At 70.9% G+C, this 54,877-nt stretch carries 60 protein-coding genes and 2 tRNA genes (2 of these 62 cut by a window edge); 38 read left to right on the top strand and 24 right to left on the bottom strand.

The window, feature by feature from the left end:
* Positions 1-1,175: the 3' portion of a DUF6884 domain-containing protein gene (locus GA0111570_RS03305; protein WP_092606334.1), read on the top strand. Its footprint begins 115 nt before the window's first position; only the last 1,175 of its 1,290 coding nucleotides appear in the window; the start codon falls outside the window, past its left edge; the stop codon is at positions 1,173-1,175.
* A gap of 33 nt (positions 1,176-1,208) precedes the next feature.
* On the opposite strand, the gene GA0111570_RS03300 is transcribed toward GA0111570_RS03305, so the two are convergent.
* The 3 genes from GA0111570_RS03300 to GA0111570_RS03290 all read right to left on the bottom strand — a co-directional run bounded on the left by GA0111570_RS03300 (position 1,209) and on the right by GA0111570_RS03290 (position 2,844).
* Positions 1,209-1,994 (bottom strand): SGNH/GDSL hydrolase family protein, encoded by a 786-nt coding sequence (locus GA0111570_RS03300; protein WP_092606332.1) that lies wholly within the window; start codon positions 1,992-1,994, stop codon positions 1,209-1,211.
* A gap of 84 nt (positions 1,995-2,078) precedes the next feature.
* Positions 2,079-2,471 carry a hypothetical protein gene (locus tag GA0111570_RS03295; protein WP_092606330.1) on the bottom strand — a complete coding sequence of 131 codons (393 nt, stop codon included), beginning with the start codon at positions 2,469-2,471 and terminating at the stop codon, positions 2,079-2,081.
* Positions 2,455-2,844: a hypothetical protein gene (locus GA0111570_RS03290; RefSeq protein WP_092606328.1), complete on the bottom strand. Its 390-nt coding sequence runs from the start codon at positions 2,842-2,844 to the stop codon at positions 2,455-2,457. The genes GA0111570_RS03295 and GA0111570_RS03290 overlap by 17 nt, the downstream gene beginning before the upstream one ends.
* A 137-nt stretch (positions 2,845-2,981) precedes the next feature.
* On the opposite strand from GA0111570_RS03290, the gene GA0111570_RS03285 reads away from it, so the two are divergent.
* The 11 genes from GA0111570_RS03285 (at position 2,982) to GA0111570_RS03235 (ending at position 13,824) form a co-directional block, all read left to right on the top strand.
* Positions 2,982-4,136, top strand: coding sequence for an LLM class flavin-dependent oxidoreductase (locus tag GA0111570_RS03285; RefSeq protein ID WP_092606326.1), 1,155 nt, complete (start codon positions 2,982-2,984; stop codon positions 4,134-4,136).
* Positions 4,133-4,798: a CE1759 family FMN reductase gene (locus tag GA0111570_RS03280; protein WP_092606324.1), complete on the top strand. Its 666-nt coding sequence runs from the start codon at positions 4,133-4,135 to the stop codon at positions 4,796-4,798. Before GA0111570_RS03285 ends, GA0111570_RS03280 begins: the two co-directional genes overlap by 4 nt.
* A gap of 172 nt (positions 4,799-4,970) precedes the next feature.
* Positions 4,971-5,396, top strand: coding sequence for an ankyrin repeat domain-containing protein (locus GA0111570_RS03275; protein ID WP_092606322.1), 426 nt, complete (start codon positions 4,971-4,973; stop codon positions 5,394-5,396).
* A 135-nt stretch (positions 5,397-5,531) separates the two neighbouring features.
* Positions 5,532-6,587, top strand: a complete 1,056-nt coding sequence (locus GA0111570_RS03270) for a sulfate ABC transporter substrate-binding protein (protein WP_092606320.1) — start codon at positions 5,532-5,534, stop codon at positions 6,585-6,587.
* A gap of 3 nt (positions 6,588-6,590) precedes the next feature.
* Complete coding sequence (cysT, locus tag GA0111570_RS03265) at positions 6,591-7,460, top strand: sulfate ABC transporter permease subunit CysT (protein WP_092606319.1); 870 nt, start codon at positions 6,591-6,593, stop codon at positions 7,458-7,460.
* Positions 7,457-8,263, top strand: coding sequence for a sulfate ABC transporter permease (locus GA0111570_RS03260; RefSeq protein WP_092606317.1), 807 nt, complete (start codon positions 7,457-7,459; stop codon positions 8,261-8,263). Before cysT ends, GA0111570_RS03260 begins: the two co-directional genes overlap by 4 nt.
* Positions 8,260-9,270 (top strand): sulfate/molybdate ABC transporter ATP-binding protein, encoded by a 1,011-nt coding sequence (locus tag GA0111570_RS03255; protein ID WP_092606315.1) that lies wholly within the window; start codon positions 8,260-8,262, stop codon positions 9,268-9,270. The genes GA0111570_RS03260 and GA0111570_RS03255 overlap by 4 nt, the downstream gene beginning before the upstream one ends.
* A gap of 448 nt (positions 9,271-9,718) precedes the next feature.
* A complete protein-coding gene (locus GA0111570_RS03250) occupies positions 9,719-10,045 on the top strand; it encodes a FeoA family protein (RefSeq protein WP_217633998.1) in 327 nt (108 codons plus the stop codon).
* Entirely contained in the window at positions 10,042-11,985 is a 1,944-nt protein-coding gene (gene feoB, locus GA0111570_RS03245) for a ferrous iron transporter B (protein WP_092606313.1), read from the top strand. The genes GA0111570_RS03250 and feoB overlap by 4 nt, the downstream gene beginning before the upstream one ends.
* Before the next feature lie 55 nt (positions 11,986-12,040).
* Positions 12,041-12,580, top strand: coding sequence for a NifU family protein (locus GA0111570_RS03240; RefSeq protein WP_092606311.1), 540 nt, complete (start codon positions 12,041-12,043; stop codon positions 12,578-12,580).
* Between the two features lie 224 nt (positions 12,581-12,804).
* Positions 12,805-13,824: a type IV toxin-antitoxin system AbiEi family antitoxin gene (locus GA0111570_RS03235; protein WP_092606309.1), complete on the top strand. Its 1,020-nt coding sequence runs from the start codon at positions 12,805-12,807 to the stop codon at positions 13,822-13,824.
* A gap of 56 nt (positions 13,825-13,880) precedes the next feature.
* On the opposite strand, the gene GA0111570_RS03230 is transcribed toward GA0111570_RS03235, so the two are convergent.
* The gene (locus GA0111570_RS03230; RefSeq protein WP_092606307.1) at positions 13,881-14,153 is read right to left on the bottom strand and encodes a hypothetical protein; all 273 of its coding nucleotides are present in this window, start codon (positions 14,151-14,153) and stop codon (positions 13,881-13,883) included.
* Between the two features lie 656 nt (positions 14,154-14,809).
* Positions 14,810-16,138: an FUSC family protein gene (locus GA0111570_RS03225; RefSeq protein WP_175557299.1), complete on the bottom strand. Its 1,329-nt coding sequence runs from the start codon at positions 16,136-16,138 to the stop codon at positions 14,810-14,812.
* A 146-nt stretch (positions 16,139-16,284) separates the two neighbouring features.
* Here GA0111570_RS03225 and GA0111570_RS03220 point away from each other — a divergent pair, with 146 nt between their 5' ends.
* The 6 genes from GA0111570_RS03220 (at position 16,285) to GA0111570_RS03195 (ending at position 22,466) form a co-directional block, all read left to right on the top strand.
* Positions 16,285-17,619 carry an MFS transporter gene (locus tag GA0111570_RS03220; RefSeq protein ID WP_092606303.1) on the top strand — a complete coding sequence of 445 codons (1,335 nt, stop codon included), beginning with the start codon at positions 16,285-16,287 and terminating at the stop codon, positions 17,617-17,619.
* Between the two features lies 1 nt (position 17,620).
* Positions 17,621-19,384 carry an FAD-dependent oxidoreductase gene (locus tag GA0111570_RS03215; RefSeq protein WP_092606301.1) on the top strand — a complete coding sequence of 588 codons (1,764 nt, stop codon included), beginning with the start codon at positions 17,621-17,623 and terminating at the stop codon, positions 19,382-19,384.
* Between the two features lie 38 nt (positions 19,385-19,422).
* Positions 19,423-20,133 (top strand): GntR family transcriptional regulator, encoded by a 711-nt coding sequence (locus GA0111570_RS03210; protein ID WP_092606299.1) that lies wholly within the window; start codon positions 19,423-19,425, stop codon positions 20,131-20,133.
* Between the two features lie 130 nt (positions 20,134-20,263).
* Complete coding sequence (gene sqr, locus GA0111570_RS03205; RefSeq protein WP_092606297.1) at positions 20,264-21,502, top strand: type III sulfide quinone reductase, selenoprotein subtype; 1,239 nt, start codon at positions 20,264-20,266, stop codon at positions 21,500-21,502.
* Between the two features lies 1 nt (position 21,503).
* Positions 21,504-21,818 (top strand): TusE/DsrC/DsvC family sulfur relay protein, encoded by a 315-nt coding sequence (locus tag GA0111570_RS03200; RefSeq protein ID WP_092606295.1) that lies wholly within the window; start codon positions 21,504-21,506, stop codon positions 21,816-21,818.
* Positions 21,819-21,830: 12 nt separating this feature from the next.
* On the top strand, positions 21,831-22,466 hold the full coding sequence (locus GA0111570_RS03195; RefSeq protein WP_092606293.1) for a DsrE/DsrF/DrsH-like family protein: 636 nt from the start codon (positions 21,831-21,833) through the stop codon (positions 22,464-22,466).
* Positions 22,467-22,748: 282 nt separating this feature from the next.
* Here the strand turns inward: GA0111570_RS03195 and GA0111570_RS03190 are convergent, their stop codons facing one another.
* Positions 22,749-24,146, bottom strand: a complete 1,398-nt coding sequence (locus tag GA0111570_RS03190; protein WP_092606291.1) for a class II fumarate hydratase — start codon at positions 24,144-24,146, stop codon at positions 22,749-22,751.
* An 83-nt stretch (positions 24,147-24,229) separates the two neighbouring features.
* Here GA0111570_RS03190 and GA0111570_RS03185 point away from each other — a divergent pair, with 83 nt between their 5' ends.
* Entirely contained in the window at positions 24,230-24,550 is a 321-nt protein-coding gene (locus tag GA0111570_RS03185) for a rhodanese-like domain-containing protein (RefSeq protein WP_092606289.1), read from the top strand.
* A 19-nt stretch (positions 24,551-24,569) separates the two neighbouring features.
* Here the strand turns inward: GA0111570_RS03185 and GA0111570_RS03180 are convergent, their stop codons facing one another.
* Positions 24,570-25,286, bottom strand: a complete 717-nt coding sequence (locus GA0111570_RS03180; protein ID WP_217633997.1) for a polysaccharide deacetylase family protein — start codon at positions 25,284-25,286, stop codon at positions 24,570-24,572.
* Complete coding sequence (locus GA0111570_RS03175; RefSeq protein WP_092606287.1) at positions 25,283-26,143, bottom strand: glycosyltransferase family 2 protein; 861 nt, start codon at positions 26,141-26,143, stop codon at positions 25,283-25,285. The genes GA0111570_RS03180 and GA0111570_RS03175 overlap by 4 nt, the downstream gene beginning before the upstream one ends.
* Before the next feature lie 220 nt (positions 26,144-26,363).
* Between GA0111570_RS03175 and GA0111570_RS03170 the strand changes: the two genes are divergently transcribed.
* Complete coding sequence (locus tag GA0111570_RS03170; RefSeq protein ID WP_092606286.1) at positions 26,364-27,188, top strand: class I SAM-dependent methyltransferase; 825 nt, start codon at positions 26,364-26,366, stop codon at positions 27,186-27,188.
* A gap of 147 nt (positions 27,189-27,335) precedes the next feature.
* Here the strand turns inward: GA0111570_RS03170 and GA0111570_RS03165 are convergent.
* The 6 genes from GA0111570_RS03165 to glp all read right to left on the bottom strand — a co-directional run bounded on the left by GA0111570_RS03165 (position 27,336) and on the right by glp (position 31,425).
* Positions 27,336-27,411, bottom strand: a tRNA-Ala gene (locus GA0111570_RS03165).
* A 78-nt stretch (positions 27,412-27,489) separates the two neighbouring features.
* On the bottom strand, positions 27,490-28,401 hold the full coding sequence (locus tag GA0111570_RS03160) for a hypothetical protein (protein WP_139283127.1): 912 nt from the start codon (positions 28,399-28,401) through the stop codon (positions 27,490-27,492).
* A 25-nt stretch (positions 28,402-28,426) separates the two neighbouring features.
* Positions 28,427-29,089 carry a GNAT family N-acetyltransferase gene (locus GA0111570_RS03155; RefSeq protein WP_217634021.1) on the bottom strand — a complete coding sequence of 221 codons (663 nt, stop codon included), beginning with the start codon at positions 29,087-29,089 and terminating at the stop codon, positions 28,427-28,429.
* 47 nt (positions 29,090-29,136) lie between these two features.
* The gene (locus GA0111570_RS03150) at positions 29,137-29,643 is read right to left on the bottom strand and encodes a MogA/MoaB family molybdenum cofactor biosynthesis protein (protein WP_092606282.1); all 507 of its coding nucleotides are present in this window, start codon (positions 29,641-29,643) and stop codon (positions 29,137-29,139) included.
* On the bottom strand, positions 29,640-30,110 hold the full coding sequence (moaC, locus tag GA0111570_RS03145; RefSeq protein WP_092606280.1) for a cyclic pyranopterin monophosphate synthase MoaC: 471 nt from the start codon (positions 30,108-30,110) through the stop codon (positions 29,640-29,642). Before moaC ends, GA0111570_RS03150 begins: the two co-directional genes overlap by 4 nt.
* Positions 30,103-31,425, bottom strand: a complete 1,323-nt coding sequence (glp, locus tag GA0111570_RS03140; protein WP_175557298.1) for a molybdotransferase-like divisome protein Glp — start codon at positions 31,423-31,425, stop codon at positions 30,103-30,105. Before glp ends, moaC begins: the two co-directional genes overlap by 8 nt.
* An 18-nt stretch (positions 31,426-31,443) precedes the next feature.
* On the opposite strand from glp, the gene GA0111570_RS03135 reads away from it, so the two are divergent.
* The 11 genes from GA0111570_RS03135 (at position 31,444) to trxA (ending at position 39,444) form a co-directional block, all read left to right on the top strand.
* Entirely contained in the window at positions 31,444-32,157 is a 714-nt protein-coding gene (locus GA0111570_RS03135; protein ID WP_139283126.1) for a 5-formyltetrahydrofolate cyclo-ligase, read from the top strand.
* A gap of 79 nt (positions 32,158-32,236) precedes the next feature.
* Complete coding sequence (locus GA0111570_RS03130) at positions 32,237-32,551, top strand: FmdB family zinc ribbon protein (protein WP_092606276.1); 315 nt, start codon at positions 32,237-32,239, stop codon at positions 32,549-32,551.
* A gap of 65 nt (positions 32,552-32,616) precedes the next feature.
* Positions 32,617-33,504 carry a polyphosphate kinase 2 gene (gene ppk2, locus GA0111570_RS03125; protein WP_092606274.1) on the top strand — a complete coding sequence of 296 codons (888 nt, stop codon included), beginning with the start codon at positions 32,617-32,619 and terminating at the stop codon, positions 33,502-33,504.
* A gap of 140 nt (positions 33,505-33,644) precedes the next feature.
* Complete coding sequence (locus GA0111570_RS03120; protein WP_092606272.1) at positions 33,645-34,313, top strand: SAF domain-containing protein; 669 nt, start codon at positions 33,645-33,647, stop codon at positions 34,311-34,313.
* Positions 34,314-34,615: 302 nt separating this feature from the next.
* Positions 34,616-34,873, top strand: a complete 258-nt coding sequence (locus GA0111570_RS03115; RefSeq protein WP_092606270.1) for a hypothetical protein — start codon at positions 34,616-34,618, stop codon at positions 34,871-34,873.
* Positions 34,860-35,144: a hypothetical protein gene (locus tag GA0111570_RS03110; RefSeq protein WP_092606268.1), complete on the top strand. Its 285-nt coding sequence runs from the start codon at positions 34,860-34,862 to the stop codon at positions 35,142-35,144. Before GA0111570_RS03115 ends, GA0111570_RS03110 begins: the two co-directional genes overlap by 14 nt.
* A gap of 89 nt (positions 35,145-35,233) precedes the next feature.
* Positions 35,234-36,181, top strand: coding sequence for an SIS domain-containing protein (locus GA0111570_RS03105; protein WP_217633996.1), 948 nt, complete (start codon positions 35,234-35,236; stop codon positions 36,179-36,181).
* A gap of 24 nt (positions 36,182-36,205) precedes the next feature.
* Positions 36,206-36,916 (top strand): iron-dependent transcriptional repressor DtxR, encoded by a 711-nt coding sequence (locus GA0111570_RS03100; protein WP_092606266.1) that lies wholly within the window; start codon positions 36,206-36,208, stop codon positions 36,914-36,916.
* A gap of 12 nt (positions 36,917-36,928) precedes the next feature.
* A complete protein-coding gene (locus GA0111570_RS03095; protein WP_245703002.1) occupies positions 36,929-37,993 on the top strand; it encodes a hypothetical protein in 1,065 nt (354 codons plus the stop codon).
* Between the two features lie 70 nt (positions 37,994-38,063).
* Positions 38,064-38,849, top strand: coding sequence for a class I SAM-dependent methyltransferase (locus tag GA0111570_RS03090; RefSeq protein ID WP_092606262.1), 786 nt, complete (start codon positions 38,064-38,066; stop codon positions 38,847-38,849).
* Between the two features lie 238 nt (positions 38,850-39,087).
* A complete protein-coding gene (trxA, locus tag GA0111570_RS03085) occupies positions 39,088-39,444 on the top strand; it encodes a thioredoxin (protein ID WP_092606260.1) in 357 nt (118 codons plus the stop codon).
* Between the two features lie 96 nt (positions 39,445-39,540).
* Here trxA and GA0111570_RS03080 read toward each other — a convergent pair.
* Positions 39,541-39,613, bottom strand: a tRNA-Arg gene (locus GA0111570_RS03080).
* 73 nt (positions 39,614-39,686) lie between these two features.
* Here GA0111570_RS03080 and GA0111570_RS03075 point away from each other — a divergent pair.
* The gene (locus GA0111570_RS03075; RefSeq protein ID WP_092606258.1) at positions 39,687-41,102 is read left to right on the top strand and encodes a UTP--glucose-1-phosphate uridylyltransferase; all 1,416 of its coding nucleotides are present in this window, start codon (positions 39,687-39,689) and stop codon (positions 41,100-41,102) included.
* Entirely contained in the window at positions 41,095-41,490 is a 396-nt protein-coding gene (locus GA0111570_RS03070) for a hypothetical protein (RefSeq protein ID WP_092606256.1), read from the top strand. The genes GA0111570_RS03075 and GA0111570_RS03070 overlap by 8 nt, the downstream gene beginning before the upstream one ends.
* Before the next feature lie 125 nt (positions 41,491-41,615).
* Here GA0111570_RS03070 and GA0111570_RS03065 read toward each other — a convergent pair whose 3' ends face one another.
* Both GA0111570_RS03065 and pdxH read right to left on the bottom strand, forming a co-directional pair.
* Complete coding sequence (locus GA0111570_RS03065) at positions 41,616-41,981, bottom strand: MscL family protein (RefSeq protein ID WP_092606254.1); 366 nt, start codon at positions 41,979-41,981, stop codon at positions 41,616-41,618.
* A 155-nt stretch (positions 41,982-42,136) separates the two neighbouring features.
* Positions 42,137-42,787 (bottom strand): pyridoxamine 5'-phosphate oxidase, encoded by a 651-nt coding sequence (gene pdxH, locus GA0111570_RS03060; protein WP_092606252.1) that lies wholly within the window; start codon positions 42,785-42,787, stop codon positions 42,137-42,139.
* Positions 42,788-42,849: 62 nt separating this feature from the next.
* Between pdxH and serC the strand changes: the two genes are divergently transcribed.
* A complete protein-coding gene (serC, locus tag GA0111570_RS03055; protein WP_092606250.1) occupies positions 42,850-43,962 on the top strand; it encodes a phosphoserine transaminase in 1,113 nt (370 codons plus the stop codon).
* Between the two features lie 28 nt (positions 43,963-43,990).
* Here the strand turns inward: serC and GA0111570_RS03050 are convergent, their stop codons facing one another.
* The gene (locus GA0111570_RS03050) at positions 43,991-44,314 is read right to left on the bottom strand and encodes a hypothetical protein (RefSeq protein ID WP_092606248.1); all 324 of its coding nucleotides are present in this window, start codon (positions 44,312-44,314) and stop codon (positions 43,991-43,993) included.
* Between the two features lie 174 nt (positions 44,315-44,488).
* On the opposite strand from GA0111570_RS03050, the gene GA0111570_RS03045 reads away from it, so the two are divergent.
* Positions 44,489-45,187 (top strand): DUF7691 family protein, encoded by a 699-nt coding sequence (locus GA0111570_RS03045; RefSeq protein WP_092606246.1) that lies wholly within the window; start codon positions 44,489-44,491, stop codon positions 45,185-45,187.
* Positions 45,188-45,219: 32 nt separating this feature from the next.
* Here GA0111570_RS03045 and GA0111570_RS03040 read toward each other — a convergent pair whose 3' ends face one another.
* Both GA0111570_RS03040 and GA0111570_RS03035 read right to left on the bottom strand, forming a co-directional pair.
* On the bottom strand, positions 45,220-48,621 hold the full coding sequence (locus tag GA0111570_RS03040) for a pyruvate carboxylase (RefSeq protein ID WP_092606244.1): 3,402 nt from the start codon (positions 48,619-48,621) through the stop codon (positions 45,220-45,222).
* Positions 48,622-48,833: 212 nt separating this feature from the next.
* Positions 48,834-49,202, bottom strand: a complete 369-nt coding sequence (locus GA0111570_RS03035) for a DUF5997 family protein (RefSeq protein WP_245703001.1) — start codon at positions 49,200-49,202, stop codon at positions 48,834-48,836.
* A 108-nt stretch (positions 49,203-49,310) separates the two neighbouring features.
* Here GA0111570_RS03035 and GA0111570_RS03030 point away from each other — a divergent pair, with 108 nt between their 5' ends.
* A complete protein-coding gene (locus GA0111570_RS03030) occupies positions 49,311-50,057 on the top strand; it encodes a LysR substrate-binding domain-containing protein (protein WP_092606242.1) in 747 nt (248 codons plus the stop codon).
* A 63-nt stretch (positions 50,058-50,120) separates the two neighbouring features.
* Here GA0111570_RS03030 and GA0111570_RS03025 read toward each other — a convergent pair whose 3' ends face one another.
* The 4 genes from GA0111570_RS03025 to larE form a co-directional block, all read right to left on the bottom strand.
* Entirely contained in the window at positions 50,121-51,608 is a 1,488-nt protein-coding gene (locus GA0111570_RS03025; RefSeq protein WP_092606240.1) for an NCS2 family permease, read from the bottom strand.
* A 63-nt stretch (positions 51,609-51,671) separates the two neighbouring features.
* Entirely contained in the window at positions 51,672-52,484 is an 813-nt protein-coding gene (locus GA0111570_RS03020; protein WP_425438602.1) for a DUF3027 domain-containing protein, read from the bottom strand.
* Between the two features lie 21 nt (positions 52,485-52,505).
* The gene (locus tag GA0111570_RS03015; RefSeq protein ID WP_092606236.1) at positions 52,506-52,889 is read right to left on the bottom strand and encodes a cold-shock protein; all 384 of its coding nucleotides are present in this window, start codon (positions 52,887-52,889) and stop codon (positions 52,506-52,508) included.
* Positions 52,890-53,034: 145 nt separating this feature from the next.
* Positions 53,035-53,880: an ATP-dependent sacrificial sulfur transferase LarE gene (larE, locus tag GA0111570_RS03010; protein WP_092607104.1), complete on the bottom strand. Its 846-nt coding sequence runs from the start codon at positions 53,878-53,880 to the stop codon at positions 53,035-53,037.
* Positions 53,881-53,920: 40 nt separating this feature from the next.
* On the opposite strand from larE, the gene GA0111570_RS03005 reads away from it, so the two are divergent.
* Both GA0111570_RS03005 and GA0111570_RS03000 read left to right on the top strand, forming a co-directional pair.
* Positions 53,921-54,814, top strand: a complete 894-nt coding sequence (locus GA0111570_RS03005) for a hypothetical protein (RefSeq protein ID WP_139283125.1) — start codon at positions 53,921-53,923, stop codon at positions 54,812-54,814.
* A protein-coding gene (locus tag GA0111570_RS03000; RefSeq protein WP_092606232.1) for a helicase-associated domain-containing protein crosses the window boundary here: on the top strand, positions 54,811-54,877 show its 5' end (the start). Its footprint extends 1,919 nt past the window's final position; 67 of the gene's 1,986 nt are visible here — the first part of the coding sequence; the start codon lies at positions 54,811-54,813; its stop codon lies off the right edge, out of view. Before GA0111570_RS03005 ends, GA0111570_RS03000 begins: the two co-directional genes overlap by 4 nt.

Here is a 54,877-nt window from a genome sequence, read left to right as displayed (position 1 = left end):
CCGCCCAACTCGCCGACAGCGACGCCGACCAGCCGGTACCCGCTGACGCCCCCGCCGGGACCCCTGCGGATGCTGCTGCCCCGGACGCCGAGCCGGCCCATGCGCCGCGGCGCGCCGCGCAGCTGCCCTCGGCGCCGTCGGCCCCGACGATGCGGCCCGACCTGGTCCTGGTCGAGGACAGCCGCGAGCAGCTCGACCACGCCGCCCCGGCCGGTGACCTGTTCACCAGTGAACTGTTCGTCCGCGCCCGGGCGTACGCCCGGTCCACCGGGGCGCCGTGGTTCGTGATGTCGGCCGAGTACGGCCTGCTGGCCCCCGAGCACGTGGTGGGGCCCTACGACCGCAACCTGGCCACCGTGCCGACCGCCTACCGCGAGGCCTGGGGTCCGTGGGCGCTGGCGCGGCTGGAACTGGTCGCCGGGTCGCTGCGCCGCAAGCGGATCGAACTGCACGCGCTCAGCTACGCGGCCTCCGAGGGGATCCGCCGCCAGCTGCTCGGCCTGGGCGCCCTGGTCCTGGAGCCGCTGCGCGGCCTGTCGGTGGCCGACCGGATCGCCTGGTACGACGCGGCCGCCGGCGGCGTGGCGACCCCCGCGGCGCACGCCGCGGCCGGCTCCGGTGCCGCCGGTGATGCGGATGCGGCCGTGCTGGGCGATGCGGCCGGGGCGCTGTCGCCCTCGCGGCTGCTCGCCTCGGTGGATGCCTCGCTGCGCCAGCCGGGCCTGTACAGCTGGTTCGTCGACGAGGTCGGCGCCGCGCAGCTGTCCGAGGGCCTGGGCGCGCACGTCTCCCCGGGCCTGGTCTGGGTCGGCCAGGCCGGCGCGCTGCGCCCGGGCAGCGGCCTGTCCAGCACCGCCACCCTGCGCACCCAGATCGCCTGGGTCCACCTGGGCCGCTCGGTCCGGCTCTCCCCGCTGCGGCGGATCCTGGGCTCGGCGCTGTCGCAGGTTCCGGACTCCGGGGTCACCTCCGAGGACGCGCTGACCGACTGGATGCACACCCACCTGAGGATCGCGACGTCGGCCACCATCGAGCCGGAGAACCTGGCCGAGCGCGCCGAGGTGCTGGCGGCCCGGCTGGTGCCCCAGCTCAGCGCCGAGCATGCCCCCGACCCCGAGGTGCGGGCAGCGGTCTCGCGCGCCCGGCTCGAGTTCGACGGCTTCCCGGCCCGCTGAGCCGGGGCCGATAGCGGGCCGCAGCGCGGCCGGCTACTTCAGCTTCGCGAGGACGGCCTTCGCGATCGCCTGCTGGCCGGCGGCGTTCGGGTGCACCCCGTCGGGGGCCACCAGGTCGGCGCGGCCGGTCAGCGGCTGGCCGATGTCCAGGTACTGCACGCCGGCAGCGTTCGCAGCGACCCGCACCCCCTGCTTGGTGCCGGTCAGGTCGGCCGGGACCGGGTCGTCGTCCCACAGCGGGGAGACCACGATGATCCGGGCCTTCGGGGCCGCCTTGTGCAGGTCGAGGTAGAGCGTCGCGGCCGCGTTCGTCACGCTGGACGAGCCGTCGTTGCGGCCACCGGAGACCACGATCACCGCCGGGTCGGCCGCGGCGGCCTCCTTGACCATCCCCGGGTACGCCGGGCAGCTGTCCAGGCCGCAGGCGGCCTGGGCGCCGGGACCGCTGACCGAGGTCACGTAGCCGGTGCCACCGCGGGCCAGGTTGGTCTCGTTCCAGCCCATCTTCTCGGCGACGAGGCCGGTCCACGTCGTGCCGTCACCACCGGCGCCCGCTGCGTACGAGTCGCCGATGAAGACGGCCGTGGGCGCGGAAGGATCACTGGCCTTGGTCGGTGCGGTCGTCGCCGTGGGGCGGGCGGACCCGCTGGGGCTCGCAGGCGCGGAGGTGCTGGTCCGAGTCGCGGCGGGGTCGTTCGGTGGCGCACCCACGGCGTCGGCCGAGGTGCCCCCCTGCCTGGTCATGGCCAGCACGACCATCACCACGGCGAGGACGGCCAGCAGACCGAGCCCGATATTTCCCCACCGCTGCTTGTCCACAGCCGCATCCTAGCGACGGGTCACTCACGCGACAGGTGGTTCGGCTCCGGCCCCGTAGGGGCCCCTGCGCCAACCTGCTCCGGATCAGGCGACGATGTCGATCACCACGACGGCCTCGGGGGTCTCCTCCCCCACCAGCTCGCGGGCCCGGTCCATGACCGCGGACAGCCCGGCGCCGAGGCCGTACTTCTCCTTGATCGCGGCCTTGGCCTCGTCGAACAGCGGGCCGTCGGCGACGACGGAGGCGCGCCCCTCCAGCAGGGGATCGGTGACCTTGGCCCGGCCGGTGCGGGAGCAGGCCCGTACGCTCACCACGGGCGCGGCGGCGAAGCGTTCGGCCGCCCCGGTGCCGTCGGGCAGCCAGTAGGCGACCCGGTGGTCGGCGAGCTCGACGACCCGCTCCACCGAACTGGTCTCCCCGCCCTCGGTGTCGTACGCGGTGACGAGGACGTGGTCGGCGTCAGCGAGGATTCCCATCGGTGCCTCCCCGGTGCGGACGGTCGGCCGGGTCGACCGGGCGGGTCTGGTCGGTGTACGGGGCCTGGCCGGTGGCGCGCTGGCGGATCTCGGACTCGCGTCCGGTGTTCACCGCCTGCAGCGTCTCCTTGCGGATCCGGCCCGACGAGCGGCGCGGCATGCCCAGGCCGAGGCCGAGCAGCAGTCCGCCGACCAGGGCCAGCCCGATCGCGAGGGCGAGCTCCTGCTGGGGATTGACCTGGGGCGCGCTGCGCATCGACTCGGCGACGGCGACGAGCTTCTGCAACTGGAACCAGCCGAGGTAGGTGTAGATACCGGCGCCGACGATGCCGGCCACGCCTAGCAGGGCCAGGAGACCTTTCAGGATCTTCATACTTAAACTCTAGGGGGGCGGGGCTCCGGTCCGGAGGAAATCGCCGGGCGCGGCGTGGCACGCCGGAATACATCGGCCGGACCCGTGGTTACAATGGTTGAAGATTCAATCCAAGGACCACGTGAAGGGATCCTGCCATGCAGTTCGGCGTATTCAGCATCGGTGACGTCACCACCGACCCGACCACCGGCCGTACGCCCACCGAGGGTGAGCGGATCCGGGCGATGATGACCATCGCCGAACACGCCGAGCAGCTGGGCCTGGACGTGTTCGCCACCGGCGAGCACCACAACCCGCCCTTCGTGCCCTCCAGCCCCACCACGATGCTGGGCTACATCGCCGGTCGTACGAAGAACATCATCCTGTCGACCGCGACCACGCTGATCACCACCAACGACCCGGTGAAGATCGCCGAGGACTACGCGATGCTGCAGCACCTGGCCGAGGGCCGGGTCGACCTGATGATGGGCCGCGGCAACACCGGCCCGGTCTACCCGTGGTTCGGCAAGGACATCCGCAAGGGCATCGAACTGGCGATCGAGAACTACCACCTGCTGCGCAAGCTGTGGCGCGAGCCGGTGGTGGACTGGAAGGGCGAGTTCCGTACGCCGCTGCGCGGCTACACCTCGACCCCGGCCCCGCTGGACGACACCCCGCCGTTCGTGTGGCACGGCTCGATCCGCTCCCCCGAGATCGCCGAGCAGGCCGCCTTCTACGGTGACGGCTTCTTCCACAACAACATCTTCTGGGACGCCGCCCACGTCGGCCAGATGGTCGACTTCTACCGCCAGCGCTTCGAGCACTACGGCCACGGCAGCGCCGACCAGGCGATCGTCGGGCTGGGCGGGCAGGTGTTCATGCGGAAGAACTCGCAGGACGCCGTCAAGGAGTTCCGTCCCTACTTCGACAACGCCCCGGTCTACGGCCACGGCCCCTCGCTGGAGGAGTTCACGTCGATGACCCCGCTGACCGTCGGCTCGCCGGAGCAGGTGATCGAGAAGTACCTGACGTACGCCGACGTGGCCGGTGACTACCAGCGCCAGCTGTTCCTGATGGACCACGCCGGCCTGCCGCTGAAGACCGTTCTCGAGCAGATGGACCTGCTGGCCACCGAGGTCGTGCCGGTGCTGCGCGCCGAGTTCGACGCCCGTCGCCCGGCCCACGTGCCGTCCGACCCGCCCACCCACGCCTCGCTGGTCGCTGCCGGGCCGGAGGGCAAGCACCACCTGGTCCAGTCCGCCACCCTGCCCGAGGACCGCAACGAGACCGAGACCGCCAAGGAGTCCGCATGACCCGCAAGCTCGCCGTCGTCACCGCCGGTGTCGGCACCCCCTCGTCGACCCGCCTGCTCGCCGACCGCCTGGTCGCGGCCGTGCAGAGCCAGGTCGGCGCGCGCGGTGAGGACGTACGCGTCGACGTGATCGAGGTGCGCGAACTCGCCGCGGCGCTGGCCACGATGACCACCGCGGCCGGCCTGCCGGTCCCGGAGGTCACCCGGGCCCAGGACATCGTCCGCGCCGCGGACGGGGTCATCGCGGTCACGCCGGTGTTCGCCGGCAGCTACGCCGGGATGTTCAAGATGTTCTGGGACACCTTCAGCCCCGACGACCTGTCCGGCATGCCGGTGCTGATCGGCGCGACCGCGGGCACGCCCCGGCACTCGCTGGTGCTGGACCACGCGATGCGGCCGCTGTTCACCTACTACCGCACCATCGTGGTCCCGACCGGCGTCTTCGCCGCCACCGAGGAGTTCGGCGGCGGGGCGGGCGGGGATCAGCTCAACCGCCGGATCGTACGCGCCGCCCAGGAGCTTGCCGGACTGATGGTCTCCACCGCCACCGGCGTGGAGGGCTTCGTGCCGGCCGGGCCGCGGCGCACCAACGGTTCGAGCCTGCCCGACCCGACCTCGATCACCCCGTTCACCCGGCTGCTGGCCGGTCACGACGGGTCGTAGCCCTCGGCGAGGACGTTGGGCTCCGAAGCCTGGCCGCGGACGTTGCGCAGCCGCGCAAGACTGGCCGCGGACGTTGCGCTCAGCTGCGGACCTTATAAGGTCCGCAGCTGAGGTCAACGTCCGCGACTGGATCCCGAAGCCAGCCCTCAGCGGGCCGGACTACGCTTCTCCCATGGCCTCCGATGACATCTTCGACCTGGCCCGCGAGGGCGAGGTCCGGGCCGTGGTCGCCCTCCTCGAGGCGGGCGCCGACTTGGAGTCGGCCACCGAGCAGGGCAGCACCCTGCTGGCGCTGGCCGCCTCGTACGGCAACGTCCACCTGGTCTCGGTGCTGATCAAGCGCGGGGCCAAGGTCAACACGGTCGACGAGCACGGCCGTACGCCCCTGTCCGCGGCGATCTACCGCGGCGAGGAGATGGTCGCCCGGCTGCTGCTCGACTCCGGCGCCGACCCGCACCTCGGCTCGCCCAACGCGATCGAGACCGCCGAGGAGTGCGGGATGCAGCGGGTCTTCACCGAGGATCAGCAGCTCAACGACGACCTGCGCGACGAACTGCGCGACGCGGACGGGATCAGCTACCGGGAGCACCGGGACTGAGCGTCCCGGCCTCCGGCTCCTCGATTTGGTCGGGCACCGTCCCGCATTCCTATAATCACGAGTGGTTTTCGATGGGTTCAGCTTTCCTTATAGTTGAGCCCCGGGGGCCAGGACGCGACAGGAATGAGGACCCCCATGCACCGCAGGCAGCACCCCGGCCGGGCCCCGGCCCGTGCCGGCCGCCGCCCGCTCGTCGGCGTCCTGGTCGCGCTGGTGCTGCTGCTCTCGGCCTGCGCCGGCGGCCCGAGTGACGTCCCCGGTGCGGCGGCCACCCCGGTCAGTGGCCCGGTGCTCAACCTGTACGCGTACTCGGTGGCCAAGCCGGCGTACGACGCGCTGACCCAGGCGTACGCGGCGACCCCGGAGGGCTCGCAGGTGACACTGCTCACCTCGTACGGCGCCTCGGCCGACCAGTCCCGCAAGGTCGCCGCCGGCGCCCCCGCCGACATCGTCAGCTTCTCCCTCACCCCGGACGTGACGCGGCTGGTCGACGCCGGGCTGGTCGCGAAGGACTGGAACGCCGGGCCGACCGCCGGCACGCCGCTGACCTCGGTCGTGGTACTGGTGGTCCGCCCCGGCAACCCGAAGGGCATCCACGACTGGTCCGACCTGCTCCGCCCCGGGATCGACGTGGTCACCCCGAACCCGCTCAGCTCCGGGTCGGCGCAGTGGAACCTGCTCGCCCCGTACGCGGCGATGAGCCACGGCGGCAAGGACCCGCGGGCCGGCCTGGACTACCTGCACACCCTCGTCCACGACCACGTCAGCACCCGGCCGTCCTCGGCCTCCGAGGCGACCGAGACGTTCCGGCAGGGCCACGGCGACGTGCTGCTCAGCTACGAGAACGAGGCGATCGTCGCGCAGCGCCGCGGCGACGCGTTCGAGCACGTGGTGCCCTCCGAGACGATCCGGATCGAGAACCCGGTGGCGGCGGTCCAGGCCGGCCCGCACCGGACCGAGGCCCAGCGCTTCGTCGACTGGCTGAACACCGCGCCGGCCCAGGAGACCCTCGCCTCGGCGGGCTTCCGTCCGGTCGACCCCGCGGTGGCCGCGGAGCACGCCGCGGACTTCCCTGCGCCGACGCGGCTGTGGACCGTCGCCGACCTCGGCGGCTGGCCGACGGTGACGCACGACCTCTTCGCCAAGGACACCGGGGCGATCACCACGATCTACAGCGAAGCGACCAGGTGACCCGTGGCCCTACCGACTCGTACGACCCCGCGCGCCCCGGCCGGCCGTCCCACCTCCCGCCGCCCCGCTGCCCGGCACTTCCGCCTGGGCGGGATCGACCCCGCCACGCTCGGCGTGGTGGTGCTGTGGGTGAGCGTCCTGGTCGCGCTGCCGATCGCCGCGCTGCTCGCGCTGAGCCTCAGCGGTGGACCGCAGGGCTTCCTGGCGGCCGTCACCCGGCCCAGCGCCCTGACCACCCTCGGCCTGACCGTCGCACTGGCCGCCGCGGTCAGCCTGGTCAACGCCGTGATGGGCACGGTCATCGCCTGGGTGCTGGTCCGCGACGACTTCCGCGGCAAGCAGGTCCTGGACGCGCTGATCGACATCCCCTTCGCGCTGCCGACCATCGTGGCCAGCATCGTGCTGCTCTCCCTCTACGGGCCGGACAGCCCGATCGGCGTGCACCTGGCCGGGCTGCGGGCCGGCGTGATGCTGGCGCTGGCGTTCGTCACCCTGCCGTTCGTGGTCCGCGCGGTCCAGCCGGTGCTGCGCGAACTGGACACCGAGGCCGAGCAGGCTGCCGCCTCGCTCGGCGCCCACGGCTGGACCATCTTCCGCCGGATCGTCTGGCCGGTGCTGATGCCGGCCGTGGCGTCGGGCACCGGGCTGTCGTTCGCCCGGGCGATCGGCGAGTTCGGCTCGGTGGTTCTGATCGGCGGCAACCTGCCCGGTCGTACGCAGGTCGCCTCGCAGTACATCCAGCAACTGATCGAGGCCGGTGACCAGGCCGGCGCGGCCGCGGTCTCGGTCGTCCTGCTGGCGATCTCCTTCCTCGTGCTGACCACCCTGCGGGTCACCTCGAGTCGGATGCAGCAGCGGGAGGAGGCGGCATGAGGCAGTCCCGTACGCTCCGGCTCAGCCTGCGCGCGCTGGCCACCGTCTACCTCGGCCTGCTGGTCGCGGTGCCGGTGACGATGATCCTGGTCCGCGCCCTCGCGCCGGGCCTGCGCACCTGGTGGCAGTGGGTCACCACCCCGGCCGCGATCTCGGCGCTGAACCTGACCCTGCTGATCATCGCCATCGTGGTGCCGCTGAACGTCGTCTTCGGCGTGATCACCGCGCTGGCCCTCGCCCGCGGGCGGTTCCCCGGCCGCGCGGTGCTGCAGACCCTGGTCGACCTGCCGTTCGCGGTCTCCCCGGTCGTCGTCGGCGTGGCGATGATCGCGCTGTGGGGCACCAACGGCTGGTTCGGCTGGCTGCCCCAGCACGGCATCCGGGTCGTCTACGCGCTGCCGGCGATGGTGCTGGCGACCTCGTTCGTGACCATGCCGTTCGTGGTCCGCGAGGTCGAACCGGTGCTGCGCGAGCTCGGCACCGACCAGGAGCAGGCCGCCGCCACCCTCGGCGCCAGCCGGTTCCAGGTCTTCAGCCGGATCACCCTGCCGGCGATCCGCTGGGGCCTGACGTACGGCGTCGTGCTGACCATCTCCCGGGCCCTGGGCGAGTACGGCGCCGTGCTGCTGGTCTCCTCCAACCTTCCCGGCGTCTCGCAGACCCTCACCCTGCTGGTGCACGGCCGCTTCGTCGACGACCACAACGTGTACGGGGCGTACGCCGCCTCCACCGTGCTGATGGGCCTGGCCCTGGTCACCCTCCTCGTCACCACCCTCCTGGACCACTGGAAGAAGCAACGATGATCACCGTCACCGACGCCACCAAGGACTGGGGCGACTTCCGCGCCCTCGACGGGGTCAGCCTGGACGTGCCCAGCGGCTCACTGACCGCCCTGCTCGGGCCGTCCGGATCGGGCAAGTCGACCCTGCTGCGGGCGATCGCCGGGCTGGAGACCCTCGACTCCGGCCGGATCGAGATCGGCGGCGTGGACGTCACCGACGTGCCGCCGCAGCGGCGCGGGATCGGCTTCGTGTTCCAGCACTACGCCGCCTTCCGGCACATGACCGTACGCGACAACGTCGGCTTCGGGCTCTCGATCCGCAAGGTCGCCAAGCCGACGATCCACTCCCGGGTCGACGAACTGCTCGAACTGGTCGGCCTCGGCGGACTGCAGGACCGCTACCCGGCCCAGTTGTCCGGCGGCCAGCGGCAGCGGATGGCGCTGGCCCGCGCGCTGGCGATCCAGCCGGAGGTGATGCTGCTGGACGAGCCGTTCGGCGCCCTCGACGCGAAGGTCCGGGCCGAACTGCGCGACTGGCTACGCCACCTGCACGACGAGGTGCACGTCACCACCATCCTGGTCACCCACGACCAGGAGGAGGCGCTCGACGTCGCCGACCACATCGCCGTGCTCAACCACGGCCGTCTCGAGCAGGTGGGCAACCCGACCGACCTGTACGACCACCCGGCGAACTCGTTCGTGATGGGCTTTCTCGGCTCGGTCTCCCGGCTGGGCCACACCCTCGTACGCCCCCAGCACATCGAACTGCGCAAGCTCGCCCCCGGCGAGGAGCCGGTGGTGACCGACTGGTCGGCGGCCAAGATCACCGAGCGCGCGGTGGTCGAGCGGGTCACCCACCTCGGCTTCGAGACCCGCGTCGAACTGGTCACCCTGCCCAGCGGCGACCGCTTCACCGCGGCGCTGACCCGCAAGAACGCCAACGAGCTGGACCTGGCGGTCGGCGACTCGGTGCTCGCCACCGCGGACCGCGACACCGAGCACGCCACGTTCGACGACTGGAGCATCTGAGCGGGGGGAAAACGCGCGGAGCACGCCCGGGGCACGCCCGGGGCACGCCTGCGGAGCACCTCGCATCGCCCTCCGGAGCACCTCGGTCCGCCCCTGCGGAGCACCTCGCATCGCCCCTGCGGACGTTAGCTCCAGTTGCGGACCGTACAAGGTCCGCAACTGCAGGTAGCGTCCGCAACCAGGTCTGGGGCGGCACGGGTCACGGGCGGCACGGGTCACGGGCGGCACGGGTCACGGGCGGCACGGGTCACGGGCGGCACGGGTCAGGGGCGGCACGGGCGGTGATCTGCCCCACACAACAGGACGGCACGCGCCCCTTTCGCGCGGGGTCGAGGGCGGATTAGTGTGCCACATCACACACGTCCGGCTTTCCCCACCCCCGTTGGTGAGGTTAGCCTTACCTCTATCGGCAAGGACGCCGACTCCCGCAACTCCAGAGGTGCCTCGTATGTCACAGATCACCGTGCTGCTGTCCGAACGGACCGTGGACCACTCCCCCGACGCGTCCTTCGAGCCTGCCTCGCGCGGCATGGACGAGCTCCTGGAGGGCGAGGTCGCCCTGGTCAGCCGGGTCTGCCACGGGTCCGATCCCGCCGCGGCGCGCCGGTTGTTCGACCTGGGCTTCACCCCCGGTGCCACGGTGAGCAAGATCCGCCGGGCCCCGTTCGGTGGCCCCGCGGTCTACCGCGTCGCCGACTACGAGATCGCGCTGCGTCCCGCGCAGGCCCGTACGATCGTGGTCGAGGGCACGTACGCCCCCAGCAGCGCAGCATGAGCCACGCCCACCACGGCGGAGGCGCCTCGGTCACTGCAGAGGGAGTGTCCCGGATCGCCCTGGTCGGCAGCCCGAACTCCGGCAAGTCCACCCTCTTCAACGCCCTGAGCGGCCTGCACACCCGTACCGGCAACTACCCCGGCGTCACCGTCGCGCGGTACGAGGGACTGGTGCAGACCCCCGCCGGCCAGGTGGTCGTGGAGGACCTGCCCGGCACCTACAGCCTGGACCCGATCAGCCCGGACGAGAAGGTCGTCGAGGAGATCCTCGACCCGGACGACGGCATCCACCCGACCCCGGACGCCGTGATCGCCACGGTCGATGCGACCACCCTGCGCCGCTCCCTGGGACTGATCGCGCAGGTGCTGACCGTCGGCCTGCCGACGACGGTGATCGTGACCTTCACCGACGAACTCGCCCGCCGCAACGGGCACCTGGACCTTGCCGCACTCGAACGCGCCCTGGGCGTGCCGGTCCGCGCGATCGCCGCCGGCGACCCGCGGGCCACCGACGAACTGCGCGCCCACCTCGACCACGCCGCACACTGGGGCACCCCGCTGGTGCCGCCGCCCACCGCGCCCGACGAGGTGACCGGCTGGATCACCTCGGTGCTCGACTCGGCCGGCTACCGGGTGCCCGAGGTCGACGCCCGTACCCGCCGGATCGACAACGTGGTGTTGCACCCGGTCTGGGGCACGATCCTCTTCTTCGTGACGATGTTCGCCTTCTTCCAGGTGATCTTCACCGTCGCAGCGCCCGTGCAGGGCCTGGTCCAGTCCTTCTTCGACTGGCTGGCCGCCCTGGCGCAGACGTACGTACCGATCGGCTGGCTGGCCAGCTTCCTCAGCCAGGGCCTGATCGGTGGTGTCGGCGCGGTGGTCGTCTTCCTGCCGCAGATCGCGCTGCTGTTCGTGCTGATCTCCATCCTGGAGGGCACCGGCTACATGTCCCGGGCCGCGTTCCTGATGGACCGGGTGATGGCGAAGGCCGGCCTGGAGGGGCGGGCGTTCGTGGCGCTGCTGTCCTCACTGGCCTGCGCGATCCCCGGCATCATGGCGACCCGGTCGCTCCCGAGCGCCAAGGACCGGCTGGCCACCATGATGGCTGCCCCGCTGATGACCTGTTCGGCCCGCCTGCCGGTCTACGTGATGTTGATCAGCCTGCTGGTACCCTCCGAGATCCGCCTCGGGCCGTTCGGTGCGCAGGGTGCGGTGATGTTCCTGCTCTACCTGGGTGGCGCGATCGCGTCGATGGGGACGGCGTGGTTCTTCAGCAAGGTGACCGGCCGCCGGCAGGGGCAGTTGCCGTTCTACATGGAGATGCCGCCCTACCGGATGCCGAAGCTGTCCACGGTCCTGCACGCGGTGTGGGACGCGTGTGCGGCGTTCCTGCGCAAGATGAGCACCGTCATCCTCGGCGCGACAGTGGTGATGTGGCTGCTGCTCAGCCTGCCGATGCCCTCCGCCCAGCGGCTGCAGGAGGCCGGGATCGACCGGACCGACCAGGCCGCCGTCGCGACGTACACGCTCAACCACTCGGCCGCCGCCGCCCTCGGCAAGGCGATCGAACCGGTCTTCGAGCCGCTCGGCTTCGACTGGCGGATCAACATCGGCATCATCTCCTCGCTCACCGCCCGCGAGACGTTCGTGTCCACGATGGGCCAGGTCGCCTCCGCCAGTGACCCGGCGAACCCGGGCACCGCGCTGGAGCGGATGACCGTCGAACACGGGCCGCGCGCCGGTGAGCCGCTCTTCACCCCGCCGGTGATCGCGTCGCTGATGGTGTTCTTCATGTTCGCGCTGCAGTGCATGGCGACGATGGCCGTGATGCGCCGGGAGACCGGTACGTGGAAGTGGCCGCTGATCGCGTGGGGGTACATGTTCACGCTGGCGTGGGTGTTCGCGTTCCTGACCCGACTCGTGGTGGGTGCACTGACGTGATCGGGCGCTGCTGCGAGCGGCCTGTGGTCGGGTGCCGCTGTGAGCGGGGGCTGACGTGATCGCGCTGCACCCGGAGGCGACCGAGGATCCGCGGACCCTCCGGTGGGTGGTACCCGCCGGAACGCTGGACTTCGTCGGCGTCCCCGCCGCCGTTCCGTCGCCCCTGGCAGGTCTGCTGGCCGATGGGACGCTCACCGGGTTGGTCGTCGAACCGGCAGCGGTGCTCACCACCGGTTCCGGTGACTGGCGTACGGTCGGGGCCACCGTGCGTACGGCCCTGGTCGCGGCCCTGGACGAGCCCGAAGCCTGGCGCGCTCCCGCGGATACGCCCCGTACGGTGCTGGCGGCCGCGGTCGAGCAGGTGATCGCCGGGGAGGTGGGCGACTACGTACGCTCCCACGGCGGCAGCGCCCGGCTGGTCGAGACCGAGGGCTCCCTGGCGACGATCGCGCTCGAAGGCGCCTGCTCGGCCTGCCCGGCGCGCGGGCTGACGCTGGACCGGCGCTTCTCCGAGGCCGTCGCCGCACTGTGCCCGGGCGCCGAGGTGCGCCTGGAGGAGAACGGCCAGCCGATCTGGGCGTGGCTGCGGCGCTGAGGGACGGGGCGGTTCCGGGTACAACAATTCCTCTGTACTGATTCCCAATAGGGACGTCCGATCCACGCAGCCACGTGACGCAACTACTGGGATCGACGTCCGCCGTTGGGAATCAGTACAGGGACCAAGCGCTGCCGGCCCCCAGCCCGCGGCTCAGCCGGCCATCGCCGCGTTCCGGGTCGACAGTGTTCCAATTGTCGTCAGCGTTCCATTAGCATGAACACATGACCCTTCTGGAACAGCCGCCCCAGGGTGGCGAGCCGTCGTTGATCGAGCAGATCGAACTGGCCCTGCATGAGCTCGGCCTCGCCACGACATGGGTCTCCCTCGCAGCGGAACGGGCCCACGACAACGGGACGGACGGCAAGCTGCGAGTTCGCTGGGATGGTGGTGAGCACGAGTTCCCGGTGGAGCTGAAGCACCACGTACGGGCAGCAGCCGTCGAACTGGCCGGACCGCCACCTCCCGGCGCAATCCTGGTCACGGAACACGTGAGCGCCAAGCTCGCCGAGCGTCTCGAGCGGGCAGGCTGGCAGGGCTACGCCGACGCGTCGGGGAACCTGTCGCTCAGCGCGCCCGGACTACTCATCCGCGTCACCGGTCATCCCCCGCGGATCAAGCCACCATCGCCGACCCTGCCGTTCACTCGGACCGGCCTGCCGGTGACGTTCGCGATCCTCGTGGCGGATGCGCGCAACACTGACCTGACGCAGCGCGAGCTCGCACAACTGACAGGTTCCTCACTCGGGACCGTCAACCGTGTCCTCCAGGCACTTCGCACCTCCGGGCACACCGGAACCGACGGGCCACTGAGGCGCCCGGACCAGTTGCGCGACCAATGGACCGCCGCCTACGTGGCCGTGCAGCCCGCGGTCTGGCCTGACGAGACCTACTCATCGCCCCGCTGGGGCGCCGTGACGGACCTCCTCGAAGCAGACCTGCCCGATGGCGCATTGATCGGTTCCGAGCTGGCCGCCTTCCGGCACGGGGCCTCGATACGACCGACGACGGCCCTGGTCCACTGCCCCCCGGCAGCTCGCAAGGAGCTGATCACCGCGGGGCGGCTGCGACGCGATCCCCAAGGCCCCATCAGGGTTCGGTCGGCTTTCTGGAGACCTGAACTCGTCGTCGGTGCAAGGACAGCACCTCCGTTCCTGGTCCGGGCCGACCTCCTCCTGGCGGATGACCCGCGCCTCACCGAGATCGCCCGCGACAGGGGAATGACGTGGAACGACTGGACCTGACCGGGCGCACCGACGTTCCCGTCCGCGAAGAAGTGATCGCCGAGCTGGTGGCCCTGTCACGGCGCGCAGGCCTGGACATCCTCATCATCGGCGCAGCTGCCCGGGATCTCGTCGTCCATGCACCCGTCGGCGCCGCAGCCGCGCGGGTCACCCTGGACATCGATGTTGCTGTCGCGGTGGGAGGTCCGGGTGGCTTCACGAAGTTCACGGCAGACCTCGAACGCGCGCGGGGCGGGGAGCACACTTTCGTCGTGTTCGGAGTGGAGGTCGATGTCATCCCCTTCGGCGGCATCGAGGAGAACCGGAGTGTGATGTTCAGTGACGGGCATCAGCTCGATGTGAACGGGATCGCCGAGGCCTTCCGCAGCTCGGTCGAAGTTCGACTCCCCGCAGGCACACAGGTGAGAGTTGCTTCACTACCTGCGCAGGCCGTGCTCAAGGTGCTCTCGTGGCGTGACCGACGCTACTCGAGCACCAAGGACGCGCGGGATCTGCAAGGAATCCTGTCGGTCTCATCCGAGGGCCCGTACGGGGATTCAGCATGGGACGACGCCGCAGCGTTGGCTGCGACAGATCACGACATCATCCTGGCCGGCCCCTATCGGGTCGGCCGTCTTGCCGCCGCCCCTTCGACCGGGCGGGGGCATCGGCAGTCATGGAGGTCTTGGATGACCCCGGGCTACGCGCAGCCCTCACGCGGGACATGGGGTCCCCGTCCAGCCGCGAGATGCTGGATGCCTTCACCGAGGGCTTTCGCAGCGGAATCACCGGGCTTTAGGCGCCATTGCCCGCATCGGGCCGCACCAGCTCGCCGGTTCCCAACAAGGAGTCCCACAGGGCCTCTGTACTGATTCCCAACCGGGACGCCCGATCCACGCAACTCCGTGACGCAACTACTGGGATCGACGATGCCCGTTGGGAATCTGTCCAGGGCCAGCGGCCGAACCGGGGACCCGAGCCGCGCCGACCCGACGCCCCAGCCCCCTCAGTCGCCGATCGGCGGCAGCTCCCCGGTCTCCAGCATGGAGTCCGGATCGACCCAGCCTTCGCCGAAGTCCGTGCCCTGGCTGCCGAACTGGTCCGCCACCGGGCGGCCCAGCACCGGGATCATCCGCGGCAGCAGGCCACGGCTGCGGTCCTCCGCGAGCTGGCTGGCCGCACGCCGCCGCTCCTCGTGCTCCAACTCGGACACGATCTGCTGCAGCACGCCGAGGATCGACCCCCGCAGCAGCCACAAGCCGCGCTCCTGCGCCGGGTCGACGGTCATCAGGTCGACCAGCATCGCCCGGGCCTCACCGACCTGGCCCAGCGCCTCATCCAGTTCCTTGCCGTGGTCGCCGTCCTTGCCGCTGACCTCGGCCTCCACGAAGCGCCCGTACGCAGCGATGCAGTCGGCCAGCGTGGCCAGCACCCACGCGAAGGCCGGACGGACGTCCTCGCCGTAGCCGTCGTCGCGGGTCTGCTGGATCGGCGCCTCCAACGACACGACGTGGAGCAGGTGGCGGACCTCCAGCACGATCCGCTCGACGGTGCCGACGCCCATCGTCAGCACCGGGCCGACGTCCGTAGTGGTCCAGGCCCGCGCGTTCATCCGGCGCGCCTCCCGGGCCTCGGTCACCGCGGCCGAGGCGCGGGAGACATCGACACTCAGGGCACGGGCGTCGCCCAGCCACTCCTCGGCGATCGCCCGGTGGATCGGCTGGGTGGACATCGACTCGGCGGCCCGGGTCAGCAGGTTCGCCGTGCCGACGGCGACCCGTTGGACCAGGTGCGCAGCCTTGCGGGTGGGCACCGGGGCGGGCAGCACCACGACGAAGAGGAAACCGATCGCCGCGCCGATCAGGGTGGTCAGGATCCGGTTCTCCACCGCCACGGCCTGGCCCTGGACCGCCAGGATCAGCATCGCGCTGATCGGGGTCTCCAACGCCTGCTCCCCCAGCCGGAAGACCTTCGCGAACGTCAGCGCCAGCGCGACGACGATGGCCAGGCTCCACCAGGACAGCCCGACGAGAGAGGACACCAGCACCGCCAGCATGACGCCGGTGACCACCGCACCGATCCGTACGACCATGCTGCGCAGCGTGCCGACGTTCGTGCCCTGGACCACCAGCAGCGCGGTCAGCGCGCCGGTCAGGTCGGGCGGCCCCTGGACGAAGGGGATGCTGGCGGCGTACGCGAGCACGGTGGCGACCGTCAGCCGCAGCACCCAGGCGCCCGAGGGACGCAACCGTCCGGGCACGTCCTTCCACCGGCGCGGGTGCGCGGGCCACAGCCGCTCCAGCACCGCCTGACCGAGGTCAGCCATCCGGGACATGTCCTCCAGCGTAGGCGAGTCGGTCACCACCTCCAGTGCCGGGAGCTTCGCCGACGGACCTCGGGACGCCGCCCCTCGGCACATTCACTCTTCCCTCACCGGGAACTAGCATGCTAGCGTCTCAGTACCGAGCCAAAGGAGCTGCCATGACAACGACGCCTGTGCAGATCACCGAGCGGGCGACCGCCCGCCCGAACAAGCCGATGACGGTCGCGATCGCGAGCCTCATCGGCACCACCGTTGAGTACTACGACTTCTTCATCTTCGGGACAGCAGCCGCGCTGGTGTTCCCCCAGCTGTTCTTCTCCAACGCCAGCCCGTTCATGGGAACGCTGCTGTCCTTCGCCACCCTGGGCGTCGGCTTCCTTGCCAGGCCGCTGGGTGGGGTCGTCTTCGGACACTTCGGGGACCGCCTCGGTCGCAAGAAGATGCTGGTGATCACCCTGCTGGGCATGGGGCTCGCCACACTGCTGATCGGCATCCTCCCCACGTACGCCGCGATCGGGATCGCAGCGCCGGTCCTGCTTACCGTGCTGCGCCTGGCCCAGGGCTTCATGGTCGGCGGCGAGTGGGGTGGCGCCACGTTGATGGCCGTCGAGCACGCCCCGGTGGGCCGCAAGGGCATCTTCGGCTCGTTCCCGCAGATGGGCGCACCCCTGGGCACCGCCCTCGCCACCGGCGCATTCCTCATCGCCGCCACCCTGCCCGACGACCAGTTCCTCGCCTGGGGCTGGCGCGTGCCGTTCCTGGTCAGCGCCCTCCTGGTCGTGATCGGCCTGGCCATCCGCCTCACGGTGGAGGAGAGCCCGGCCTTCCAGGCCGCCCAGGAGGAGGACAAGGTCGAGGCCCTCCCCATCGTCACCGCCTTCCGCGACCACTGGCGGGCGATCCTGCTGATCGCCGGGACCTACCTGAGCCAGGGCGTGCTCGCGTACCTGTGCATGTCCTACTTCGTCAACTACGGCAGCAAGGTCATCGGCATCCCCCGCGTCCACGCCCTCAGCGGAGTGCTGGTCGCCGCGGTGATCGCCACGGTGGCGTACCCGGTCTTCGGCTGGCTGTCGGACTATTGGGGCCGCAAGACCATGTACCTGCTCGGGGCGGTGCTGATGGGCGTCAGCGTCTTCCCGGCCATCGCCATGATCAACACCGGCAACTCCCTGCTGTTCGTGCTGGCGATCACCCTCATGTTCGGCATCGCGATGCCGCCGTCCGCGGGTGTCACCGGCCCGTTGTTCTCGATGGTCTTCCCCAAGGAGATCCGCTACTCCGGCGTCTCTGTGGGCTACACCATCTCCCAGATCGTCGGACCCGCCTTCGCCCCCACCATCGCCACCGCCATCTACGGCGCCACCCACTCCTCGACCAGCGTGGGCCTCTACATGGTGGTCATCTGCGCGATCTCGATCGTCTCGGTGGCCCTGCTGCCGGGCCCCTGGGGTCGCCGCGAAGCCGCCCTGCAGAAGCTCGAGGTGCACTGACATGACGATCGACTCGACCACCGACGTCCTCGTCATCGGAGCCGGTCCGTTCGGCGTGACGACGGCCATCGCGCTGGCCCAGCAGGGCGTCCGCGTACGAATGGTGTCCAAGGCGCCCTGGGTGGCCAACTCGCCCCGGGCCCACATCACCAGCCAGCGCACCATGGAGGTCTTCCGGGACCTCGGCCTGGAGGAGCGCGCCAGGAAGGCCGCCACCCCCTGGGACCAGATGGGCGACACGCTCCTCGCGATCAGCCTGGCCGGTCCGGAGATCGCCCGGATGCCCGCCTGGGGCAGCGGCTTCGCCCGGCACGGCGACTACGTACGCAACAGCCCGTGCGAGTACCTCGACATCCCGCAGGACCGGATCGAGCCGGTGCTGGTCGACGCCGCCGGCAAGCAGGGCGTGGTGGTCAGCTACCAGACCGAACTTGTCGACTTCGAGCAGGACGACGAGGGCGTCACCGCCCGGCTGCGGCACCGGACCAGCGGGGTCGAGGAGACCGTACGATCCCGATACCTGGTCGGCGCCGACGGCGCCCGCTCCCAGGTGGCCGAGACCATCGGCCTGCCGTTCGTCGGGCACACGAACCGGGCCGGGACGCTCTACACCCAGTTCCGCTGCGACCTCAGCCAGTACGTCGAGCACCGGCCGAGCATCCTGCACTGGTTCTTCAATCCGGAGATGAACATCGGCGAGATCGGCCTGGGGCTGCTGCGGTGCACCAAGCCGTGGACCGAGTGGATCGCCGGCTGGGGCTTCCTGGTCGAGGACGGGGTGCCGGAGCCGACCGACGAGGAGGTGGTGGAGCGGATCCGCCAATTGGTCGGACTGCCCGACCTGGAGGTCGAGATCTTCAACCGCTCCCCGTGGTTCGTCAACCAGCAGTACGCGACCGAGTACTCCAGCGGCCGGGTGTTCTGCGGCGGCGACGCCACCCACCGGCACCCGCCGAGCAGCGGCCTGGGCCTGAACACCTGCGTCCAGGACGCCCATAACCTGGCCTGGAAGCTGGCGTACGTCCTGAAGGGCGACGCCGGACCGGGACTGCTGGAGAGCTACACCCCCGAGCGTGCCCCCGTGGGTCGCCAGATCGTGCTGCGCGCCAACCAGTCCCGGCTGGACTACAAGGCGCTGCGCGACTGCCTGGACACCAGCGGCGACGCGGACCCGGTGACCAATGCGCTGGCCAACCTGAACGCCCCCACCCAGGAGGGCGTACGCCGACGCGAGCAACTCGAGGCCGCACTGCAGCTCAAGGAACACGAGTGGAATGCCGAGGGCGTGGAGAAGAACCACCGCTACACCTCGACCGCGGTGATCCCCGACCCCTCGCTCCCGGAGGAGGTCTGGGAACGGGACCCGGAGCTGTACCACCAGCCCACCACCCGTCCGGGCGCCAAGCTGCCGCACGCCTGGCTGGTCGACCACCACGGGCTGCGCGTCTCCACCCTCGACGTGGTCGGCAAGGGCCGGTTCACCCTGGTCACCGGCCAGGCCGGGGAGGCGTGGCGCGAGGCGGCCGACCGGCTAGGCCTGGACTTCCTCGACGTCGTGCTGGTCGGCACCGATCCCGACGCCCAGGACCCGTACCACGACTGGCACCGGCGCCGCGAGATCCACGAGGCGGGTGCCCTGCTGGTCCGTCCCGACCAGGTCATCGCGTGGCGCTGCCCGGAGGCGGTCTGGGACGCCGAGCAGGCGCGTACGCTCCTCGCCGAGGCGGTCGACGCGGTCCTCGACCGGCCCCGGACCGACCACTGAGAGTCTCGGGTGCAGGGGTGAACGATAGGATCCAGCGCATGTTCCCCCCTGCAGGCCGAGGCTCCGCGATCGGCGGTCGACTGGCCCGCCAGGTCTACGAGCAGCTCAAGGCGGACCTCCTGGCCGGGCGGTACTCCGCCGGCGAGGCGATCACCGTGGTCAAGCTGCGCGAGGAGTACCAGGTCAGCAAGCAGCCGGTGATGGAGGCCCTGCACACCCTGGCCGCGGACCGGTTGGTGGAGATCCAGCCCCAGGTCGGCGTACGGGTGAGCAGCTTCTCGCCCGAGGACGTGGCGACGTTCTTCTGGATCTTCGCCCGCACCGAGGGAGGGATGGCCTACCGTGCGGCCCTCACCCGGACCGACGCCCAGCTCGCCGAGTTGGACCAGTTGTGCGACTCGATCGACGCCCTGCCGGGCGCGACCGACGACTCGGGCCGGTCGGCGCATGTCCCCCAGAACCGGGCGATCCACACCCTGATCCACCGGATGTCCGCCGCGCCACTGGCGGCAGACATCAGCCAGCGCCTCTGGGACCTCAGCGACTTCATGATCGCCACCCACGGGAGCGGCTTCAGCGGGCACCTGGCCGAGCGCAACCGCGGCCACCGCGAGGTCCTCGACGCGATCCGCCGGCGCGATGCCGAGGGAGCCGAGGCGGCGATGACCCGGCACATCCTGGACTCACCGCTCGCGATGCCGGCGGGCTCACCCGCGGTGCCGCCGGGGTCGTACGACACCGCCCGGTAACCCCCGGGTGCCGCCTGCGTTGACCGCCCACAGGAGGTCCGACCTGTGTCACTCCCTGCATGACCCTTCTCACACCACTGATCTACGGCGACTGTAGTAATCCCATACCCGTATGGGTATCGTCGTAGGCATGAGACGCCTCCTCATCCTCGGTGCCGGCACTGCCGGCACGATGCTCGCGAACCACCTGCGTCGCGAGCTCGCAGACAACGAGTGGTCCATCACCATCGTGGACCGCGACAATGCCCACCAGTACCAGCCGGGCTACCTGTTCATCCCCTTCGGGATGTACAAGCCGCAGCAGGTGACCAAGCCGCGCACCCACTACCTCCCCAAGGGCGTCGACTTCATCCAGAGCGGCATCCGCAAGGTGCGCCCCGAGGAGAACGAGGTCGACCTGGAGAACGGCCAGGTGCTCGGCTACGACTGGCTGCTGATCGCCTCCGGCACCCAGCCGCGCCCCGACCTGACGCCCGGCATGGCCGACGGCTCCCTCTGGCACAAGAAGGTCTTCGACTTCTACACGCTCGAGGGCGCCACGGCGCTGCACGATGCGCTGGAGAAGTTCGAGGGCGGCAAGCTGCTGGTGCACATCACCGACATGCCGATCAAGTGCCCGGTGGCCCCGCTGGAGTTCGTCTTCCTCGCCGAGGACTACTTCCGCAAGCGCGGGATCCGGCACAAGGTCGACATCACGTATGTGACGCCGCTGGACGGGGCGTTCACCAAGCCGGTCGCCTCCCGCGAGCTCGGCAACCTGCTCACCGAACGCTCGATCCGGCTGGCCTCGGACTTCGCGGTGGAGAGCATCGACAACGACCGCCAGGTCATGGTGTCGTACGACGGCCGCGAGCTGCCCTTCGACCTGCTGGTCACCATCCCGCTGAACACCGGGCAGCAGTTCGTGTTCGACTCAGGTCTGGGGGACGAAAGTGGTTTCATCCCGGTCGACAAGAAGACGCTGCGCTCCACCACGTACGACAACATCTTCGTACTGGGCGATGCCAGCAACATCCCGACCTCCAAGGCCGGTGCGGTGGCGCACTTCGCGGTGGAGACCTTCATCCCGAACTTCCTGGCCCTCGTCCAGGGCAAGCCGATGCCGAACGAGTTCGACGGGCACGCGAACTGCTTCGTCGAGTCGGGTCGCGGCCAGGCGCTGCTACTGGACTTCAACTACGACACCCAGCCGCTGACCGGGACGTTCCCGCTGCCCGTCGTCGGGCCGATGAAGCTGCTGGGCCGCTCCCGGATCAACCACATGGGCAAGCTAGCCTTCGAGCAGATCTACTGGCGAATGCTGATGCCCGGCCACAAACTGCCCGTCCCGACGCTGATGTCGATGGCCGGCAAGCACGAGGAGAAGTGACGTGCCCACCAACACCCTGAAGGACCGTACGTTCCAGGTGAACGACGAGGGCTTCTTCACCAATCGCGACGAGTGGAGCGAGGATCTGGCCACCGACCTGGCCCGGTTCATCGACATCGAGATGGACGAGGCGCACTGGGCCCCCATCCGCTTCATGCGCGAGGACTCCGCGAAGACCGGGGTCACCCCCACGCTGCGCAGGATGCAGACCGTGGGCGGCTTCGACATCAAGGAGCTGTACCGCCTCTTCCCCGGAAAGCCTGCCAAGAAGATGGCGTGGCTCGCCGGCCTCCCCAAGCCCGTCGGCTGCGTCTAGGAGATCCCCACCATGACTTCCACAACAGCGGTGGACATTCCCGCCGGCTTCATCATGCCGAACTTCGGTCCCCGCTCCGGGGCCACCACGACGACCACGACGGCCACCGGCGAGGTCGTCGCCGGGGGCGCCCCGGCGTACGCCGGGCCGCGCAAGATCGCCTTCATCTGCTCCAAGGGCAACCTCGACATGGCCTACCCCGCGCTGATCATGGGCAACGCCGCCCTCAGCGAGGGTGCCGAGGTGCACATCTTCTTCACCTTCTGGGGCCTGGACATCCTGAACACCAAGCTCAACCACAAGCTGCGCTACACGATGACCGGCAACACCGCGATGCACATGCCCGAGCTGGGCAAGATCAGGGCCGGGGCGGAGCACCACTCGCTGCCCCAGCAACTCGGCGGCCTGCCCGGCATGACCACGCTCGCCACCCGACAGATGAAGCAGATGATGGAGGCCGAGGACATCCCGGAGATCCCGGAGTTCCTCGACATGATGGCGGCGGCCGGCGCGCACTTCTACGCCTGCAAGCTGACCTTCGACATGTACAAGATGATCGAGGCGGACCTGCACCCCGCCTGCGAGGGCGTGATCTCCGCCTCGGACTTCATCGTGATCAGCGAGGGCGCCCAGGTCATCTTCGTCTGAGAGCCGCCTCGAGCTCGCCCGGGTCCCGCCTTGCGTGGGCCCGGGCTTCTCGCGTCGCCCAGGTTCCTCGCCTGAGGTCGCGTCCGGGCCGGTTCCACTTCTTGATCGTGTACCGCAGACAGTGCACGATCAAGAAGTGGAGCGCCCGCGGGCGCGAGCCACCACGAATCCGAGCAACGCGGACCTCGACAGCAGCGCCGGGGACGGCGCCGAGAGCCCCGGACGGCGCCGAAGCGTACGGGCGGTGCCCGGCCCGGCCCGCCCCGGCGTGCCAGGAGGGTCCTACTGCGGGCGCTCCGTCATCGCCAGCACGTCCAGCGCCGAATCGAGCTGCTCCTCCGTCAGCATCCCCTGCTCGACGAAGCCCTGCTCCAGCACCACTTGGCGGATCGTCTTGTTCTCCTTGAGCGACAGCTTCGCCACCTTGGCGGCGTTCTCGTAGCCGATGTAGCGGTTCAGCGGCGTGACGATCGAGGCCGAGGACTCGGCGTACGTACGGCAGCGGTCGACGTCGGGCACGATGCCGGCGACCGTACGATCCGCGAAGACCCGCGAGACGTTCGCGAGCAGCCGGATCGACTCGAGCAGGTTGTTGCCCATCATCGGGATCATCACGTTGAGCTCGAACACGCCGGTGGTGCCGGCGAACGCCACGGCCGCGTCGTTGCCGATCACCTGGCCGCCGACCTGGATCATCGCCTCGCACAGCACCGGGTTGACCTTGCCCGGCATGATCGAGGAACCGGGCTGCAGGTCGGGCAGGTGGATCTCGGCCAGGCCGGCGCGCGGGCCCGACCCCATCCAGCGGATGTCGTTGGCGATCTTGATCAGGGACACCGCGATCGTCCGCAGCACCCCGGAGGCCTCGACCAGCGAGTCGCGCGCGGACTGCGCCTCGAAGTGGTTGCGGGCCTCGGACAGCGGCAGGTCGGCGGTCCGGGCGAGCTCGTCGATCACCCGCGGCGCGAAGCCGGGCGGGGTGTTGATCCCGGTGCCGACGGCGGTGCCGCCAAGCGGCAGCTCGCAGACGCGGTCCAGGCAGCTCCAGATCCGCTCGATGCCGAAGTCGACCTGGCTGGCGTACCCGCCGAACTCCTGGCCCAGCGTCACCGGGGTGGCGTCCATCAGGTGCGTACGCCCCGACTTCACCACCGTCGAGAACTCCTCGGCCTTGCCCGACAGCACGGTCGCGAGCCGCTGCAGCGCCGGGTACAGGTCGTGCTTGAGCGCCGACCCGACGGCCACGTGCACCGCGGTCGGGAACACGTCGTTGGAGGACTGCGAGGCGTTGACGTGGTCGTTCGGGTGCACCGGGGAGCCAAGGGTACGGGTGGCGAGGGTCGCGAGCACCTCGTTCATGTTCATGTTCGAGGAGGTGCCCGAGCCGGTCTGGAAGACGTCGACGGGGAACTGGTCCAGGTGGCCGCCCTCGATCACCTCGTCGGCGGCGTCACGGACGGCCAGCGCGATCGACGGGTCGAGGACCCCGAGCGCCTGGTTCGCGCCGGCGGCGGCCTTCTTCACCCGGGCCAGCGCGACGATCAGGGCCGGCTCGAGGGTGCTGCCCGAGATCGGGAAGTTCTCCACCGCCCGCTGGGTCTGCGCCTGGTAGAGGGCACGGGCGGGAACCTTGACCTCGCCCATGGTGTCGTGTTCGATGCGGAACTCGGTCTCACTCATGGGACCAGTCTCTCCCCTGGTCCCCCTCCCGGCCAGCACCCCGGGGCTTCCGCGTACGGCCGGACCCGGCCTACGCTCGGGACATGCCCAAGCAGATCGATATCGCAGCCTTCGCCGAGGCGTACGCCGCCGGTGCGCCAGTGGTCGACGTCCGTGAACCGTACGAGTACGAGCAGGCCCACCTGCCCGGCGCGAAGCTGATCCCGCTCGCCGAGATCCCGGCTCGCGCCACGGAGATCGACCCGGACACCACCACGTACGTGCTGTGCGCGGCCGGGATCCGCTCGCTGCGCGCCGTCGAGGCGCTGGAGGCGGCCGGCTACGACGTGGTCAACGTCGAGGGCGGCATGAACGAGTGGGCAGCCGAGGGGCGGCCGTACGAGCAGGGTCCGGTCCAGGGCTGAGCCGGTCCGACGTAGGCCTTCACCCCAGCGCCAGGAGCTCGGGCACGGTGACGAACTCGTACCCGGCGTCACGGAGCCGATCGACCGTCAGCTGCACGGCGCGGACCGTCTGGGTGTGGTCGCCCCCACGGATGTCGTAGCCGTCGTGGAAGATCAGGATCTTCCCCGGAGACGCACGCCCCAGCGCCCGGCGCGCGGTCCACGCGGCGGGGATCTGGAACGGCTCGAATTCGTGTGCGAACTCCCCCGAGACGGGGGTGAGCCCCTGTTCCCGGAGGGTCCGGAACAATCCCCGTGAACGCCACAGCCAGGGCGGCCGGTAGAGCGTGGGCCGCTGCCCGGTGATCTCCTCCTGCAGGTCCTGGGTACGGAGGATCTCGTCGGCCATCACGGAGTCGCGAAGGCAACGCGTGAAGTCGTGGCTCCAGGAGTGGTTGCCGATCTCGTGCCCGTCAGCCAGCAGGCGCCGGGTGGCGTCCGGGAAGGCCTTGACGTTCAGCCCCACCTGGAAGAACGTGGCGTGGACGCCCCGCTCCACGAAGAGGTCCGCCAGTTGCGAGGTGTAGGGCTCGTTGGGACCATCGTCGAAGGTGAGGGCGACGACCCGCCGGTCGGTCTCCACGTGCCAAGGGAACGGCCCCAGGCGCTGCGACCAGGAGGACATCCTGACCCAGTAGGTGAGGGCGGCGGCAGAGAGGGCGCCGGCACCGACGCCCATGCCGGCAGCCGTTCTCACGTCGACGACTCGTCGCGCCGACGCGGGGCGACCAGCATCCGGCGTCTCCTCGGAGCCGGCAGCGGGCCAGGATCGGCTCGATGCGGGACCGGGACAGGGGACGGGGTCCTGATGGCCCGGTAGGTCCCGATCACCCGGCGCCGCGCCAACTTGTTCACCACGTAGCCGCCGACGTAGTAGTAGAGCATGGTCACGACGAGGCCGTGGAGCATCCCGGCACTCATCCGGCGAGGAGACGTCACCACCGGATTGTCAGCGTCCCAGACGAGACGGCCGTGGGGCCGCAACTGGCGCAGCACATCCAGTTCATCGCCGCCCTGGCTCATCTGCGTGTCGTAGCCACCGAAGGCGGACCGTCGGAAGGCGAGGTTGGCCGCCGAGACGTAGCTCAGGCGTCCGCTCACCCTCTCGATCACCGTCACCAGCCAGAAGAGCCACCCGGTGAGGACACGTCCCCACGCCGGGCCCTCCCGGAAGACGGGGGGCCCGGCCACGGCGACGACGTCGTCCGCCGAGGCGAAGTGCCGGTCGATGGTCGAGAGCCAGTGGGGCGGATAGATGGTGTCCGCATCCACGGAGACGATGATGGTGCCGGTGGCCCTGGCGAGGCCGGCCTGGCGAGCGTTGCAGACCCCCGGTGACGGTTCGTGGACGACGACGGCATCGTGAAGGGCCGCGATCCTCGCGGTGGCGTCGTCGGAGTTGTTGTCGACCACGATGATCTCGACAGGCCCGGCGAAGTCCTGCCGACTCAGCGAGTCGAGGCAGTCCCCGATGAACAACTCCTCGTTGTAGGCCGGAACGACCACGCTGTAGGACCGCGGCTCCCGTCGGATGTCAACGATTTCGATGCTCACGTCCTAACGCTAGCGCGATGCTCCATGCATCCAGCGGCCGGAGGCCGTCGGGACGACTCGAGGACCACCCGGGATGTCGGGATGTGCACCATCCCTTCCGGCCGGGGGCTCGCCCACCACGGCGACTCTGCGGATGAGCGGCGCGGCACGACGGGGAGTCTTCCCAGAAGGTTGCGATCCTACGGTCGACCTCATGGCGACGCGGTGTCATAATAATTCCATGAGCCAGGTCTCGAGGTTCTACAGCGGCCCCGGTGGGCTTGTGGGGGCCATCAGCGCCGCCTTGGACGCGGCCGGTCTGGACCGTCGGACTCTGCGGCCGGCCGACCTCGCGCCGGTGGACGAGTTCCACATCCGTGGCCGTGCCGCATCGCTGGAAATCGTCGAGGCCCTCGCACTCACTGCCGACTCCCACGTGCTGGACCTGGGCAGCGGGTTGGGCGGGCCCGCACGGACGCTCGTGGAGTTGACCGGATGCAGGGTGACCGGCGTCGACCTCACGCCAGAGTTCTGCGAGGTGGCGACGGCGCTCTCGGAGTGGACGGGCCTGTCCGAACGCACCGACTTCCGCGTCGGGGACGCAACGGCTACCGGACTTCCCGAAGCGGCCGTCGACGCGGCGCTCACCCTCCATGTCGCGATGAACATAGCCGACAAGCCGGCGCTCTACGCCGAAGCCTTCCGAGTGCTCCGGCCCGGCGGCAGGTTCGTCGTGTACGACGTTCTGCAGGGCGAGGGCGGCGACGTCCGCTACCCGGTGCCGTGGGCGACCGACCCGTCGATCAGCTTTCTCGCCACGCCCGAGGAGATGCGCGAACTACTCGCAGCGGCCGGCTTCCAGGTCATCTCGGAAGTCGACTCGTCGGAGGAGAGCCTGGCTTGGTTCCAGCAGGTGCGCGCCCGGATCGAACGAGACGGACCACCACCGGTCAGCTTCGCAGCCTTCCTCGGCGACGCGTACGGGCAGATGGCGGCCAATCAGGTGGCCAATCTCGCCCAGCGACGGATCCGCACCGTCATGTTCGCGTGCTCCCGACCCTCCTGATCGTCCCCCATACCGGGGACCACCTCAGGCCCATCACCTCGACACACGACGAAAACGGGCGTCCCGAGCAACTCGGAACGCCCGCCTCAGGGGTTCAGTCCCTCGCCGACCTCTGTCCTGGGGTCACGAGTCCGAACATCTTGAATCTGGTGGAGCATAGGGGATTCGAACCCCTGACCTTCTCATTGCGAACGAGACGCGCTACCAACTGCGCCAATGCCCCAGTCAGGCGGACACCGAGGTGTCCCGACAGGTTTGGGAGTCTAGCACCATCCGCGAGCCAGTCCCAAACCGCTCGGTCTCACTCGCCCACGGCCCGCAGCCTCGGCCGTCGGGAGGCCCGCTCGATGGCCCGTGCGTCGAGTTCGCCGACCCCGGCCAGTTCCCCGTCACGGCCGTCGGCGGTGACCGGCAGGTCGCCCTGGGCCTGGTCCATCGCGGCGTTCAGGCCAGGGCTGGACAGGTCGATCGTCCGTACGGTCCGGGCCACGATCGGGCGCTGCACGTACGTCTCGGCCGGCACCGGCAGCGGCTCCCACAGCGAGGGGGCGAGGTGGCGGGAAGGCACGTCCTCGAACAACGGACGGCGGAAGGAGACGACGTCGCGGGAGGTCCGGGCTGCTTCGGAGCCGGTCACCTCGGCCGGCGGGGCGCCCTCGAACAGGTCGTCCCGGGTGATCGCCAGGGTGCGCTCCTGGTTGCCGGTGCGCAGTTCGGTGACCCGGCGGTCCATCTCGCGATCCACCAGCACCACGCTGACCCGCAGCGCCACCAGGCCGGCGACCAGCAGGGCACCCGCACCGGTGCACCACCACCAGGACCACCAGCCGGCCAGCGCGCCGACGACGACCAGCACGTCGATGCCGAGCACGCCGGCGATCGCGCGGCGGCGGATACGTACGGCGGCCTGCTCGATCTGGCGGAGCCGGGCCAGTTCGGTACGCCGGGTGAGCCGGGTCGAGAGTTCGGCAGTGCTGAACTGGGCGCCGTCGGCGCCGATCAGCGGCACGGTCGTGACCTGTCCGGTGCCACCGTTGACCAGCGTCGCCGAGGACTTCCCGGAGGGGCGCAGGATCCGTACCGCTCCGCCGATCCGGTCGGCGGGGTCGGGGATGTCCTCCTCCAGCACCCGCGGCACGGACAGGAATTGGGGCACGCCGAACGCAAGCCACGCGACGGCCACCACTGCGATGATCACCCCTGTCATTCCCACGTTCAGAACCGTACGGGGTCGGTCGTTATCGGTCCGTGACCGCGTCCGGAGTGTCGGGCGTGTCGTGTCCCAGTCCAGCGGAACGGTCGGACGCCTCGAGCCGTCCGACCAGGCCGCCGGGCCCGATCTCGTCGGCGTTGAGGGCGTAGACCAGGTGGTCGCGCCAGTCCCCGTCGATGTGCAGGTAGGCCGGGCGCATTCCCTCGCCGCGGAAGCCGAGCTTCTCCACCACCCGCCGGCTGTTCACGTTCTCGGGCCGGATCACGATCTCCATCCGGTGCAGCCCGAGCGGGCCCAGGCAGTAGTCGGTGGCCATCGCCACGGCCAGCGGGATGATGCCGCGCCCGGCCCACCGCTCGTCGATCCAGTACCCCAGCTGGGCCCACTGGGCCGAACCGCGGGTGATCCCGGAGACGGTCAACTGCCCGGCCAGCACGCCGCGGCCGCGCGGGTCGCCCTCGGCGACCGGGTCGTACCAGACCAGCCACGGCAACGTACGACCCGCGCGGGCCTGGCTGCGCAGGTCACCGGCCAGCTGGACGTACGACGACGGGGAGCGGCTCTCGGCGCCGGGCGGCACGGTCGCCTCCCACGGGCCCAGCCAGTGCGCGTTGCGGTCGTGCACCTCGGTCCAGGTGCGCGCATCGCGGCGCCGGATCGGCCGCAGGGCAACCCGCCCGTGGCGCAGCACCGGGATGCCGGAGGCACCGTCCGCGGCGAACCGCAGGTCCGCGTTCACGCGTTCCCCCCGGGATGGTCCCCGCCGCGGATCTGGTCCAGGGCATGTGCCAGGACCGGGCCCAGCACGGACAGGCCGTCCTTCACCCCGCCCCGCGAACCCGGCAGGTTGACCACCAGGGCGTGCCCGGCGATCCCGGCCAGGCCACGGCTGAGCACGGCGGTGGGGACGTCGTTGCCGGTCCCGGCCGCGACGATCGCCGCGGCCAGGGCGGGCACCTGCCGGTCCAGCAACGGCTCGGTCTGCTCGGGGGTCAGGTCGCCGGGCGCCAGCCCGGTGCCGCCGGTGGTGACGACCAGGTCGGCCCCGCCCTCGATCGCCTCGCGCAGCGCGGCCCCGACAGGCGGCCCGTCGGGCACCACCACGGGATCGGCGCAGTCCAGGCCCAGTTCGCGCAGTCCGGCCACCAGCAGCGGGCCGGAGCGGTCCTCGTACGTCCCGGCGGCCGCCCGGGTGGAGCAGGTGATCACCACGGCGCGGTGCCCACCTGCCGCTGGGCTCACCCCTCGCTCCAGTCGCCGCTGCGGCCGCCGGACTTGGCCGCCACCCGTACGTCGGTGATCACCGCGTGCTTGTCGATCGCCTTGGTCATGTCGATCACGGTCAGCGCACAGACCGTGACGGCGGTCAGCGCCTCCATCTCGACGCCGGTGCGCGAGGTCGTCCGGACCGCCGCCTCGACGTGCACGCCCTCGTCCACGATCTCCAGGTCGACCCGGACCGCGCTGATCGGCAGCGGGTGGCACAGCGGGATCAGGTCGGGGGTGCGCTTGGCGGCCTGGATCCCGGCGATCCGGGCCACGGCCAGCGCGTCGCCCTTGGGCAGCGTGTCGTCGCGCAGCGCGGCGACCGCCTCGGCGGACAGCAGCACGGTTCCGCGGGCGGTGGCGGTGCGGGTGGTGACATCCTTGTCGGAGACGTCGACCATCCGCGCCGCGCCGCGCTCGTCCAGGTGGGTCAGGTCACTCATCGTCGATCATCCAGATCTCCACGGGGTTGCCTGCCTCGATCACCTCGACCTCGGGCGGGATGATCACCAGCGCGTTGGCCTGGGCCAGGTCACCCAGCTTGTGGGAGCCCCCACCGCCCATCGGCGCCACGTGCCGGCGCCCGTCCCGGGTGCTCGTCACCACCCCGCGCTGGAACTGCGTCTTGCCGAGCGGGGAGCGGATGATCGTACGGGTCAGCGCGTGGCTGACCGGTCGCACCAGCGGCTGGACGCCCATCAGCTTGCGCAGCACCGGCCGGACGAAGACCTCGAACGACACGAACGCGCTGACCGGGTTGCCCGGCAGCATGATCACCGGGGTGCGGTCCTCGCCGATCAGCGCGAAGCCCTGCGGCTTGCCCGGCTGCATCGCCACCCGGCAGAAGTCGGTCGGCCCGAGCCGGGGCACGACGGCCTTGACCACGTCGTGGTCGCCCTGGCTGACGCCGCCGGTGGTGAGGATGATGTCGGCCCGGACGAGCTGGTCGGAGATCGTCTGGGCGACCACCGAGGGGTCGTCGCTGACGATCCCGACCCGGAAGACCTGGGCGCCCTCGCTGCGGGCCAGGGCGGCCAGCATGAAGGAGTTGGAGTCGTAGATCTGGCCCTCGTGCAGCTCCAGGCCGGGCTGGACCAGTTCGGAGCCGGTGGAGATCACCACCACCCGGGGGCGGGGCCGGACCAGCACCTGGTCGATGCCGATGCCGGCCAGCATGCCGACCTGGCGGGGTCCCAGCCGGTCCCCGATCGAGGCGATGTGGTCACCGACGGCGATGTCGTCACCGGCGGGGCGGATGTTCTCCCCGACCGCCGGGGCGTGCAGGAACGTCGCGGTCACCGAGCCGCGGTCGGTGTGCTCGTACGGCACCACCGCGTCGACACCGGGCGGGACCGGGGCGCCGGTCATGATCTTGACCACGGTGCCCTCCTCGACCTCGGGACCGGCCGGGTCACCGGCAGCGATCGAGCGGACCACCGGCAGGCTGCGCGGCAGGCCGCGGGAGACGCCCTCCAGGTCGGCGGCGTGCACGCCGTAGCCGTCCATCGCGGAGTTGTCGAAGCGCGGCAGGTCCAGGTCGGCGATGATGTCCTCGCACAGGCTCAGCCCGACCGCGTCCAGGATGGTCTGGCCGAAGGCCGGCAGCTCCTGCACCAGCGAGAGCAGGTAGTCGCGGTGGTCCTCCACCGAGCGCAGACCCTCCAGGTTGGGCTCGGGTCGGCGGGGCAGGCCCCGTTCCGGCGCGGTCTGGACGGGCGCCTCGTCGGCAGCCTGCTTCTTGCGGCGGAAGAGTCCCATGCTCCGTAGAATAGGCGAGTGAGCCTCCCCCCAAGCCCCACCCCCGTAGGTCTGTCCGCGACCGACCTCGAGGCGCTCGGCCGGGCCAAGGACATCCTGCGCGATGCGGTGGCCACTCGGCGCGGGATGCGCACCGGTCCGGAGCGCGAGCGCGACGACGGTGCGCGCTTCGGCCACCTGCGCGAACTGCTCGACGGATCGCTCGGTCCGGACCTGGTCGTGGCCGCCTACCTGTCGACCGGCGCCGAGCCCTCCACCCTGGGCATCGTCGAGTGGCTGGCCGAGCACCACGTACGCGTCCTGCTGCCGCTGCTCGGCCGGCGCCGCGACGGCACCCGGCGCAGCGAGCCGGACTGGGCGGAGTTCCGCGGCTCGGACAAGCTGCGGCTGGCGGTCCGGGACATCCCCGAGCCGACCACCCCGGCACTCGGCATCGCCGCACTGGAGCAGGCCCAGCTGATCCTGTGCCCTGGGCTGGCCGCCACCCGTCGCGGGGAACGGCTCGGCACCGGCGGCGGCTGGTACGACCGGGCGCTGGCCCATGCCGGCGAGGAGGCGGTCACCTGCCTGCTGCTGAACGACGACGAGGTGATGCCGAGCCTGCCGGTCCAGCCCTGGGACCGGCCGGTCGACCTGATCATCACCCCCGCCGAGATGACCAACTGCCTGGCCGAGCGTGACGCCGAGGATGGCGCGGACCGCGGGGCGGCACAACCGGACGGCCGGGAATAGCACGAAGGGTTCTGGGCGTTACCCCGGACGGTATTCTTACCGAACGTCCCCCCGTCCCCTGCCCGAGCGAGAAGCACATATGCCGAAGTACCAGTACCACTGCACCTCCTGCGGCCGTGACCTCGAGATCCGCCAGAGCTTCAGCGACCCCAGCCTGACCGAGTGCCCCGAGTGCACCGGTTCCCTGCGCAAGGTCTTCAATGCCGTCGGCGTGGTCTTCAAGGGCTCGGGCTTCTACAAGACGGACAGCCGTACCGGCTCGGCCAGCATCCCGGCCAGGACAGCCTCCGACTCCGCGACCTCGGCCGCCGCCTCGGCCGCCGCCAGCACCAGCACGTCGACCACCAGCGCTGCGACGCCCACCCCGGTGACCAGCGGCGCCGTAGCCGGCTGAGCGATCCGGGGACGCGAGCGCCTACGGCGTCCCCGCAGGCGCTCGCCACCGCCTAGGCTGGCGACATGCAGAACATCCGGGAGTTCATCGACACCCTGCATGCCCAGGGCTACACCGTGCGGGACGACCAGGGTTCGGATCCGGACCTGATCGATCCGGGTGGCTCGGCCGTGGAGACCTGGCGCGAGGACTACCCGTACGACACGCGGATGACGCGTGACGAGTACGACGTCGAGAAGTACCTGCTGCAGATCGAGTTGCTGAAGTTCCAGTACTGGACCCAGGACAACAACCTCAAGCACATCATCGTGTTCGAGGGCCGCGACGCCGCCGGCAAGGGCGGCACGATCAAGCGCTTCCAGGAGCACCTGAACCCGCGGTACGCCCGCGTGGTCGCGCTGGCCAAGCCGTCCGACCGCGAGACCGGCCAGTGGTACTTCCAGCGCTACATCCGCCACTTCCCCACCAACGGGGAGATCGTGATGTTCGACCGGTCCTGGTACAACCGCGCCAACGTCGAGCGCGTGATGGGCTTCTGCACCCCCGAGCAGTACGAGACCTTCATGCTCCAGGCCCCCACCCTGGAGAACATGCTGATCCAGGACGGCACCTCGCTGACCAAGCTGTGGTTCTCGGTGACCCAGCACGAGCAGCGCACCCGCTTCGCGATCCGCCAGCTCGACCCGGTCCGGCAGTGGAAGCTCTCCCCGATGGACATCGCCTCGCTGGACAAGTGGGAGGACTACACCGAGGCGAAGGAGCAGATGTTCGTCCGCACCGACAGCGACTGGGCGCCCTGGACCACCATCAAGTCCAATGACAAGAAGCGCGCCCGGATCAACGCGATGCGGTTCTTCCTGAACCAGTTCGACTATGACGGCAAGGACTCCGACGTGGTGTTCGCCCCGGATCCCAAGGTCGTCCGCCGCGGCCGGGAGGCCGTCGGGGACTGAGAGCCTTCGCGGACTGACCTTCCGCAGCGATCCGCGCCGAACCTCAGCGCGGGCGACGGCCGGGCTGTGGACGACACGGGCCGGCCGTCGCTGCTTGTGGACAGCTGCCGATCGTACGGCCGGGCGGCCCACCCTCGGGCATGCCACGTCCCGCCGGGGTCGACTCCCCCTCCCTGCTGCTGTCCTGGGCCCGTACGCTGCGCCGGGTCGTCTCCTGGCACCGCCGCGGCGTCGCCGCCCTGCTCACCTTCGCCGCCGTGCTGGGCGGCCTGCGGGCCGTCTCGGCGCCCGAGGCCCCCGGCACGCCGGTGGTCACCGTGGTCGGTGACGTCCCCGGCGGCAGCCCGCTGACCCGTGACCAGCTCACCGTCCGCCAGGTCCCCGCCGCACTCGTGCCCGGCGAGGCGGTGCTGGCGACGGAGGACGCCGTGGGTCGTACGCCGGCCGGCCCGCTCACCGCCGGCACGATCCTTACCGAGGCCGGGCTGGTCGGCCCGGGGCTGGCCCGCGGGACGCCGGGCCGGGTGGTCGTGCCGACCAGGCTCGCCGATGCCGGTACGGCGGGGGTGGTCCGGGTCGGGCACGCGATCGACGTGATGGCCACCGACCCCGGCACCGGCCAGGTCACCCGGGTGGCCTCCCGAGCACGGGTCGCCGCGATCCCGAACGAGGAGAGCGGCGGTGCGCTGGGCGGTTCCGTCCGGGCCGAGGACGTGCTGGTGCTGCTGGAGGTCAGCCAGCCCGAGTCGCTGGACCTGACCCGGGCCGCGGCGACCTCCCGGCTGAGCATCGTGCTCCCGAACGCCTGACCTGCGACAGCATCAGGATTCTCCACCTGATACCTGGGGAAGGTTGCGAGACGTCCACCGACAGATCCCAACGACCCTCTCCGGCGTCCGGAGGGTCGGGCGGCGGTAGAGCCCAGGGACCACGACTCGGGGAAGGCGCCGCCGACGAGCCGGCATGGTGGCGCGACCAGAGCAAGAGCAAGGTCTGGGAAGGGGTGCTGGAAGTCAGGCCGGGCGGTAAGGCACTCCTTCAGGGTGGGCATCGTCCGGGGCGCGGGTGGGCCGGAAAGACCGAGTTCACACCAGATTGGACGCGTGCGGACATGGAGTCGGCAGTAGCCTTCGCCTGGAATGAGCCGGATGCCTTTTGTCAGCGCGGGGACCGCCGAGAGGTTCGCAAGATCGTCCATGGCGTTATGATCGAAGTGCAGGTCTATGGCGATGAGCTTGAGGTGTTCCGCGCAGCTTTTCCCAAGACTGGCGCCGGAGTGGTCAAGAATGTTGGCGGTGGCCAGGTGAAGTCGATGGACCTCGATCGGAGCGCGCTCGAGGAGGAGGGATGGACCCGTGCTCAGCGTTGATGACCAGGCAGATCAACTGGTGCGTGAAGTCCTTCCCGTCATTCCGGTTGCCGATCAGAGCTTCGTGAAGGGGTGTCTGGAAGAAGGTGATCCAGACATGGCCATTGATGATTGCATGCAGTTCAGCCTGATCAACGGCATTCGCCTCAGCGACGGAGTTCTGGACAGCGTCGAGGAAACCGTGCTTCATGCCGGATACGACCGCACGCTCCAGGACCGCACCCTCGGCTGGATCGCCAAGCATCGCGAACGGAATCACGCCGCAGCCTGACATCCGTCCAGCCTCTTCCCCGAGGCGTTCAGGCCTCCTCCGCACCGCGACCCCGTAGGGTGAGGACAGCGACCCGATCCGGAGGTGTCATGAGTTTCTACGTCGACGAGGAGATCTCCTCGCAGCCCGATTGCTGGGAGCGTGCCGTCGCGATGGTGGACGAGGTCTCCGACCTGCTGCCGCGCCCCGGCGAGAGCGTCGCGTACGTCGGGTGCGGCACGGCCTGGAACATCGCCGAGGCGATGGCCAGCCTGCGTGAGGACCACGGCCACGGCCGTTCCGACGGGTTCGTGGCCAGCGAGTTCCCGTTCCAGCGCGAGTTCGACCGGGTCGTGGTGCTGTCCCGCTCCGGTGACACCCTCGACGTGGTGGCGATGCTGCACGAGCTCGGCGGCCGGGTCCCGACCCTGGCGTTCGTCGGCACCGAGGGCTCGACCATCGGCGAGCTGTGCGACGAGCAGATCACCCTGCCCTTCGCGGACGAGGCCGGCTATGCCCAGACCCGGTTCGCGACCAGCGTGCTGTCGCTGCACCGGGCCTGGCTCGGCCACGACATGGCCCCCGTCATCGAGCAGGCCCGCGGCGCGCTGCAGGAGCGGCTCCGGGAGGAGCACGTCTCCGCCGAGCAGGTCACCTTCCTGGGCGCCGGGTGGACGTTCTGGCTGGCGCGCGAGGCGGCACTGAAGTTCCGCGAGAGCTCGGCCAGCTGGGCCGAGGCGTACCCGATGCTGGAGTACCGGCGCGGCCCGATCACGGTCGCCCAGCCGGGGCGGATCGTGTGGGTGTTCGGCGAGGCCCCCGAGGGGCTGGGCGAGCAGATCCTGGATACCGGCGCCACGCTGGTCGAGTCGAGCCGCGACCCCCAGGCGGAACTGGTCGTCACCCAGCGGCTCGCCCTGGGGCGGGCGATGAAGCTCGGCCTCAACCCGGACAAGCCGCGCTACCTGCGCAAGCTGCCGGCCGGCCTGGCCGACGAGGTGCTCGCCTCCGCGATGGCGGCGCACCGGGCCCGCACCGGCAAGGGTCCGGAGAGTTAGGTCTGACAGCATAGGATGTCACCTGTGAGCGACCTCATCGACACCACGGAGATGTACCTGCGGACCATCTTCGAGCTTGGCGAGGAGGGGATCGTCCCGATGCGTGCCAGGATCGCCGAGCGTCTGCACCACAGCGGCCCGACGGTCTCCCAGACCGTCGCCCGGATGGAGCGGGACGGCCTGCTCACCGTCCGCAACGACCGCCACCTCGAACTGACCCCCCAGGGCCACGAGCGCGCCATGCGGGTGATGCGCAAGCACCGGCTCGCCGAGCGACTGCTCGCCGACGTGATCGGCCTGGACTGGGAGCTGGTCCACGACGAGGCCTGCCGCTGGGAGCACGTCATCTCCGACGAGGTCGAGCGCCGCCTGGTTGACATCCTCCACGAACCGGTCGACTCCCCGTACGGCAACCCGATCCCGGGCCTGGACGAGCTGGGGATGGCGGAGCCGCACCTGTTCCCCTCCACCAGCAGCCTGTCCGAGCTGATCGCCCACCGGGGCACCAAGGGTGCGAAGGTGCCCGCCACCGTCGCCCGCTTCAGCGAGCAGCTGCAGACCGACCCGCAGCTGCTGCAGACGCTGCACGAGGCCGGGATCGCCCCCGGCAGTGACGTCACGGTCTTCACCGTCCCCGGCGGGATCGCCCTGGTCCCCGAGGGCACGCCCGGCTGCGAGCTCTCCCCGGAAGCGGCCGCCATGGTCTTCGTCTCGCCCCGCCCCCAGACCAGCTGACGGGTGAGGAACGTGGCACTCCCGCTGCCGGAGGCGGTCATCGCACTGGTCAGCAACCACTGGTACGACGCCGCCGCCTCGATGCTGGCCCAACGCTCGGCGGCCCCGCTGCCCGGCGACGACTGCGCCCTGATCGACGAGGCCGGCCGGATGGCGACCGCCGCCAAGCGCGTGCTCGACCTGGACGCCGAGGACTTCGGGACGATCGCGGCCGGCTTCGAGCAGCCCTGGGCCGTCGCCCTGGCCAATGCGCGCTTCCCGCTGGAGCCGCGCGAGCCCAACCGCGGCGCCCTCGGGTCGCTGGTCCCCCTGTACGAGCTGATGCTCGAGGTGGTCCAGCTCCGCTCGGCCCGCCAGGAGTCGCTGCAGGTCGTCGTCACCGCGCACCTGATCGGTGAGTACCTCGGTCACCTGGCCTGGGAGGGCACCCTCGGCCACGCCGGTGACCCCGCCCGGATGCGTGCCTCCACCGACGGCCGCTGGGGCAGCGACGACCCGGCCTGCCCGCACACCTCCGCCCAGCGCGCGACCGCCAAGCGCTCCCTGAACGCCTGCGACGGCGACGTCCCCGGCTACACCGCCTACCTGGACCGGTTCCACTCCCGGCTGGGCGACGCGCTGTCGGTGTGCGCGATGAACCACGCCAGCATCGCCGCCGGGGACCGCCCCGACGTCGGCGAGACCTGCGCCGACCCGTGCGGGTTCGCCCTGCGCCCACCGCTGGAGCACCGCCGGCACCTGGACGCCCGGGTGCGGCTGGCCCGGATCTACCAGGACTCCCCGATCGTGGCGCTGCGCCACCACGCCCCCGTCGGCCACTTCTTCGGCGTGCCGTCGGTCGCGGAGATCTCCGACGCCTGGCTGCGGACCTGGGACAAACTCACCCAGCAGTGGCCCGACGGCTGCAATCCCCTGCTCGCCCCGGACGCACCCCGGGTGGCCGTGGAGGACGAGGCCCTGCCGGGGCTGTCCGCCCTGGTCTCGGCCGTCGCGCAGCGTCCGCTCGGCCCGGGGCACGTGATCCGCGACATCGGCGCGGACGCGATCGCCCTGCTCGACGATCCCCGCCACCGCTAGGGTCCGCGCCCTCGTCGCACGCGTCGCACCCCTGCCTGCCGTCCTTCGGCCCGCGTGGCACAGTGTGGACATGGGAATGTTCTCGGGACGCGAGACGGTCGACTGGCACGAGTACCTCGCGCAGTTCCATCGTGAGCACGTCGGAGCCATCGAGGAGTTGCTGCAGCGGATCGAGTCCGGCGGCCGCACCCCGTACGCCTGGCTGTCCCGGGCCGTCTCCGAGTCGTCCCGCACCGTCCTGGACCTGGCCTGCGGCACCGGTGCGGTGGCCCGTGAGCTCGCCCGCCCGGGACGTACGGTGATCGGGGTGGACATGTCCGCCCACGAACTGGCCGAGGCCCGGCGCCGGTCCCCCGAGGGCACCTTCCTCCGTGCCGACGCCCGCCACCTGCCGCTGCGCGACGCGAGCATGCAGGCCGTGGTGAGCAGCTTCGGCTTCGCGGTCGTCCGGCCGATGCCCCAGCTGGCCAAGGAGGTCGACCGGGTACTGGCCCCCGGCGGGGTCGTGGCGATCATCTCCCCGTCCTGGCAGTCGCTGCGGCTGCACGACATCCCGGCGATCTCCAAGTTCCTGTCGGTCCTGCACGACACCCCACACTTCCCCCGCCGCGCCCCCTCCCCCGGCCTGCCGCACCTGTTCGCCGCGCACGGCATCCGCAAGGTCGAGGACGCCCGCGAGCGCTACACGTACACCGTGCGCAACCGCGAGGACGCCGAGCGGCTCCTCGAGGCCATCTACCTGCCCGGGGTCGCCGCCAGCCGGATCAGCGCCGCGATCGACTCGCTGACCCAGAGCGCACACCGCCGGCCGGTACGGATCACCGTGCCGATGCGCCGCTTCGTCGGCATCAAGTGACCCCAGGCCCGGCGGGGATGCGCTGCAGGACGGAACCACGAGGTTCCGCGACGATCCCGGCGGCTATACAGTGGACGACGTTCCCGCGGTGGAGGCATCGGTGCCCCACGGTGGCACCAGTGGACCGGTGTGCGGGAATATCCGAACCACCACTCCTGTTGCACCCCCGTACGGCGCAGTTGCCGGTGAGACAGACCCGCGCCTCCGTGCGCAACGCCAAAGGAAACGAGAGAGACCCATGGCCACCACGAACCTGACCAATGACGACTTCAAGAAGACGATCGAAGACAACGAGATCGTTCTCGTCGACTTCTGGGCCGACTGGTGCGGTCCGTGCAAGCGCTTCGCGCCCGTCTACGAGAAGGCTTCCACCGAGAACACCGACATCGTCTTCGGCAAGGTCGACACCGAGGCCCAGCAGGAGCTGGCGATGAACTTCCAGATCACCGCCATCCCGACGCTGATGGCCTTCCGCCAGGGCATCATGCTCTTCAACCAGGCCGGCGCCATGAACGGCTCCACCCTGAAGTCCCTGATCAGCCAGATCAAGGAGCTCGACATGGAAGAGGTCAAGGCCCAGGCCAAGCAGGCCTGACCCGACCCCTCCTGGCACGAGACGTACGTCTCCCCAGAACAGCACTTCGCCCCGTACCCTCCGCCGAGGGTACGGGGCGAAACTGTCCTGCCGGAGCGGCCCCGAGAGGATTCGAACCTCCGACGCACGGTTTAGGAAACCGACGCTCTATCCCCTGAGCTACGGGGCCTGACCGCACCAAGAGTAGCCGAAGCGGCAGGCGATCCCACGATTCGTCACCCCGCGGTCCCTAGACTGGCGCCATGACGACACAGGGACTCGAGCGTGCACAGCAGAAGATGCGTGATGCCGGAGTGGCCGAGAACGCCATCACCGTCTTCACCCACTACTACGGCAAGCTGGCGGAGGGGGCCACCGGGATCGTTCCGGAGTCCTCGATCCGGCCGGTCACCGAGCTGCCCGCCCTGGCCGACCTGCTGGCCGCCGACCGTACGCCCGACACCGAGGCGCTGGATCGTACGGTCATCATCAAGCTGAACGGTGGCCTGGGCACCTCGATGGGGATGACCAAGGCGAAGTCGCTGGTCCCGGTCCGCTCGGGCCGTACGTTCCTGGACCTGATCGTCGCCCAGGTGATGGCGACCCGGGCCGAGCACGGCGTACGCCTGCCGCTGATCCTGATGGACTCGTTCGCCACCAGCGCCGACACGATGGCCGAGCTGGCCGCCTCCCCGGCCCTCCGCACCCCGGGCGTACCGCTGGAGTTCATCCAGAACCAGGAGCCCAAGCTGCTGGTCGACGACCTGGCCCCGGTCGAGTGGCCGGCCGACCCGACGCTGGAGTGGTGCCCGCCGGGCCACGGCGACCTGTACACCGCGCTGCAGGGGTCCGGGGTGCTGGCGCAGCTGCTGGCGGCCGGCTACCGGTACGCGTCGGTCTCGAACGCCGACAACCTCGGCGCCGCCCCCTCCGCCGAGCTGGCGGCCTGGTTCGCCTCGACCGGTGCGCCGTTCGCGATGGAGGTCTGCGAGCGGACCCGGGCCGACCGCAAGGGCGGCCACCTGGCCGTACGGGAGGAGGACGGCCGGCTGGTGCTGCGCGAGAAGGCGCAGACCGCCGAGGAGGACGAGGAGGCCTTCGGCGACATCGAGCGCCACCGCTTCTTCAACACCAACAACCTGTGGCTGGACCTGCAGCAGCTGTCCGACACCCTCGCCGAGCGCGACGGCGTACTGGGGCTGCCGCTGATCCGCAACCGCAAGCGGGTCGACCCGACCGACCGTACGTCGCCGGAGGTGTACCAGATCGAGACGGCGATGGGTGCGGCGATCGAGGTGTTCGAGGGGTCGCAGGCGATCGTGGTGCCCCGGGACCGGTTCCTGCCGGTCAAGACCACCAACGACCTGCTGCTGCTGCGCTCCGACGTGTACCGGGTCCAGGAGGACGGGACGCTGGTCCGGGTGGACCCGACCCCGCCGCTGGTGCAGCTGGCGCCCGGCCCCTACCAGCTGATCGCGGACTTCGAGCAGCGCTTCCCGCACGGCGCCCCGAGCCTGCGCGAGGCGGGATCGCTGACGGTGGAGGGTGACTGGACCTTCGGCCACCAGGTCACCATCCGCGGTGACGTGGTGCTGCCGCCGACCGACCGGCCCCGTACGGTCCCCGCCGGCAGCGTGCTGGACGGCCACAGCGGGCTGCCCTCGGACGACGGTGAGTGAGCCCGAGGGCCTCGGCTGGCACCGGACCCTGGCGTACGCGCTGACCGGCGAGGACCTGTCCCTGCCGCCCCGGCCCGCCCCCGACGAGGCGGTACTGGCCGGCGAACTCGACGCCGCGGGCTGGGACCGCGAGGCACTGCGGCGCCATGCCGACGCCACCCGGTCCGCGGGGACGCCCTGGCCTCACCCCGTCCCGGCGGAGCTGGCCGAGGGACTCCCGGCGGCCCAGTTCTCCGCCGCTCTCCGGGCCCTGGTGGCCGACTGGGGGCTGGCGCCGGCCGCGGTCCGGGTCCGCAGCGCGGGCCACGGGCGGATCGGTGCTGGCCGGCCGTCACCGGCGGACGAGCGGCTGCTGCGCGACCTGCCGCCGCACTTCGGCAAGCTCTGAGCCCAGGAACGGCCCTGCCCCAGGAACGGCGAAGCCCCCGCCACAGCAGTGACGGGGGCTTCGTGGTGTCCGCGGGTGCCCGCGGCGATCGGTCCGGGGCGAAAGGGTTGCTGGTGCTGGGTCGATCAGACCTCGCGGCGCTCGGCCAGCAGGTCGCGGATCTGGACGAGGATCTGGTCGGTGGTCTGGACCTCCGGCTCGGCGACCTTGTGACGGGCCTGGTACAGGTTGTACGGCTTCACCACGGCGAAGTAGACCACGAACGCGGTCAGGACGAAGGTCACGACGGCCGACACGAACGGGCCGATGGTGATGCCGGCGACGACGAGCCCGGAGAAGGCCGCCCCGTCGATCGGCAGCAGCTTGCCGATCAGGTCGAGCATCAGGTCGGTGAAGGCCTTGACGACCGCGGCGAAGACGGATCCGATGATGAAGGCGACGGCAAGCTCGATGAGGTTGCCGCGCATGAGGAATTCTTTGAAACCCTTCACGTGCTCACTCCTTGTGTTGGTAGGCGGACACGGCACGACCCCTGCCCAGGGGGAACGGTCATACCACGCGTCACCCTAGCAAGGTGGGCGTTCAGCTCGATAGCACCACGCTGAAGCCCGCTCGCCCTCCCGCGGACCCCGACCACAGGCCCGGCTCAGGGCGCGAGCCGGTGCAGCTGCCAGGACGTGCCCTCGCGGGTGAACCGGACCCGGTCGTGCAGCCGGCTCGGCTCGCCCTGCCAGAACTCGATCGCCCCGGCCGGGACGCGCCAGCCTCCCCAGTGCTCGGGGCAGGGCACCTCGCGGCCGCGGAACTCCTCACCGACCCTGGCGTACGCCGCCAGCAGCTCGGCGCGCGAGTCGAGTTCGGCGGACTGCTGGGAGGCCCAGGCGCCCAGCTGGGAGCCGCGCGGCCGACTCGCGAAGTACGCCTCGGACTCCTGCCGGTCCACCCGGACGGCGGTCCCCTCCACCCGTACGGCCCGGGCCAGCGCCGGCCAGTACCACTGCAGGGCCACCTGCGGCTGGGCCTCGATCTCCCGGCCCTTGCGGGAGCGGTAGTTGCTGAAGAACACGAAGCCGCGCTCGTCGACCTCCTTGAGCAGCACCGTCCGTACGCTCGGCCGGGGCACCCCGTCCCCACCCAGCGCGACCGTCGCGACCTGCATCGCCGTCGGCTCCGGGTTGCCCGCCTCGTACGCGGCCTCCAGCCAACTGCGGAACAGGGCGTACGGCGAGGTTGCGGCGTTCACGCCATCAAGGGTCTGGCCGTGGTACTCGACCCGGTCGGCGGCAATGTCGTGCATGACCCCGTCCTACCACCCAGCCACCCGGCCGCCCGGCTCGGACACGGTGCAAAGATGGGACGGTGACCGTGCAGATTCCCGCAGACATCAAGCCCGCCGACGGACGCTTCGGCTGTGGGCCGGCCCGGATCCGCCCGGCGGCGCTCGCGTCCCTGGCCGGTCCCGGCGCGCAGGTGCTCGGCACCTCGCACCGGCAGGCCCCGGTGAAGGACCTCGTCCGCCGCATCCGCGAGGGCCTGGCCGAGCTCTACCGGGCCCCGGAGGGCTACGAGGTCGCCCTCGGCAATGGCGGTTCGACGCTGTTCTGGGACGCCGCGATCTACTCGCTGGTCGAGCAGCGCTCCGCGCACGGCTCGAACGGCGAGTTCTCCTCCAAGTTCGCCGCCGAGGCGGCCCGGGCGCCGTTCCTGGCCGATCCGGTCATCGCCACGGCCCCGGTCGGCAGCGCGGCCGTGCCGCAGCCCACCGCCGGCGTGGACGCGTACGCGTGGGCGCAGAACGAGACCTCGACCGGTGCCGCCACCCCGGTGCAGCGCGTTGCCGGCGACGAGGGCGCGCTGACCCTGATCGACGCGACCTCGGCGGCCGGCGGCATCGATGCCGACCTGGCCCAGACGGACGCCTACTACTTCGCCCCGCAGAAGAACTTCGGCTCCGACGGCGGCCTGTGGGTCTCGTTCCTGTCCCCCGCGGCGATCGAGCGGATCGGCCGGATCGCGGCGACGGACCGGTGGATCCCCGAGATCCTGTCGCTGCAGGTCGCGCTGGACAACTCCCGCAAGGACCAGACGCTCAACACCCCGGCGATCGCCACCCTGTGGCTGCTGGCCGAGCAGGTCGACTGGCTGAACACCCAGGGCGGGATGGCCTTCGCCACCGCCCGTACGCAGGCCTCCGCGGCCCACCTGTACGGCTGGGCCGACGCGCACGAGCTGGCGACGCCGTTCGTCGAGCAGGCCTTCCGCTCCCCGGTGGTCGGCACCATCGACTTCGCCGAACAGGTCGATGCCGCGGCACTGGCGAAGACGCTGCGCGCCAACGGGATCATCGACGTGGAGCCCTACCGCAAGCTCGGCCGCAACCAGCTGCGGATCGGCATGTTCACCAATGTGCCGACCGCCGACGTCGAGGCGCTCACGGCCTGCATCGACTACGTGCTGGAGCGGATGGCCTGAGCTTCGGCCTGGGACCGGGCGAAGCCGGTCAGCGCCGGCGTCGCTCGTCCGGCAGGGCGCGCCGGGCCGGGGTCGGGCTCGAGACCGGGCCGGAGTGGACCCGGGGCTGCAGGCCGGTGTCGTCGGCGAAGTGCCGGCGCGGGACGGAGGCCGGCCGTTCTGCTCCGCCCGGACCGAACACCGCCGTCAGCCCCGCGAGCAACGCGACGATGCCGGCTGCTCCGAGGGCGAGCCACGTGCCGGTGCGCTCGACCCCGGCGGCTGCGGGGTCCGCCGCGTACGCCCATACCCCTGCGGTGGACAGCACAGCAGCCGTCACCGCGACGGAGACCGCCCTCTGGATGGTCCGCATGCGGCACCCCTTTCTTCGTTGTCGGCTCGCTCAGTGCCCGGCGACCAGGGAACCGATGATGACGATCAGGAGCAACGCCACGGCGACCGCGCTGACGAGTTGGTGACCGGTACGAAGCTTCACAGACCAAGGTTAGTCGCTACCGGCGGCCGGTCGGTCCCCTACGCTGGACCCATGGCCCAGCCAGCCCGCGTCGGCGAGCCGCTCGGCGCCGGCAGCAGCGGCGGCGAGCTACGGCTGTACGCCCTGGGCATCGACGAGGTCCGCGACCTGTTCGGCGCCCCCGAGCAGCGCCGGGCCGAGCTGCGCACCCTGGCGCACCGGGCCCTCGGGCTGGAACCGCCCCCGCAGCGCACCAGGCTGTGGGCGGCGCTGTTCCGCAACGACCCGCACCGGCCCACCACCACCGACCCCGACCAGCCCAGCAACGAGGACGTCGAGGCGATGCTGGCCGGGCGGTACGCCCCGCCGGAGCGCAATGCCGCACGCTGGCGGCTGACCGAGACCCTGGTCAGTGCCCTGGCCCACGACCGGCTCCGGGTCGCCGCCGACCCCGCCCTGGTCGAGGCGACGGACTTCGCGCTCGCCTGCCTCGGGGCGCCGGCCGCCCTGGGCATCCGCACCCTGGTCGACACCCCCGCGATGCTGCCGCTGCCGCCCCTGCCGGGGGTCCGGATCGGCTACGTCCGCGGCGCGATGGCGGAGGCGATGGCCCAGACGTACGCCACCCATGCCCCGCAGCTGAAGGAGCCCGCACCACGCGCCCTGGTCGCCGAACTCGCGGCCTGGTTGGCGCACTACCCGGAATGGGCGGCGCGGGCCGCCCATGGAGGACGGCCCGCGCCGGACCTGCTCACCTTCGCCTTCGCCTGACCTCTCGGCCGTTCCGGCGAAGGCACGCACACTCAGTCGGGGCGGACCACCAGCACCAGGTCGCCACCCTGCACCTGGTGCGGCCCGTGCAGCGCGATCCGCTCGACGGTGCCGGCGACCGAGGTGGTGATCGCGGCCTCCATCTTCATCGCCTCGATCGTCGCGACGGCCTGGCCGGCCTCCACGTGGCTGCCCTCGGCCACGGTCACCGAGACGACGCCCTGGAACGGCGCGGCCACGTGGCCGGGGTTGGTGGCGTCGGCGCGCTCGGCGACCTCCACGTTGGTCTCGATCGAGCGGTCGAGCACCCGGACCGGGCGGATCTGGCCGTTCAGGACGGTCATCACCGTACGGTAGCCGCGCTCGTCGGCGTCGCCGATGGCCTCCAGGCCGATCAGCAGGTCGACGCCCTTGCCGAGGTTCACCTTGTGCTCGTCGCCGCGCTTGAGGCCGTACAGGTAGTCCGAGGTGGCCATCGAGGACAGGTCGCCGTACTGGCTGCGGAAGTTCGCCAGGTCCTTGGTCGGGCCGGGGAACAGCAGCCGGTTCAGCGTCTCCTGGCGCTCGCGGCCGGGCACGCGCAGCTTGGCCGCGTCCTCCTCCGGGACCGTCTCCTCGACGGCCTTGACCGTACGACCCTGCAACGCCTTGGTCCGGAACGGCTCGGGCCACCCGCCGGCGGGGGCGCCGAGGTCACCGGACAGGAAGCCGATCACCGAGTCCGGGATGTCGAAGGACGCCGGGTCCTCGGCGAACTTCTTCGGGTCGGCGCCGACCGCGACCAGGTGCAGCGCGAGGTCGCCGACGACCTTCGAGGACGGGGTGACCTTGCTCGGGCGGCCGAGGATCTTGTCCGCCGCGGCGTACATGTCCTCGATCTGCTCGAACTTGTCGGCCAGCCCGAGGGCCTTGGCCTGCTGGCGCAGGTTGGACAGCTGGCCGCCGGGGATCTCGTGGTCGTAGACGCGGCCGGTCGGGGAGTCCAGGCCGGACTCGAACGGCCGGTACTGGCGACGGACCATGTCCCAGTAGGGCTCCAGGTCCATCACGTTGCGCAGGTCGAGGCGGGTCTCGCGATCGGTGTTGTCGGTCGCGGCGACCAGCGCCGACATGGACACCTGCGAGGTGGTGCCCGACATCGGGGCGGCGGCGACGTCGACGCCGTCGACCCCGGCCTGGGCGGCCATCACCAGGGTGGCCAGCTGGCCTCCGGCGGTGTCGTGGGTGTGCAGCACGACCGGTACGTCGAAGCGCTCGCGCAGTGCCGTGACCAGCTTGTACGCCGCGGGGGCGCGCAGCAGTCCGGCCATGTCCTTGATCGCCAGGATGTGGGCGCCGGCCCCGACGATCTGGTCGGCCAGGTGCAGGTAGTAGTCGAGGGTGTAGATGTCCTCGCGCGGGTCCAGCAGGTTGCCGGTGTAGCACATGGCGACCTCGGCGACCGACGGCGTGTCGCGGATCGCGTTGATCGCGGGGGTCATCTGGGAGACGTCGTTGAGGGCGTCGAAGACCCGGAAGATGTCCACGCCGACCTCGGCGGCCTCGTGCACGAACGCGTCGGTGACCTGCGTCGGGTACGGGGTGTAGCCGACCGTGTTGCGCCCGCGCAGCAGCATCTGGACCGGGATGCCCGGCATCGCCTCGTGCAGGCGGGCGAGCCGCTCCCACGGGTCCTCGCCGAGGAAGCGCAGCGCCACGTCGTACGTCGCACCGCCCCACGCCTCGACCGAGAACAGGCCGGGCAGCATCCGCTGCATGTGCGGGGCGACCTGCAGCATGTCGTACGTACGCATCCGGGTGGCGAGCAGCGACTGGTGCGCGTCCCGGAAGGTGGTGTCGGTGACCTCGAGCTTGTCCGAGGCGCGCAGGGCCGCGGCGAACTTCTCCGGGCCGAGCTCGACCAGCTGCTGGCGGAAGCCGGCGGGGGCCGCGGAGCGTACGTCGACCGCCGGCAGCTTGGCGACCGGCTGCACGGTGATCGGGGAGGGGCCGTTGGGCTTGTTGACGGTGACGTCGGCCAGCCAGTTCAGCACCTTGCTGCCGCGGTCGCCGGAGACCCGGGCGTTGAGCAGTTGCGGGCGCTCGTCGATGAAGGCGGTGGAGACGTTGCCGGCCTGGAAGTCCGGGTCGTCGAGCACGGCCTGCAGGAACGGGATGTTCGTCGCGACGCCGCGGATCCGGAACTCGGCCAGCGCGCGGCGGGCCCGGGCGACGGCCTGCTGGTAGTCGCGGCCACGGGTGGTCAGCTTGACCAGCAGCGAGTCGAAGTGGGGGCTGATCACCGCGCCGGTGGCGGCGGTGCCGCCGTCGAGGCGGATGCCGGCGCCCGCGGCGGAGCGGTAGGCCGAGATGGTGCCGGTGTCGGGGCGGAAGCCGTTGGCCGGGTCCTCGGTGGTGATGCGGCACTGCATGGCCGCACCCATGATGTGGATCTCGTCCTGGCTGAGGCCGAGGTCGGCCAGGGTCTCGCCGGAGGCGAGCCGCATCTGGGCCTGGACCAGGTCGACGCCGGTGATCTCCTCGGTGACCGTGTGCTCGACCTGGATGCGCGGGTTCATCTCGATGAACACGTGCTGGCCGGCGCGCGGGCCCTCGGTCTCCAGCAGGAACTCGACGGTGCCGGCCAGGGAGTAGTCGATCGACCTGGCGAACGCGACGGCGTCGCGGGTCAGCGCGCTGCGCAGCTCCTCGGAGATGTGCGGGGCCGGGGCCAGCTCGACGACCTTCTGGTGGCGGCGCTGGATCGAGCAGTCGCGCTCGTACAGGTGGATGATGTTGCCGTGGGTGTCGGCGAGGATCTGCACCTCGATGTGCCGCGGGCGGCCGACGGCCTGCTCGATGAAGACGGTGGCGTCACCGAAGGCGGACTCGGCCTCGCGGGAGGCGGCCTCGATCGACTCGCGCAGCATCGCGGGGTCGTCGACGCGGCGCATGCCGCGGCCACCGCCACCGGCGACGGCCTTCACGAAGACCGGGAAGCCGATCTTGTCGGCCTCGGCGACCAGGTAGTCCAGGTCCGTGGAGGGCTCCGAGGACTGCAGGGTGGGGATCCCGGCGCGACGGGCCGAGTCGATGGCGTGCTTCTTGTTGCCGGCCATCTCCAGGGTCTCCTTGGAGGGACCGATGAAGGTGATGCCGTTCTTGGCGCACGCCTCGGCCAGGTCGGGGTTCTCCGACAGGAAGCCGTAGCCGGGGTAGATGGCGTCGGCCCCGGACTCCTTGGCGGCGCGGATGATCTCGTCGATGTCCAGGTAGGCGCGGACCGGGTGGCCCTTCTCACCGATCATGTAGGCCTCGTCGGCCTTGATCCGGTGGACGGCGTTGCGGTCCTCGTACGGGAAGACAGCGACCGTCTTCACGCCGAGCTCGACAGCGGCACGGAACGCGCGGACGGCGATTTCGCCTCGGTTGGCTACCAGGACTTTAGTGAACATGCACACACCTTCGGGAGCAGAACAGGGATCTCCACGGCCCGACACGACACTGTGAGCGAGACCACATGGAAGTCTAGACCCGTAGCCCCGCCGCACCGGAAGATCGTCCCGATACCGAGGTCAGACCCAGCACAATTGCTGGGTCAGGTGCCGGTGCGTGGCCCGCGCCGGCGTCCGCGGCCAGCCTCCGGGGGGCTCAGTCGCGCCCGGGGTCAGTCGCGCTCGGCCTTCAGCCGGGCGTTCTCGGCCCGGACGTCGGCCTGGGTCTGGCGCTCGCGGACCAGCCACTCCGGCATCTCCTCGAGCAGGGCGTGGATCTGGTCGGCTGTGAGGGCCTCGGTGATCCCGGCCCGGGCCAGGCCGGAGTTGGACACGCCCAGCTTGCGGGCCACCTCGGCCCGCGGGTAGGGACCGTGCAGGCGCAGCTGGACCAGCCACTCGGGCGGGTCCGCGAGCAGTGCATTGAGCTCCTCGCGGGTCACGACGCCCTCGCGGAATTCCTCGGGGGTCGCCGGGAGGTGGACGCCGAGCTTCTGGGCGGCCGTCGAGGGCTTCATGCTCTGGGGGTTCGCAGGCTTCACTCCCCCAGCCTAAGGCGTGGGGGCGAATCCTGCGCTGCCGCTGGGAATGGGGCTCGAGCGGCGCCCGGGCGCTAGGGTGGCGCAAGGTCGCACGGTAGGAGGAGCACGGTGTCCGGTGTCCCCGCAGAGGCCGTTTCGGCCTTCCGGATCGCGTTCGTGCCCGGTGTCTCGCCGGACACGTGGGCGCGCAAGTGGCGTGACCGCGTCCGTCGGGTCCCGCTGGAGCTGCTCCCGGTCCCGGACGAGGACCAGTTGGCCGTCCTGCTGGAGGGGCGGGCCGACATGGCGCTGCTCCGGCTGCCGGTTGACCACGAGGGCCTGAACGTCATCCCCCTCTACGAGGAGGTGCCGGTCGTCGTGGTCCCCAAGGACCATCCGGCCAGTGTCTTCGACGAGGTGTCGGTCACCGACCTGGCCGACGAGCACCTGCTGCAGGACCCCGACGAGGTGCCGTCCTGGCGTGACGTCGCCGCCGAGGTCGCCGACGGCTCCCGCTTCCCGGTGCCGCCGATGACGATGGCTCAGGCGTTCGAGACGGTCGGGGCCGGCACCGGCATCCTGATCGTGCCGATGTCGCTGGCCCGGCTGCACCAGCGCAAGGACGTAGTGGCCCGTCCGGTCACCGGGGTCGAGCCCTCCCGCGTCGGGTTGGCCTGGCTGGCCGACCACGCGGACGAGCGGACCGAGTACTTCATCGGGATCGTCCGGGGACGGACCGCCAACACGTCGCGCTCGGACGTGCCGGGGCAGACCCCCAGGAGCGGCACCCCCAAGGGCGGCACCGGCACCCGAGCCGCCCGGACCACCGGCGCCGCCCGCAAGCAGCGCGGGCCCCGGCGTACGGGCCGCCGCTGACGCACGCGCATCGCGGTGGCCCCTCGCCGGGGCCCGTGGTAGGAGCCCGCAGGCCCCCGGGGATCAGGTGTACTGCCCGATCAGTCCCTGCAGGAAGTAGAGGACGAACAACGCCGAGACGAGCCACATCAGCGGGTGGATCTGGCGGACCTTGCCCTTGGCGATGTCCATCACGACCAGCATGATGAAGCCGATGCCGATGCCGACGGTGATCGAGTAGGCGAACGGCATGAACACGATGGTGAGGAAGGCCGGGATGGCCTGCTCCATCTTCGACCACTTGATCTCGGTGACGTTCGACATCATCAGGGCGCCGACGATCACCAGCACGGGGCTGACCGCCTCGGCGGGGATCAGCGAGACGATCGGCGAGGCGACGATCGCGACCAGGAAGCACAGGCCGGTGACGACCGAGGCGACACCGGTCCGCGCACCCTCCGCGACACCTGAGACCGACTCGACGTACGAGGTGTTGGACGAGGTGGAGCCCAGGCCACCGGCGACGGCGGCCAGCGAGTCGATCATCAGGACACCGGTCAGGTGCGGCGGGTTGCCGTTGCCGTCGAGCAGGTGGCCCTCGGCGCCGACGGCCACGACGGTGCCCATGGTGTCGAAGAAGTCCGCCAGCAGCAGGGAGAACACCAGCAGGGTGACGCCGAGGATGCTCAGGTTCTGCTGGGTGAAGGCGCCGAAGACGTCCACGTTGCCGAGCAGCTGCAGGTCGGGGGCGGCCCACTGTCCCCAGACCGGCGGGTTGGCCTTCCAGCCGGTGACGGAGCCGCTGGTCATGGTGGCGACCGGGTGGACGACCTGGACGATGACGGCGATCACGGTGGCGACGATGATCGAGATCAGCAGGCCTCCGCGGACGCCGCGGGCGTACAGCACCGAGCCCATGATCAGGCCGATCAGGAAGATCGCGATCGGCCAGCCCATCAGGCTGCCGTTGATGCCGAGGGTGACCGGGGTGCCCTGCGCGGGGCGGATCAGGCCGCCGTCGACCAGGCCGACGAAGGTCACGAACAGGCCGATGCCGACGCTGATCGCGGCGCGCATGAATGCCGGGACGGCTTTGAAGACCGCTGTCCGGAAGCCGGTCAGGACCAGGATGGCGATCAGGACGCCCTCGAGGACGACCAGGCCCATCGCCTGCGGCCAGGTCATGATCGGGGCCAGGGTGTAGGCGAGCAGGGCGTTCAGGCCCAGGCCCGCGGCCAGGGCGAGGGGGTAGCGCCCGACCACGCCCATCAGGATCGTCATCACGCCGGCGATCAGGGCGGTCGCGGCGGCGACGGCGGCCTTGGACACCGCGATGTTCGCGTCGGTGACCGGCTGGCCGGTGATCAGGTTGCCGTTGATGTCCGGCACGGTGCCGATGATGGCGGGGTTGAGGGCGATGATGTACGCCATCGCGAAGAAGGTGACCAGCCCGCCGCGGGCCTCACGGCCCCAGGTCGACCCGCGCTTGGTGATCTCGAACCAACGATCAAGGGTGCCGCGCGCATCCTGGCCGGTGGGGCCGGATGCCGTGGTGGGTGCAGCAGTTTTCATGGCCGCAGCCTAGGGCTCCCACATCACGCCGAGGTTTCGTGGTCCCCCCGAACGGTAGCGGTTTCAGTCGAAGAGGGATCCCTCGGAGACGCTGATGGTGTCCCAGATCGGTGCCGACCGGTCCGCGGCGTGGTCGTCGACGGTCACGTCGGAGTGCGCGCCACAGCCGTGGTCGACCGCGACGACGGTGCCGTCGGAGGGTGACATCTCGTTGGCGCAGACCCCGAAGATCGTGCCCAGGCTGCCCTCCAGCCGGATGAAATAGCCACAGGTGACGCACGGGCCGGGGGCCTGCTTGGTCATCTGGTTGTGCGGTCCGCCGTCGCCGGCGAGCCAGCGCTCGGCGGTCTCGCCACGACCGTACGCGGACAGGACCCGTTCCCGGCCCAGCCCGAGCTCGGCCACGACCGCGCGGGTCTGGGCCGCCTCGGCGGGGTCGCGGTCGGCCGCGCGGTCGCCGCCGGTGTAGCCCGGTTCCAGCCGCTCGTCCTCGGCCGGGGTCGGCATCAACATGCCCGGCGTGACGTCCTCGGCGGAGATCCGCTCCGACCACGGCACCCAGGAGGGCGCCAGCAGGGCGTCCTCGCCGGGCATCAGGGCGACCTCGTTGACGGTCGGCACCTTGGCGCGGGCGGCGCGGACGAGGGTCACGTTCCAGCGCCACCCGCGGTAGCCGGGGTGGGTGCAGTCGAACAGGTGGGTGACGACACGGTCGGCCTCGGCGATCACCCCGAGGTGCTCGCCGACGGCATGGGTGCCCGAGCTCGCGAGTGCCGCCTCGCGGGCGAGGTCGACCGCCGCGGCGGTCACCGCGTCGAGCTTCACTCGCGTCGGACGCCGGTTCGCCGGTTCGCTGGGGCCTGCCATGTCTGTCATCCTCTCACGCACGGGCGTGCGTCACAGCTCCAGCTCGTCGGCGATCCCCCGGAGCACGTGGGCGGCCCGTTCGGCCGACTTCGCATCCGGGTAGCGACCGTGCCGGTAGCTGTTGGCCAGGTGGTCGAGCATCTTGATCAGGTCCTCGACGATAATCGCCATGTCCTCGGGCTTCTTGCGCGCCGCCTTGGAGACCGAGACGGGCTTCTCCAGCAGGTGCAGGCTCAGTGCCTGCTCCCCTCGTCGGCCCTCGATCACCCCGAACTCGACGCGCTGTCCGGCCTTCAGGGCAGTGACTCCCTCGGGCAGGGCGGACGAACGGACGTACACGTCCCCGCCACCGTCCTTGGTCAGGAACCCGAAGCCCTTGTCGGCGTCGTAGAACCGCACCTTGCCTGTGGGCACAGCAACCTCACTTGTTCGATGTCATGTCTGGAATACCGGGGCTGGGAAGGGGCGCGACCGGTGGAAGCGTTGGCTGCCGCCCGGAAACGATCCGTCGGCAGGATCCGGAGAGTTCAGCATACCTTCAGCGGTCCAACCGGAGGGGTCAGCGATAGCGTTCGGGATCCGCCAGTAGCTCGTTCATCGATCCGGAGCGGAACTCGCGCAGCTCCACCGGACTGAATCCGCACCCCTCGACCGCCTGGCGGACCTTTTCGCGTGCCGCGGCGTCGATCGTGCCCATCGTCGGCCGGTCCAGTTCCACCCGGGCAGCCCCCTCGCCCAGGTCGCGCACCCGAAGGTCCCGTACGCCGGGCAGCAGTCCGCGGACCCGGCCCTCGGCCTGCTCGACCCTGGCCAGCCGGGTCGGGGTCACCTCGATGCCGTACGCGATCCGCGAGGCCAGGCAGGCCGCGGCGGGCTTGTCCCAGGTGGGCAGTCCCCACGCGGCGGAGACCTCCCGGACCTCGGGCTTGGTGAGCCCGGCATCGGCCAGCGGCGTCAGGGCACCGTGCTCGACCGCCGCACGGATGCCGGGCCGGAAGCCCGCGGCCAGGTCGTCGGCGTTGGTGCCGGTCGCGACCGGCCAGCCGCGGCGCTCGGCCTCGGGGGCGAACACCTCGAACAGCTCGGTCTTGCAGAAGTAGCAGCGGTCCCCGGCGTTGGCCCGGTAGCCCTCGCGCTCCATCTCGTGGGTGCCCGGCGTCCAGGTCGACACCCGGAGCGAGGCGGCGAAGTCCGCGGCCGGACCGCGCTCGGACAGCGCAAGGGAGTCGGAGACGGCGGTGGCGGCCAGCACCCGGTCGGCGCCGAGCGCCCGGACCGCGGCGGCGAGCAGGAAGGCGGAGTCCGCCCCACCCGAGTAGGCGACGACGAGCCCCGGCAGCGCCGCAAGCCTGCTGTGCAGCCCGGCCACGCGGGACTCCAGGGGCTGCGGCTCGGCGATCGTCATGCCGACCATCGTACGTGGGGCCCCGAGTAGCATCGAGGTCATGGCGACCTGGCAGGACGGCCCCGAGTACGCACCTTTGGTGCCACCCTCGGGCTACGAACCCGCGGGTCCACCGACTCCCGTGAACGGTCCGGACCCGGCCCCCGAGGACACCGGTCCCGAGGTGGCCCCGGCGGCCCGGCCCGGCTTCGAACCCCCGGAGTCCTCGATCCCGCTCGACTCGCTGGCGCCGCCCCCCATGTCCGCCGCGCGCGACCCGCACGTGCCGTTCGCCGTGGCGAGCCGTACGACGCGTGCCGGCTCGGCGTGGCAGTCCAGCCACGTCCCCGGCACCCAGCCCGCCCCCGCCGGGCCGCCGACCCCGGGCCAGGACCTGTCCGTCCCCTACCCGGAGCCGCCCTACCCCGAGGTCCCGTACGCCCCCACGCCTTACGGCCTGCAGCCGCCCCACGACCCGGCCACCCCGTACCCACCGGTGGCCCCGCCGCCGACCCTGCCGCACCCCGAGGGAGCCGACCTGGCGGTCCGGGAGCGGGCCGCCCGCTGGCTGCTCGGCGCGGCCGGGATCTACTTCCTCGGCACCTGGACCGGGCCGCTGGTCATCGCCGCGGTGATCCTCGCGGCGCTGATGGTGATGACCCGTCCGGGCGTCCGGCCGGCGGCGAAGCTGGTCTCCAGGATCGCGCTCGGCCTGGTGGTCGGCGTCTGCGTGGTGACCGTCCTGGCCGGCGACGGGCTGGCGGCCGCGACGCCGCTGGCGCGCGCGATCGGCCTGGTCCACGCGTTCCTGTGCGTGATGTGGTTCGTCCGGGAGCGTTCCGAGATCGACGCCGAGCGGCAGCGCCGCGAGCGGGAGCGCTCGTCCTGGCCGCCGCCCCCGGACCACCACTCCTGGCCCGGGCCGGGTCCCTACCCGCCGGAGGACCACAGATGAGCCCTGCCGCCCCGCGGTCCCTGGCGGAGACGCTGCGGCGGTGGAAGGCCGGTGACTTCGCGG

Origin of the sequence: Raineyella antarctica, assembly GCF_900092135.1 — a bacterium.
In the GTDB taxonomy this organism is placed as follows: domain Bacteria; phylum Actinomycetota; class Actinomycetes; order Propionibacteriales; family Propionibacteriaceae; genus Raineyella; species Raineyella antarctica.
This window is presented reverse-complemented; position numbering and strand designations above follow the sequence as displayed.

Bases quoted from the DNA above. Each gene is read 5' to 3' on its own strand.
- moaC (WP_092606280.1), bottom strand. From the start codon at position 30,110: ATGAGTGACCTGACCCACCTGGACGAGCGCGGCGCGGCGCGGATGGTC.
- GA0111570_RS03190 (WP_092606291.1), bottom strand. From the start codon at position 24,146: ATGAGTGAGACCGAGTTCCGCATCGAACACGACACCATGGGCGAGGTC.
- trxA (WP_092606260.1), top strand. From the start codon at position 39,088: ATGGCCACCACGAACCTGACCAATGACGACTTCAAGAAGACGATCGAA.
- GA0111570_RS03040 (WP_092606244.1), bottom strand. From the start codon at position 48,621: ATGTTCACTAAAGTCCTGGTAGCCAACCGAGGCGAAATCGCCGTCCGC.
- GA0111570_RS03260 (WP_092606317.1), top strand. From the start codon at position 7,457: ATGAGGCAGTCCCGTACGCTCCGGCTCAGCCTGCGCGCGCTGGCCACC.
- GA0111570_RS03235 (WP_092606309.1), top strand. From the start codon at position 12,805: ATGACCCTTCTGGAACAGCCGCCCCAGGGTGGCGAGCCGTCGTTGATC.
- GA0111570_RS03255 (WP_092606315.1), top strand. From the start codon at position 8,260: ATGATCACCGTCACCGACGCCACCAAGGACTGGGGCGACTTCCGCGCC.
- GA0111570_RS03045 (WP_092606246.1), top strand. From the start codon at position 44,489: ATGGCCCAGCCAGCCCGCGTCGGCGAGCCGCTCGGCGCCGGCAGCAGC.
- GA0111570_RS03230 (WP_092606307.1), bottom strand. From the start codon at position 14,153: ATGCCCGTCACTGAACATCACACTCCGGTTCTCCTCGATGCCGCCGAA.
- GA0111570_RS03285 (WP_092606326.1), top strand. From the start codon at position 2,982: ATGCAGTTCGGCGTATTCAGCATCGGTGACGTCACCACCGACCCGACC.
- GA0111570_RS03075 (WP_092606258.1), top strand. From the start codon at position 39,687: ATGACGACACAGGGACTCGAGCGTGCACAGCAGAAGATGCGTGATGCC.
- ppk2 (WP_092606274.1), top strand. From the start codon at position 32,617: ATGCAGAACATCCGGGAGTTCATCGACACCCTGCATGCCCAGGGCTAC.
- GA0111570_RS03005 (WP_139283125.1), top strand. From the start codon at position 53,921: ATGGCGACCTGGCAGGACGGCCCCGAGTACGCACCTTTGGTGCCACCC.
- GA0111570_RS03120 (WP_092606272.1), top strand. From the start codon at position 33,645: ATGCCACGTCCCGCCGGGGTCGACTCCCCCTCCCTGCTGCTGTCCTGG.
- GA0111570_RS03225 (WP_175557299.1), bottom strand. From the start codon at position 16,138: ATGTCCCGGATGGCTGACCTCGGTCAGGCGGTGCTGGAGCGGCTGTGG.
- GA0111570_RS03250 (WP_217633998.1), top strand. From the start codon at position 9,719: ATGTCACAGATCACCGTGCTGCTGTCCGAACGGACCGTGGACCACTCC.
- larE (WP_092607104.1), bottom strand. From the start codon at position 53,880: ATGACGATCGCCGAGCCGCAGCCCCTGGAGTCCCGCGTGGCCGGGCTG.
- GA0111570_RS03170 (WP_092606286.1), top strand. From the start codon at position 26,364: ATGAGCCAGGTCTCGAGGTTCTACAGCGGCCCCGGTGGGCTTGTGGGG.
- GA0111570_RS03220 (WP_092606303.1), top strand. From the start codon at position 16,285: ATGACAACGACGCCTGTGCAGATCACCGAGCGGGCGACCGCCCGCCCG.
- GA0111570_RS03115 (WP_092606270.1), top strand. From the start codon at position 34,616: ATGGAGTCGGCAGTAGCCTTCGCCTGGAATGAGCCGGATGCCTTTTGT.
- GA0111570_RS03090 (WP_092606262.1), top strand. From the start codon at position 38,064: ATGGGAATGTTCTCGGGACGCGAGACGGTCGACTGGCACGAGTACCTC.
- sqr (WP_092606297.1), top strand. From the start codon at position 20,264: ATGAGACGCCTCCTCATCCTCGGTGCCGGCACTGCCGGCACGATGCTC.
- GA0111570_RS03280 (WP_092606324.1), top strand. From the start codon at position 4,133: ATGACCCGCAAGCTCGCCGTCGTCACCGCCGGTGTCGGCACCCCCTCG.
- GA0111570_RS03020 (WP_425438602.1), bottom strand. From the start codon at position 52,484: ATGACAGACATGGCAGGCCCCAGCGAACCGGCGAACCGGCGTCCGACG.
- GA0111570_RS03295 (WP_092606330.1), bottom strand. From the start codon at position 2,471: ATGGGAATCCTCGCTGACGCCGACCACGTCCTCGTCACCGCGTACGAC.
- GA0111570_RS03105 (WP_217633996.1), top strand. From the start codon at position 35,234: ATGAGTTTCTACGTCGACGAGGAGATCTCCTCGCAGCCCGATTGCTGG.
- GA0111570_RS03185 (WP_092606289.1), top strand. From the start codon at position 24,230: ATGCCCAAGCAGATCGATATCGCAGCCTTCGCCGAGGCGTACGCCGCC.
- GA0111570_RS03130 (WP_092606276.1), top strand. From the start codon at position 32,237: ATGCCGAAGTACCAGTACCACTGCACCTCCTGCGGCCGTGACCTCGAG.
- glp (WP_175557298.1), bottom strand. From the start codon at position 31,425: ATGGGACTCTTCCGCCGCAAGAAGCAGGCTGCCGACGAGGCGCCCGTC.
- GA0111570_RS03050 (WP_092606248.1), bottom strand. From the start codon at position 44,314: ATGCGGACCATCCAGAGGGCGGTCTCCGTCGCGGTGACGGCTGCTGTG.
- GA0111570_RS03275 (WP_092606322.1), top strand. From the start codon at position 4,971: ATGGCCTCCGATGACATCTTCGACCTGGCCCGCGAGGGCGAGGTCCGG.
- feoB (WP_092606313.1), top strand. From the start codon at position 10,042: ATGAGCCACGCCCACCACGGCGGAGGCGCCTCGGTCACTGCAGAGGGA.
- GA0111570_RS03290 (WP_092606328.1), bottom strand. From the start codon at position 2,844: ATGAAGATCCTGAAAGGTCTCCTGGCCCTGCTAGGCGTGGCCGGCATC.
- pdxH (WP_092606252.1), bottom strand. From the start codon at position 42,787: ATGCACGACATTGCCGCCGACCGGGTCGAGTACCACGGCCAGACCCTT.
- GA0111570_RS03215 (WP_092606301.1), top strand. From the start codon at position 17,621: ATGACGATCGACTCGACCACCGACGTCCTCGTCATCGGAGCCGGTCCG.
- GA0111570_RS03195 (WP_092606293.1), top strand. From the start codon at position 21,831: ATGACTTCCACAACAGCGGTGGACATTCCCGCCGGCTTCATCATGCCG.
- GA0111570_RS03025 (WP_092606240.1), bottom strand. From the start codon at position 51,608: ATGAAAACTGCTGCACCCACCACGGCATCCGGCCCCACCGGCCAGGAT.
- GA0111570_RS03210 (WP_092606299.1), top strand. From the start codon at position 19,423: ATGTTCCCCCCTGCAGGCCGAGGCTCCGCGATCGGCGGTCGACTGGCC.
- GA0111570_RS03270 (WP_092606320.1), top strand. From the start codon at position 5,532: ATGCACCGCAGGCAGCACCCCGGCCGGGCCCCGGCCCGTGCCGGCCGC.